This window comes from Streptococcus marmotae (assembly GCF_001623565.1).
Taxonomy (GTDB): domain Bacteria; phylum Bacillota; class Bacilli; order Lactobacillales; family Streptococcaceae; genus Streptococcus; species Streptococcus marmotae.
Window position 1 is genome coordinate 748,346 of the sequence record NZ_CP015196.1, and the last position, 57,671, is coordinate 806,016.

Annotated in this window: 47 protein-coding genes, 17 tRNA genes, 3 rRNA genes, 1 pseudogene and 1 other annotated feature; of the genes and pseudogenes, 44 read left to right on the top strand and 24 right to left on the bottom strand. The window is 39.4% G+C overall.

All coding sequences use genetic code 11. The features are described 5' to 3' along the window. Nucleotides 1-93 precede the first annotated feature (93 nt). The 9 genes and pseudogenes from tnpA to mnmA all read right to left on the bottom strand — a co-directional run bounded on the left by tnpA (nucleotide 94) and on the right by mnmA (nucleotide 9,532). Nucleotides 94-567, bottom strand: coding sequence for an IS200/IS605 family transposase (gene tnpA, locus A4H00_RS03735; RefSeq protein WP_067087447.1), 474 nt, complete (start codon nucleotides 565-567; stop codon nucleotides 94-96). A gap of 475 nt (nucleotides 568-1,042) precedes the next feature. Continuing rightward, on the bottom strand, nucleotides 1,043-1,294 hold the full coding sequence (locus A4H00_RS03740) for a Veg family protein (protein WP_067087450.1): 252 nt from the start codon (nucleotides 1,292-1,294) through the stop codon (nucleotides 1,043-1,045). Between the two features lie 2 nt (nucleotides 1,295-1,296). Next, on the bottom strand, nucleotides 1,297-2,652 hold the full coding sequence (dnaB, locus tag A4H00_RS03745; RefSeq protein ID WP_067087452.1) for a replicative DNA helicase: 1,356 nt from the start codon (nucleotides 2,650-2,652) through the stop codon (nucleotides 1,297-1,299). Nucleotides 2,653-2,684: 32 nt separating this feature from the next. Then, nucleotides 2,685-3,137: a 50S ribosomal protein L9 gene (rplI, locus tag A4H00_RS03750; RefSeq protein WP_067087455.1), complete on the bottom strand. Its 453-nt coding sequence runs from the start codon at nucleotides 3,135-3,137 to the stop codon at nucleotides 2,685-2,687. Between the two features lie 11 nt (nucleotides 3,138-3,148). Then, the gene (locus A4H00_RS03755; RefSeq protein WP_067087457.1) at nucleotides 3,149-5,107 is read right to left on the bottom strand and encodes a DHH family phosphoesterase; all 1,959 of its coding nucleotides are present in this window, start codon (nucleotides 5,105-5,107) and stop codon (nucleotides 3,149-3,151) included. Between the two features lie 138 nt (nucleotides 5,108-5,245). Then, the gene (gene mnmG, locus A4H00_RS03760) at nucleotides 5,246-7,156 is read right to left on the bottom strand and encodes a tRNA uridine-5-carboxymethylaminomethyl(34) synthesis enzyme MnmG (RefSeq protein ID WP_067087460.1); all 1,911 of its coding nucleotides are present in this window, start codon (nucleotides 7,154-7,156) and stop codon (nucleotides 5,246-5,248) included. Between the two features lie 3 nt (nucleotides 7,157-7,159). Then, the gene (locus tag A4H00_RS03765) at nucleotides 7,160-7,627 is read right to left on the bottom strand and encodes an NUDIX hydrolase (protein ID WP_067091455.1); all 468 of its coding nucleotides are present in this window, start codon (nucleotides 7,625-7,627) and stop codon (nucleotides 7,160-7,162) included. 129 nt (nucleotides 7,628-7,756) lie between these two features. After that, a pseudogene (locus A4H00_RS03770) lies at nucleotides 7,757-8,375 on the bottom strand (RpiB/LacA/LacB family sugar-phosphate isomerase). Between the two features lie 35 nt (nucleotides 8,376-8,410). Beyond that, nucleotides 8,411-9,532, bottom strand: coding sequence for a tRNA 2-thiouridine(34) synthase MnmA (mnmA, locus tag A4H00_RS03775; protein ID WP_067087463.1), 1,122 nt, complete (start codon nucleotides 9,530-9,532; stop codon nucleotides 8,411-8,413). A 208-nt stretch (nucleotides 9,533-9,740) separates the two neighbouring features. Here mnmA and sdaAB point away from each other — a divergent pair, with 208 nt between their 5' ends. Further along, nucleotides 9,741-10,412, top strand: a complete 672-nt coding sequence (gene sdaAB / locus A4H00_RS03780) for an L-serine ammonia-lyase, iron-sulfur-dependent subunit beta (protein ID WP_067087466.1) — start codon at nucleotides 9,741-9,743, stop codon at nucleotides 10,410-10,412. 11 nt (nucleotides 10,413-10,423) lie between these two features. Next, nucleotides 10,424-11,299, top strand: coding sequence for an L-serine ammonia-lyase, iron-sulfur-dependent, subunit alpha (gene sdaAA / locus A4H00_RS03785; RefSeq protein ID WP_067087469.1), 876 nt, complete (start codon nucleotides 10,424-10,426; stop codon nucleotides 11,297-11,299). Between the two features lie 67 nt (nucleotides 11,300-11,366). Here sdaAA and apf read toward each other — a convergent pair whose 3' ends face one another. From apf to yfmF, 8 genes are all read right to left on the bottom strand, one after another. Further along, nucleotides 11,367-11,984 carry an aggregation-promoting factor gene (gene apf, locus A4H00_RS03790; RefSeq protein ID WP_067087472.1) on the bottom strand — a complete coding sequence of 206 codons (618 nt, stop codon included), beginning with the start codon at nucleotides 11,982-11,984 and terminating at the stop codon, nucleotides 11,367-11,369. Nucleotides 11,985-12,129: 145 nt separating this feature from the next. Then, on the bottom strand, nucleotides 12,130-12,924 hold the full coding sequence (locus A4H00_RS03795) for an energy-coupling factor transporter transmembrane component T family protein (protein ID WP_067087475.1): 795 nt from the start codon (nucleotides 12,922-12,924) through the stop codon (nucleotides 12,130-12,132). Beyond that, complete coding sequence (locus A4H00_RS03800; protein WP_067087478.1) at nucleotides 12,917-13,759, bottom strand: energy-coupling factor transporter ATPase; 843 nt, start codon at nucleotides 13,757-13,759, stop codon at nucleotides 12,917-12,919. The genes A4H00_RS03795 and A4H00_RS03800 overlap by 8 nt, the downstream gene beginning before the upstream one ends. Continuing rightward, nucleotides 13,735-14,571 carry an energy-coupling factor ABC transporter ATP-binding protein gene (locus A4H00_RS03805; RefSeq protein WP_067087480.1) on the bottom strand — a complete coding sequence of 279 codons (837 nt, stop codon included), beginning with the start codon at nucleotides 14,569-14,571 and terminating at the stop codon, nucleotides 13,735-13,737. Before A4H00_RS03805 ends, A4H00_RS03800 begins: the two co-directional genes overlap by 25 nt. Continuing rightward, nucleotides 14,571-15,110 carry a CDP-diacylglycerol--glycerol-3-phosphate 3-phosphatidyltransferase gene (gene pgsA / locus A4H00_RS03810; protein WP_067087483.1) on the bottom strand — a complete coding sequence of 180 codons (540 nt, stop codon included), beginning with the start codon at nucleotides 15,108-15,110 and terminating at the stop codon, nucleotides 14,571-14,573. The genes A4H00_RS03805 and pgsA overlap by 1 nt, the downstream gene beginning before the upstream one ends. A gap of 8 nt (nucleotides 15,111-15,118) precedes the next feature. Next, the gene (gene rodZ, locus A4H00_RS03815; protein WP_067087486.1) at nucleotides 15,119-15,973 is read right to left on the bottom strand and encodes a cytoskeleton protein RodZ; all 855 of its coding nucleotides are present in this window, start codon (nucleotides 15,971-15,973) and stop codon (nucleotides 15,119-15,121) included. A gap of 78 nt (nucleotides 15,974-16,051) precedes the next feature. Beyond that, a complete protein-coding gene (yfmH, locus tag A4H00_RS03820; protein WP_067087489.1) occupies nucleotides 16,052-17,335 on the bottom strand; it encodes an EF-P 5-aminopentanol modification-associated protein YfmH in 1,284 nt (427 codons plus the stop codon). Beyond that, nucleotides 17,332-18,591 (bottom strand): EF-P 5-aminopentanol modification-associated protein YfmF, encoded by a 1,260-nt coding sequence (gene yfmF / locus A4H00_RS03825; protein ID WP_067087492.1) that lies wholly within the window; start codon nucleotides 18,589-18,591, stop codon nucleotides 17,332-17,334. The genes yfmH and yfmF overlap by 4 nt, the downstream gene beginning before the upstream one ends. A 73-nt stretch (nucleotides 18,592-18,664) precedes the next feature. Between yfmF and A4H00_RS03830 the strand changes: the two genes are divergently transcribed. Together A4H00_RS03830 and recF are read left to right on the top strand one after the other, a co-directional pair. Next, the gene (locus tag A4H00_RS03830; RefSeq protein ID WP_067087495.1) at nucleotides 18,665-19,051 is read left to right on the top strand and encodes an RNA-binding S4 domain-containing protein; all 387 of its coding nucleotides are present in this window, start codon (nucleotides 18,665-18,667) and stop codon (nucleotides 19,049-19,051) included. 2 nt (nucleotides 19,052-19,053) lie between these two features. Further along, the gene (gene recF / locus A4H00_RS03835; protein WP_067087497.1) at nucleotides 19,054-20,145 is read left to right on the top strand and encodes a DNA replication/repair protein RecF; all 1,092 of its coding nucleotides are present in this window, start codon (nucleotides 19,054-19,056) and stop codon (nucleotides 20,143-20,145) included. A 48-nt stretch (nucleotides 20,146-20,193) separates the two neighbouring features. On the opposite strand, the gene A4H00_RS03840 is transcribed toward recF, so the two are convergent. The 3 genes from A4H00_RS03840 to trpS form a co-directional block, all read right to left on the bottom strand. Next, entirely contained in the window at nucleotides 20,194-21,060 is an 867-nt protein-coding gene (locus A4H00_RS03840; protein ID WP_067087500.1) for a GRP family sugar transporter, read from the bottom strand. Nucleotides 21,061-21,234: 174 nt separating this feature from the next. Then, nucleotides 21,235-22,716, bottom strand: a complete 1,482-nt coding sequence (guaB, locus tag A4H00_RS03845) for an IMP dehydrogenase (protein ID WP_067087502.1) — start codon at nucleotides 22,714-22,716, stop codon at nucleotides 21,235-21,237. A 237-nt stretch (nucleotides 22,717-22,953) separates the two neighbouring features. Then, on the bottom strand, nucleotides 22,954-23,979 hold the full coding sequence (gene trpS, locus A4H00_RS03850; protein ID WP_067087504.1) for a tryptophan--tRNA ligase: 1,026 nt from the start codon (nucleotides 23,977-23,979) through the stop codon (nucleotides 22,954-22,956). Between the two features lie 49 nt (nucleotides 23,980-24,028). Next, nucleotides 24,029-24,231, bottom strand: a binding site (T-box leader). Nucleotides 24,232-24,329: 98 nt separating this feature from the next. Between trpS and A4H00_RS03855 the strand changes: the two genes are divergently transcribed. From A4H00_RS03855 to A4H00_RS03870, 4 genes are all read left to right on the top strand, one after another. Beyond that, nucleotides 24,330-25,202, top strand: coding sequence for a YitT family protein (locus tag A4H00_RS03855; RefSeq protein WP_067087506.1), 873 nt, complete (start codon nucleotides 24,330-24,332; stop codon nucleotides 25,200-25,202). A 65-nt stretch (nucleotides 25,203-25,267) separates the two neighbouring features. Next, entirely contained in the window at nucleotides 25,268-26,890 is a 1,623-nt protein-coding gene (locus A4H00_RS03860) for an ATP-binding cassette domain-containing protein (RefSeq protein ID WP_067087508.1), read from the top strand. Between the two features lie 48 nt (nucleotides 26,891-26,938). Further along, on the top strand, nucleotides 26,939-29,509 hold the full coding sequence (locus A4H00_RS03865) for a YfhO family protein (protein ID WP_418080452.1): 2,571 nt from the start codon (nucleotides 26,939-26,941) through the stop codon (nucleotides 29,507-29,509). Nucleotides 29,510-29,727: 218 nt separating this feature from the next. Further along, the gene (locus tag A4H00_RS03870) at nucleotides 29,728-30,714 is read left to right on the top strand and encodes an IS30 family transposase (RefSeq protein WP_067087512.1); all 987 of its coding nucleotides are present in this window, start codon (nucleotides 29,728-29,730) and stop codon (nucleotides 30,712-30,714) included. A gap of 67 nt (nucleotides 30,715-30,781) precedes the next feature. Here the strand turns inward: A4H00_RS03870 and A4H00_RS03875 are convergent. Together A4H00_RS03875 and A4H00_RS03880 are read right to left on the bottom strand one after the other, a co-directional pair. After that, nucleotides 30,782-30,855, bottom strand: a tRNA-Asn gene (locus tag A4H00_RS03875). Between the two features lie 5 nt (nucleotides 30,856-30,860). Beyond that, nucleotides 30,861-30,932 (bottom strand) — tRNA-Glu (locus A4H00_RS03880). Nucleotides 30,933-31,045: 113 nt separating this feature from the next. On the opposite strand from A4H00_RS03880, the gene A4H00_RS03885 reads away from it, so the two are divergent. Beyond that, nucleotides 31,046-31,119 (top strand) — tRNA-Arg (locus A4H00_RS03885). A gap of 156 nt (nucleotides 31,120-31,275) precedes the next feature. Here A4H00_RS03885 and A4H00_RS03890 read toward each other — a convergent pair. Next, nucleotides 31,276-31,809, bottom strand: coding sequence for a YoaK family protein (locus A4H00_RS03890; RefSeq protein ID WP_237334214.1), 534 nt, complete (start codon nucleotides 31,807-31,809; stop codon nucleotides 31,276-31,278). A 25-nt stretch (nucleotides 31,810-31,834) separates the two neighbouring features. Then, entirely contained in the window at nucleotides 31,835-32,314 is a 480-nt protein-coding gene (gene rlmH / locus A4H00_RS03895) for a 23S rRNA (pseudouridine(1915)-N(3))-methyltransferase RlmH (protein WP_067087514.1), read from the bottom strand. 338 nt (nucleotides 32,315-32,652) lie between these two features. Between rlmH and A4H00_RS03900 the strand changes: the two genes are divergently transcribed. The 35 genes from A4H00_RS03900 to A4H00_RS04065 all read left to right on the top strand — a co-directional run bounded on the left by A4H00_RS03900 (nucleotide 32,653) and on the right by A4H00_RS04065 (nucleotide 57,656). Continuing rightward, complete coding sequence (locus A4H00_RS03900) at nucleotides 32,653-33,846, top strand: S1C family serine protease (protein WP_067087516.1); 1,194 nt, start codon at nucleotides 32,653-32,655, stop codon at nucleotides 33,844-33,846. 56 nt (nucleotides 33,847-33,902) lie between these two features. Next, a complete protein-coding gene (locus tag A4H00_RS03905; protein WP_067087518.1) occupies nucleotides 33,903-34,664 on the top strand; it encodes a ParB/RepB/Spo0J family partition protein in 762 nt (253 codons plus the stop codon). Between the two features lie 200 nt (nucleotides 34,665-34,864). Beyond that, nucleotides 34,865-36,220, top strand: coding sequence for a chromosomal replication initiator protein DnaA (gene dnaA, locus A4H00_RS03910; RefSeq protein WP_067087520.1), 1,356 nt, complete (start codon nucleotides 34,865-34,867; stop codon nucleotides 36,218-36,220). Between the two features lie 148 nt (nucleotides 36,221-36,368). Continuing rightward, the gene (gene dnaN / locus A4H00_RS03915) at nucleotides 36,369-37,505 is read left to right on the top strand and encodes a DNA polymerase III subunit beta (protein WP_067087522.1); all 1,137 of its coding nucleotides are present in this window, start codon (nucleotides 36,369-36,371) and stop codon (nucleotides 37,503-37,505) included. A 333-nt stretch (nucleotides 37,506-37,838) separates the two neighbouring features. Beyond that, complete coding sequence (locus tag A4H00_RS03920) at nucleotides 37,839-38,747, top strand: diacylglycerol/lipid kinase family protein (RefSeq protein ID WP_067087524.1); 909 nt, start codon at nucleotides 37,839-37,841, stop codon at nucleotides 38,745-38,747. Between the two features lie 2 nt (nucleotides 38,748-38,749). Further along, the gene (locus A4H00_RS03925; RefSeq protein WP_067087526.1) at nucleotides 38,750-38,947 is read left to right on the top strand and encodes a DUF951 domain-containing protein; all 198 of its coding nucleotides are present in this window, start codon (nucleotides 38,750-38,752) and stop codon (nucleotides 38,945-38,947) included. Between the two features lie 186 nt (nucleotides 38,948-39,133). Beyond that, nucleotides 39,134-39,322, top strand: coding sequence for a hypothetical protein (locus tag A4H00_RS03930; protein WP_067087528.1), 189 nt, complete (start codon nucleotides 39,134-39,136; stop codon nucleotides 39,320-39,322). A gap of 162 nt (nucleotides 39,323-39,484) precedes the next feature. Beyond that, a complete protein-coding gene (gene ychF / locus A4H00_RS03935) occupies nucleotides 39,485-40,600 on the top strand; it encodes a redox-regulated ATPase YchF (protein ID WP_067087530.1) in 1,116 nt (371 codons plus the stop codon). Between the two features lie 86 nt (nucleotides 40,601-40,686). After that, nucleotides 40,687-41,256: an aminoacyl-tRNA hydrolase gene (pth, locus tag A4H00_RS03940; RefSeq protein WP_067087532.1), complete on the top strand. Its 570-nt coding sequence runs from the start codon at nucleotides 40,687-40,689 to the stop codon at nucleotides 41,254-41,256. A gap of 1 nt (nucleotide 41,257) precedes the next feature. Further along, nucleotides 41,258-44,752 (top strand): transcription-repair coupling factor, encoded by a 3,495-nt coding sequence (gene mfd, locus A4H00_RS03945; protein ID WP_067087534.1) that lies wholly within the window; start codon nucleotides 41,258-41,260, stop codon nucleotides 44,750-44,752. A 50-nt stretch (nucleotides 44,753-44,802) separates the two neighbouring features. Then, the gene (locus A4H00_RS03950; protein WP_067087536.1) at nucleotides 44,803-45,090 is read left to right on the top strand and encodes an RNA-binding S4 domain-containing protein; all 288 of its coding nucleotides are present in this window, start codon (nucleotides 44,803-44,805) and stop codon (nucleotides 45,088-45,090) included. Then, nucleotides 45,062-45,433, top strand: coding sequence for an FtsB family cell division protein (locus tag A4H00_RS03955; protein WP_067087538.1), 372 nt, complete (start codon nucleotides 45,062-45,064; stop codon nucleotides 45,431-45,433). Before A4H00_RS03950 ends, A4H00_RS03955 begins: the two co-directional genes overlap by 29 nt. Next, a complete protein-coding gene (locus A4H00_RS12275; protein WP_099092155.1) occupies nucleotides 45,430-45,549 on the top strand; it encodes an SP_0009 family protein in 120 nt (39 codons plus the stop codon). Before A4H00_RS03955 ends, A4H00_RS12275 begins: the two co-directional genes overlap by 4 nt. Before the next feature lie 13 nt (nucleotides 45,550-45,562). Then, the gene (locus A4H00_RS03960) at nucleotides 45,563-46,843 is read left to right on the top strand and encodes a serine hydrolase (protein ID WP_067087540.1); all 1,281 of its coding nucleotides are present in this window, start codon (nucleotides 45,563-45,565) and stop codon (nucleotides 46,841-46,843) included. Beyond that, the gene (gene tilS, locus A4H00_RS03965) at nucleotides 46,843-48,111 is read left to right on the top strand and encodes a tRNA lysidine(34) synthetase TilS (RefSeq protein ID WP_067087542.1); all 1,269 of its coding nucleotides are present in this window, start codon (nucleotides 46,843-46,845) and stop codon (nucleotides 48,109-48,111) included. Before A4H00_RS03960 ends, tilS begins: the two co-directional genes overlap by 1 nt. 7 nt (nucleotides 48,112-48,118) lie before the next feature. Then, complete coding sequence (gene hpt, locus A4H00_RS03970; protein ID WP_067087544.1) at nucleotides 48,119-48,661, top strand: hypoxanthine phosphoribosyltransferase; 543 nt, start codon at nucleotides 48,119-48,121, stop codon at nucleotides 48,659-48,661. A 21-nt stretch (nucleotides 48,662-48,682) separates the two neighbouring features. Further along, the gene (gene ftsH, locus A4H00_RS03975) at nucleotides 48,683-50,659 is read left to right on the top strand and encodes an ATP-dependent zinc metalloprotease FtsH (protein ID WP_067087546.1); all 1,977 of its coding nucleotides are present in this window, start codon (nucleotides 48,683-48,685) and stop codon (nucleotides 50,657-50,659) included. A 124-nt stretch (nucleotides 50,660-50,783) separates the two neighbouring features. Further along, nucleotides 50,784-51,248 carry a transcriptional regulator gene (locus tag A4H00_RS03980; RefSeq protein WP_067086464.1) on the top strand — a complete coding sequence of 155 codons (465 nt, stop codon included), beginning with the start codon at nucleotides 50,784-50,786 and terminating at the stop codon, nucleotides 51,246-51,248. Nucleotides 51,249-51,562: 314 nt separating this feature from the next. Further along, nucleotides 51,563-53,108, top strand: a 16S ribosomal RNA gene (locus A4H00_RS03985). Nucleotides 53,109-53,160: 52 nt separating this feature from the next. Continuing rightward, nucleotides 53,161-53,233 (top strand) — tRNA-Ala (locus tag A4H00_RS03990). A gap of 132 nt (nucleotides 53,234-53,365) precedes the next feature. Next, nucleotides 53,366-56,261: ribosomal RNA gene (locus A4H00_RS03995) — 23S ribosomal RNA — on the top strand. 94 nt (nucleotides 56,262-56,355) lie between these two features. Next, nucleotides 56,356-56,470: ribosomal RNA gene (rrf, locus tag A4H00_RS04000) — 5S ribosomal RNA — on the top strand. Together the 16S, 23S and 5S rRNA genes with 14 tRNA genes alongside form the textbook arrangement of a ribosomal RNA operon. Nucleotides 56,471-56,476: 6 nt before the next feature. Further along, nucleotides 56,477-56,549: transfer RNA gene (locus A4H00_RS04005), tRNA-Val, on the top strand. Nucleotides 56,550-56,567: 18 nt separating this feature from the next. Beyond that, nucleotides 56,568-56,640 (top strand) — tRNA-Asp (locus A4H00_RS04010). Nucleotides 56,641-56,642: 2 nt separating this feature from the next. After that, nucleotides 56,643-56,715: transfer RNA gene (locus A4H00_RS04015), tRNA-Lys, on the top strand. 2 nt (nucleotides 56,716-56,717) lie between these two features. Beyond that, nucleotides 56,718-56,799, top strand: a tRNA-Leu gene (locus tag A4H00_RS04020). A 14-nt stretch (nucleotides 56,800-56,813) separates the two neighbouring features. Next, nucleotides 56,814-56,886: transfer RNA gene (locus A4H00_RS04025), tRNA-Thr, on the top strand. Nucleotides 56,887-56,899: 13 nt separating this feature from the next. Then, nucleotides 56,900-56,971, top strand: a tRNA-Gly gene (locus A4H00_RS04030). Nucleotides 56,972-56,978: 7 nt separating this feature from the next. Continuing rightward, a tRNA-Leu gene (locus tag A4H00_RS04035) sits at nucleotides 56,979-57,063 on the top strand. A 10-nt stretch (nucleotides 57,064-57,073) separates the two neighbouring features. Then, a tRNA-Arg gene (locus A4H00_RS04040) sits at nucleotides 57,074-57,147 on the top strand. A gap of 54 nt (nucleotides 57,148-57,201) precedes the next feature. Next, nucleotides 57,202-57,275 (top strand) — tRNA-Pro (locus A4H00_RS04045). 11 nt (nucleotides 57,276-57,286) lie between these two features. Then, nucleotides 57,287-57,360 (top strand) — tRNA-Met (locus A4H00_RS04050). Between the two features lie 11 nt (nucleotides 57,361-57,371). Beyond that, nucleotides 57,372-57,445 (top strand) — tRNA-Ile (locus A4H00_RS04055). Between the two features lie 32 nt (nucleotides 57,446-57,477). Then, nucleotides 57,478-57,567: transfer RNA gene (locus tag A4H00_RS04060), tRNA-Ser, on the top strand. A 15-nt stretch (nucleotides 57,568-57,582) separates the two neighbouring features. Further along, a tRNA-Met gene (locus A4H00_RS04065) sits at nucleotides 57,583-57,656 on the top strand. Nucleotides 57,657-57,671 lie beyond the last annotated feature (15 nt).

The following is a 57,671-nucleotide window of genomic DNA, read 5'->3' on the forward strand; positions in this document are numbered from 1 at the left end:
AGCCGTTTCCCTCCAGCGGGCGTCTAAAGACGCTCGCTGAACTTCGTTCAGGTTAGCTTCTATTACTTGACTAATGCCCGTAACAACGGGCTTTTATCTTGTTCTAAAACCTCCATCTGAAAATGGATCTTCATACTCTTTAACACTCAACTTATCAAGAGCGATGTCAGTCTTTTCCTGCTCACGGATATACTTCGCAACAGTTTTCTCGTTTAATCCTACCGTACTGACGTAATAGCCTCTTGCCCAAAACTTGCGATTTCCATACTTATATTTTAAATTCGCATGTTTATCAAATATCATTAAGGCACTTTTACTTTTCAGATAGCCCATAAAATCAGAAATCGCAAGTTTTGGAGGAATGAGAACTAACATGTGAACATGATCTGACATCATGTGACCTTCAATAATTTCAACTCCTTTATATTGGCATAGATGACGGAAAATATCGATTAAATCCTGCCTAATTTTGTAGTATATGGCTTTTCTTCGGTACTTCGGTGTGAAGACAATATGATATTTGCACATCCATTTGGTGTGTGATAAACTATAACTGCTTTTAGTCATTTATTTTTCCTCCTTTGTCTAACTTGAACAATTAGATTATAGTAGGAAAAATAAATGAAAGCTAGAAGCCTTGTTAGCCACCAGCTTAGCTGGTGGTTTTCTTGTTCTGCTCTGCGAGAAGAACTGGCTTGAAGCCATAACAGGATGAGCGTAAAGCGCTCACCCACGAAAGAATATAATCTGGAAGATTTCGTATAAAAAATCGGTATTTCGCAGAAATCGATTATCCTCACTCCTTTATTTTTAGGTTCGGGCTAAACGAATCTACTGGATTCGTTTACTCTCACCCACGCAAGGTTGATGCAGTCTGTAGAATGTTGATTTATCAACGTTTTACAAACCCGACAAGCCTCGCTTTCGAGTCTCTAGGATTGGGTATTAATAGTCACTTTTCTGACGATTGATATGCGTCAAACTGTTAAATCTATAAAGGAATTGAGGCTGGACACTTTTGTCTCAGCCTCATTTTATTCTACTAATCCAAATAATGAATCAAAATCTTTTCTGTTAACACATCAGAATAGGTATAGGATTCTACATAGGTATTATTCGGGTCTTCATATTCTACGATAAAGAGGGATTGATACACCTCTGTAATTCGACCTTGCTTATTTTTCTCCCGTTTTCGGCCATTTTCAAGGGTTAATTCAACAACTTGCCCTTCATGGTTTTTAATATCTTCTTTGATTTGCTTCATCTTAGCAACATCTGTAAATGCATCACTCATTCTTATCCATCCTCTCTCTTGGAAATACTTGAAAATTTATTGTATTCTTTTTTAAACATCAGTTCAACCGTTCCACGTGCTCCTGAACGGTTTTTTTCAATGATGACTTCAACAGTATCATTTGGAATTCCACCCTCTTCTTGGCCTCCCCGTTCATAATAATCATCACGATAAAGGAAGGCTACAATATCTGCATCCTGCTCAATCGAACCAGACTCCCGAATATCAGACAAGACTGGACGCTTATCTTGGCGCTGTTCCACACCACGAGATAGCTGACTAAGCGCAATAACAGGCACTTTCAGCTCTTTGGCCAAAATCTTCAATTGGCGAGAAATTTCAGAAACTTCCTGTTGACGATTTTCCCGACCGGTGCCTGTAATCAACTGCAAATAGTCAATCAAAATCAAGCCGAGATTGCCTGTTTCTTGCGCTAATTTCCGAGAGCGAGAACGAATTTCAGTAATCTTAATCCCTGGCGTATCATCAATATAGATACTCGCATTGGCCAAATTTGCCTGTGCCATGGTCAATTTTTGCCATTCTTCATCAGTCAAATGACCTGTACGAATCGAACGGGAGTTAATCATGCCTTCTGCAGCTAACATCCGGTCAACGAGACTTTCAGCCCCCATTTCTAGGGAAAAGATAGCAACTGTCAATCCTAGTTTGGTACCAATATTTTGTGCAATATTTAAGGCAAAGGCCGTCTTTCCGACCGCTGGACGCGCCGCCAAAATAATCAACTCTTCTTCATGCAAACCTGTTGTCATCGCATCCAAGGCTGGATAACCCGTCGCAATTCCTGTAATATCAGATGTTTGTTGCGAGCGTCTTTCCAAATTTTCAAAGTTGATATGTAAAATATCCTCAATCTGCTTAAACCCGCTACGGCTTGCACCTTCACTGACATCAATTAAGGCCTTTTCAGCACGCGCAATAATCTCATCTGACTCATCTGCCCCATCATAGGCTTGATTAATCGAATCCGTCAGACTCGAAATCAGCTTTCGTAAATTTGATTTTTCGGCAACAATCTTGGCATAATATTCCGCATTCGCAGAAGTTGGTACCGAATTAATCACTTCTGCCAGATAGCTGAGACCGCCAATATTTTCCAAGTCCCCATGATTAGCTAGATAATTCCGCATGGTGGTCGCATCAATCGCTTCATGACGATCCGACAAGGCAATCATTGCTTTAAAAATCAGCTGGTGGGCGTATTTGAAGAAATCGTCTGCTTCAATATATTCGCGAACGAAAACTAATTTTCCCTCATCGATAAAAATTGCACCAAGAACAGACTGTTCTGCTAAAATATCTTGAGGTTGTACACGCAGTTCATCCAATTCTGCCAAGATTCTCACCTCCCATCTCTACTACAATTTACTTAGGCTTCCTTAATGCTTAAGTTAATAACACCTGTCACATCTTGATAAATTTTCACAGGAACATCGATTAAGCCAACCGCACGAATTGGATGATCCAACTGGATATTCCGCTTGTCTATCTTAATACCGAATTGTTTTTCCAACTCCTCAGCAATTTTCTTGCTTGTAATGGAGCCAAACGTACGACCATCTGGACCAACTTTTTCAACAAAGGAAACAAGCGTCTTATCTTCAGCTAATCTCGCCTTAATTGCTTCTGCTTCTGCTAACATCTCAGCATGGGCTTTTTCTTGCGATTTTTGTTTACCACGTAATTCACTAATGGCTTGATTAGTCGCCTCCTTGGCAAGATTTTTCTTAATCAAGAAATTTTGGGCGTATCCTGTTGGAACTTCCTTGATTTCCCCTTTTTTACCTTTCCCTTTGACATCTGCTAAAAAAATAACTTTCATGTAAATTCCTCCTATATTTCTTTTAATTCCTCTTCAATCACTTGCTGTAATTTCATTTGAACTTGGTCAAGTGATTCATAATGCACTTGGGCTGCTGCAAGATTAAAATGACCACCTCCACCCATCTCTTCCATGATTCGCTGTACGTTTACCTTACTGCGGCTACGAGCTGAAATAGCGATATAATCATTGACATTTTTTGTGACAACAAAGACTGCTTCAATCCCTGCCATCCCTAAAATCGTATCCGCTGCCTTACTTGGGACAATCGTATCATAGGCAATTTGTTCATCGCCACAAACCAAAACAATATGGTCTGAAATCTTTTGTCCTCTTAAAATCAATTCGTTGATTTGGCGGTATTCGTTGAAATCCGTTGCCGCAATCTGCTGAATTTCTGAACTATCACTACCACGATTTCTGAGGTAACTTGCCACATCAAATGTTCGGCTAGTCACGCGCGAGGTGAAATTCTTGGTATCAAGCATAATCCCTGCCATGAGAAGACTAGACTGAAGTCGATTGAGCTTATGGTGCTTATCATTTTGAAATTGAATCAATTCCGTTACCAGTTCACTTGCTGAACTTGCACCACTCTCAATATAAGTCAAGACTGCATTTTCTGGGAAATCTGCATCACGACGATGATGATCAACCACTACAACTTGACTAAACAATTCATAAAATTCTTTTGACAAGGTCAAACCAATCTTAGAATGATCGACCATAATGAGAAGCGATTGAGAAGTCACCTGCTTCTTGGCTTCCTCTACCGTCAATAAATTCGAGCAATTTTCATGAGCCAATCGCTGGATTGCTCGCTCAATATCAGCTGACATTTCCTGTGAATTGTAGACAGTGTAGGCATTATTCATGATATTTTGTGCAAAATACTGCATTCCAACAGCAGAACCCAAGGCATCCATATCCAAGTTGCGATGTCCCACCACAAAGACCTTATCCACCATTTTCAATTTGTCCGAAACAGCCGTCATCATCGCACGTGTACGCGTTCGTGTCCGTTTAACAGCAGAAGCAGAGCCACCGCCGAAAAAGAGTGGCTGTTTGCTCTCATCATTTTCTTTAACAACAACTTGGTCCCCGCCCCGAACTTCAGCCATATTGAGATTTTGTAAAGCAACCTGACCGATTTGCTGATGATTACTAGCTCCATAAGCAATTCCTATACTTAGGGTCAAGGCCAACTCCATCTGTTTTGCTTCTTCACGAAACCGGTTGATAACCGAAAATTTATCTTCAATTAATCCTTCCAAAACCGCATAATCTGTAAAGAAGTAGAAACGATCCATGGTTCCACGACGGTAGTAAATCCCATTCTCGTTTGCGAAATCAGATACAAATTGTGCTAAAAAGCTATTGATTTGGCTAATCTGAGAATCGGAATAAATATCTTCTAACTCATCATAATTATCGACAGAAATAATCCCAATAGCAGGCCGACTACCAATCAAATTTGAGGTAGCATAATATTCTGTTGACGCATCAAAAAAGTAGAAGATTCCTTGTTCAAAATCTACGTAGACTGCATAACGTTTGTCAGCAATTGTTACATAAGTCCTATCCTCATCCAGACCAACGTCAATCATTTCCCGCAGTTTTCGTTGATCAAACTCACCATCTTCCTTGACAAATAGAAGCTCTGCATAAGGGTTAAACCACTCTACTTGATTGTCTTCTGAGATTTTAATCACACCAACTGGCATATGGGCCAATAAGCGCATCAGACCAGAATCAGCCTGAGCATTTAGATACTCAATCTGTTCCACTTCACTCACTTCATAGGAATGTTGTTGGAAAATAAATAATAGAACAAGTAAGAATAAGGCGATAAAAATGGATAAATAGGTAATTGTAGATGTCGGGTATAAACTTTGTATTAAAGCTACTAATCCAAAGAGAATGATCCCAATCATCACAAAATGAATCGTTGCAAATCGAAATTTTTTCATCACTAACCTCTGCTTGCCATTCTACCATAAAATCGCTGAAAATGCTAGTTTCTATTTCCAATCAAAGCGAACCAGAAAAGATCCTGCTCCTATTCAGTTAGGTAAAAAAGACCGAACAAACTGTCCAGTCCTTAATCATTATTTTTTAGCCTGATTCTTTGAAATAGAACGACTCCGTCCTTCTAGATAAACCATGAGGATTGAAATATCTGCTGGATTGACCCCTGAAATACGGCTAGCTTGTCCAATCGTTTCTGGGGAAATCAACTTGAATTTCTGACGTGCTTCGGTCGCAATGGAATCAATATCATCCCAATCAATATCTGCTGGAATCCGTTTTTCTTCCATCCGTTTCATTTTTTCAACCTGGTCCAAGGCTTTAGTAATATAACCCTCATATTTCACCTCGGTTTCAATCAATTCAATGGTCTTATCAGACAGTTCCTCAGCAGCTAGACCAACAAATTGAATAACATCCGCATAGGTGATTTCAGGTCTTCTCATAAACTCTTTTGCAGTCAGCGCATCTGTCAGCGGTTTAAAGCCCATCGCGACAACCTTCTCATTGGTTTCCTTGACAGGTTTTAACTTGATTGACTCCAACCGAGCCATTTCATTTTCGAACTGATTCTTGTGAATCTGAAAGACCTGATAACGCTCATCATCGACCAAACCAACCTGACGCCCAATTTCTGTCAAACGCATATCTGCATTGTCATGCCGCAAAATCAATCGATATTCTGCCCGACTCGTCAAGAGGCGATAAGGTTCAACTGTTCCTTTAGTCACCAAGTCATCAATCATCACGCCAATATAGCCATCACTACGTTTCAAAATCAATTCTGGTTTGCCTTGTACTTTAAGAGCAGCATTGATTCCTGCTACAATTCCCTGACCCGCGGCTTCTTCATATCCTGAAGTCCCATTAGTTTGTCCAGCAGTAAACAGACCTGAGATTTTTTTGGTTTCAAGAGTCGCCCGCAATTGATGAGGCATGACCATATCGTACTCAATTGCATAGCCTGTCCGCATCATTTCTGCATTTTCAAGTCCCTTAATAGAGTGAACCAAGTCCTTTTGCACATCTTCTGGAAGGCTGGTTGAAAGCCCCTGAATATAAATCTCATCGGTATCACGCCCCTCTGGTTCTAAGAACAACTGATGACGCTCTTTATCCGCAAAGCGCACAATTTTATCTTCAATAGATGGACAATAGCGTGGACCTACTCCTTTTACCACACCTGAAAACATAGGCGCTCTGTGAAGATTACTATTGATAATTTCATGGCTACACGCATTCGTATAAGTCAACCAGCATGGAATCTGGTCTTGCAAGTAATCTTCATCTTTAGATAAAAAAGAAAAATGGTTCGGCTTTTCATCTCCAGGTTGAACTTCTGTTGCAGTATAATCAACTGTTCTTGCATTGACCCGAGGAGGCGTTCCTGTCTTAAACCGCCCAATTTCAAGGCCTAATTCTTTCAAGTTATCCGCCAAAGTGACAGAAGCTAAGCTGTTGTTTGGACCTGAGGAATATTTTAAATCGCCAATGATAATCTCTCCACGCAAAGCTGTACCTGTCGTTACAACGACTGCCTTTGCCGCAAGATATTGATTGGTTGCTGTCCGAACACCAATGACTCGATTGTCTTCAACCAAAATCTCATCAATCATGGTCTGACGAAGAGTTAGATTCTCCTGTTGTTCCACCGTACGCTTCATCTCTAGCGAGTATTTGGCCTTATCAGCCTGGGCACGAAGAGCACGTACAGCAGGACCTTTTCCTGTATTCAGCATTTTCATCTGAATGTAGGTCTTGTCAATATTGCGCCCCATTTCGCCACCAAGAGCATCAATCTCACGGACTACAATCCCCTTAGCCGATCCACCAATAGACGGATTACAAGGCATAAAAGCCACCATATCCAAGTTAATCGTTGCAAGAAGGGTCTTACACCCCATCCGACTGGTGGCAAGACCCGCTTCTACACCCGCATGGCCCGCGCCAATTACAATCACGTCATACTCTTCTGTAAACGAATATGTCATCTCCTAGTCTCCTTTAATTCTGATATGGTCAATCGCCCCTGACCAGCTAGGTAAGGCCGTTTTCAAAAAAGCGGGAACTACATCAATATTGACAAGATTGTTAACATCTATCCAATAACACGGACTTCCCCACTCTTCCTCAATCATCTGAGAAGGCAGATTTCCCAATGGTTCAACGATATAGTGAAACTCAATATTGTGAAAATTGACTGGCTCTTTCTTGTCAACTACTGTAAACTCATTTTCAACAATAAAAGCTAGTTGCTTGACTGCTACATCAATCCCTAGTTCTTCTTTTACCTCTCTGACCACTGCAGCTTCTGTTGACTCGCCAACCTGAATAGCTCCGCCAATCGTATAGTATTTCTGAGTATCCTCACGATAGGAAAGAAAGAGCTTTTGATTTTTCAGAATTAGTGCTGCCGCTCGAATCCCGAAAGTTTTCCCGTTGCTTCTCGTTCTAAAATCCACTTTTTTCGGCCTTTCTAGACAAAAAGAGCCAAAACCCTCAGAAACTGCACGCAAAAAACGTCCAATTCCTATGAGCTTTGACCATCATAGCATTGTTATACTTCTATTTTATCAGATTGGCACAGAATGTCAACCAAGGAATCGCTGCAATTTATCCACCAATGCACGATTCTTCGCATTTTCGTTAATATACTGATAGAGAGTCTTTCGATTGGCTATTTTCCGGAGCAAACCTTCGTCCATTTCATCTATGATTTCTAGCAATGTTTTCTTAGTGAGTTGATTGAAGCTTATTAATAACGCTGTTTCTTGCCGTTTCCTAGCAGCATCTTCCTTCGGATAACCAATCCCAAATTCACCATCGAATAATTTTTCAAGCGTATATTCCAAGTTTAATTCCCCACACCATCCCATATTCAATCCGAGCGGTAAGGAAACAACATTGCCATTATTGATTCTACCAAACAAGAAAGCATCCTGTGGTGTCTGAATGAATCCACATCGGAGACCAGGCAAGCATCATCCCTTGACCAGATGAACATCCCGTCACAACAAATTCCAAGGCCTGAGTCTCAATCAATAAACTAATCATAACTGCAATTTCTACATAGGAATAGCTCACTGTCTCACTTGCAAATACGCCTAAGTTGACAACTTCGTGCTGACTTGCGACTGATTTTTGAACAGCCTGGACTAATGTATCGTTCATATCCGTTCTAGTGCTAGCCTGTATGACTCCGATTTTCATAGCTTACTCCATATAACATTTACAAAGTTGTCAACTTAAATATATTGACACACTTTTCCATCTTTAAAGGCAAGGTCAATCATGCCCCCACCTAGGCATTCATCGCCATTATAGAAAACAACGGCTTGACCAGGAGTAATGGCCCGTTGTGGTTCAGCAAAGACAACTTCTGCTTTGTCATCTTTAACATGGACTGTCACTTTTGAATCTGGTTGGCGGTAACGGAATTTTGCCGTACATTCCAGCGTAAAGTTTTCAGGCATCTCCTGTGTAAAGTGAACTTGACTAGCTGTCAAGCTAGTTGACATCAACGATTCATGATAGAATCCTTGTCCCACATATAAAATATTTTGTGACAAATCTTTTCCAACAACAAACCATGGAGCATTATCCCCACCAATTTGTCCACCGATACCAAGTCCCCCACGTTGGCCAATGGTGTAATACATGAGACCTGCATGTTCCCCCATATCTCGACCATCAACTGTCATCATGCGTCCTTTTTGAGCAGGCAGATACTGGCTGAGAAATTCTTTAAAGTTCTTTTCACCGATAAAACAAATCCCAGTCGAATCTTTTTTCTTAGCTGTGGCAAGACCAGCACGTTCAGCAATTTCACGTACTTCTGATTTCTGCAAATGCCCTAAAGGAAACATCGTTTTCTGCAATTGTTCTTGCGATAATTGACTGAGAAAATAGGTCTGATCCTTGCCATTATCAGCCCCACGCAGCATGTGAACAAGGCCATTCTCATCTCGCTTCACTTGTGCATAATGACCTGTCGCTACATAATCAGCCCCCAAGTTCATCGCATAGTCTAAAAAGGCTTTGAATTTAATCTCCTTATTACACATCACATCAGGATTCGGTGTTCGTCCTGCCCGGTATTCGGCAAGAAAATATTCAAATACTCGGTCCCAATACTCTTTTTCAAAGTTGACAGAGTAGTACGGTATCCCAATTTGATCCGCAACAGCTGCTACATCTTTGTAATCTTCTGTCGCAGTACAAAAGCCATTTTCGTCTGTGTCGTCCCAGTTTTTCATGAAGATGCCAATCACATCATAGCCTTGCTCCTTGAGCAAAAGGGCCGTGACAGAGGAATCAACACCCCCACTCATCCCAACGACAACACGTATCTTTGAGTTATCACTCATTGTCTATTCTCCCATCAATTTAATCTAGTGTAAACTTCCTTTACACCATCTATTTTCAAAAAACGATTGAAGGTCGATTTTGAAGTGCAGATAGCACAGACAGTATTATACCACATCCCTGTCTATTTTCTAGCAAATAAAATTAAGAAGCAGATTTTCCGAACGTTATTTGATATAATACAAGTAAGAGAAAAATTGAGGAAAAGATATGGCAAATTTAAAATTTCAATCGGTATTTGATATTATCGGACCTGTCATGATTGGTCCGTCATCTAGCCACACTGCAGGCGCTGTCCGCATCGGTAAAATTGTCTCATCAATCTTTGGCGAAATACCAACCGAGGTCGAATTTCAGCTCTATAATTCATTTGCTAAGACCTATCGAGGACATGGTACCGATGTGGCTCTTGTAGCGGGTATCCTAGGAATGGATACGGATGACCCCCGTATTCCAGATTCGCTTGATATTGCTCGAGAAAAAGGCATTAAGGTTTACTGGAAAATCAATAAAGATAGCAATACACCTCATCCGAATACAACCCGTATTATCATTAAAAATAATCACAAATCGATTTCTGCAACTGGGATTTCCATCGGTGGAGGAAATATTCAAGTAACGGAGCTAAACGGCTTTGCAGTCAATCTTAATATGAATACACCCACTATTATTATTGTTCACCAAGATGTGCCTGGAATGATTGCAAAAGTGACGGATATTCTCTCTAAATATGACATCAATATCGCTCAAATGAATGTAACCCGTGAGAGCGCTGGTGAAAAAGCCATTATGATTATCGAAGTAGACTCAAGACAATGTGGCCATTCCATCGCTGAAATTGAACAAATTCCACATTTACACAATGTCAACTTTTTTAACTAGAAAGAGAAATCATGTTTTATACGATTGAAGAACTGGTAAAACAAGCCACTGAGACCTTTTCAGGCAGTGTTTCTGACCTAATGATTCATACCGAAATCGAGCTCACAGGACGGTCACGAGAGGAAATCTTGACACTAATGTCAAGAAACTTGACAGTTATGAAAGCTTCTATTATTGATGGGTTGACAGAAAGTAAGTCTGTTTCTGGGCTAACTGGAGGCGATGCAGCTAAACTGGAACGCTATATCCAGTCTGGAAAAACCTTATCAGACAAAACAATTCTCTCTGCCGCCCGCAATGCCATCGCTGTAAACGAATTAAATGCCAAAATGGGTTTGGTTTGTGCAACACCTACTGCTGGATCTGCTGGTTGCCTACCAGCGGTCCTCGGAGTTGCTATTGATAAGCTGAAACTAACTGAAAAAGAACAACTTGACTTTCTCTTTACAGCAGGTGCTTTCGGACTTGTGATTGCAAATAATGCTTCTATTTCAGGAGCAGAAGGTGGGTGTCAGGCAGAGGTTGGTTCTGCTGCCGCCATGTCTGCTGCCGCACTTACGATAGCCGCAGGTGGATCTGCCTTTCAAGCCAGTCAAGCCATCTGTTTTGTAATCAAAAACATGCTTGGATTAATTTGCGATCCTGTTGCTGGCCTTGTAGAGGTCCCTTGTGTCAAACGAAATGCTATGGGAGCAAGCTATGCACTTGTTGCAGCTGATATGGCACTTGCAGGTATTGAGTCAAAAATCCCAGTAGATGAGGTTATTCTCGCTATGTACCAAGTGGGTTCCAGCTTGCCAACTGCCTTTCGTGAAACAGCAGAAGGTGGGCTTGCTATTACACCAACTGGCAAACGTCTCGCTCAGCACATCTTTGGAAATAACTAAAAACTGGGGAAACCCAGCTTTTTTCATCGTTCAAAAAAGACCGAAGCAACTTCGATCTTCTACAGACTTAATACCAGCCATTGGCTAACCAAAATTCTTGAGCAGCTGACCATGAACCGTAACGGTTTGTCACATAAGCATCTGCCACGCGTTCTTGATTTTCAGCGGAATAGTCCCCATTTAAATAACTATCTGTCAACTGGTAACGACCATAGTAAATTCCGTTTTGGGCAGTATAGCTACCCCCTGATTCTTTTTGCGCAATCCACTCCTTAGCTGCTGCTTCATCTCCTGCAACAGTTGAAGTATAACTTACAGGTGCTTCAACAACTACTGGTACTTCTTCAGCAGATACTTCCTGAATAACTGGAGCTGGAGTCGGAGCTGGGCTTGCAGGTACAGCGCGAACTGCTGGTGGAAGTTTTACAGTTGTAGTCGTTTGACCGTTTGCTTTACCATTTCCTAATTCTAGTTCTTGATCTACGTAAATTAAATTTGGATTGGTAATCTTGTTTAATGTGACAAGTGATTCGACTGTTGTTCTATGGGTTACAGCAATCTCAGATAGCGTATCACCAGCCTTCACCTTATAGGTATCCGCATTAACTGCATTTGTAATCAACAGTAAGCCCATTGCAATAACCCCTGCAATCATGAGCTGGAATTGTTTCGTTGTAAGTGTCATTTTATTTATATAATCCTTTCTTTCAACTGACATCTATCATACAACTAGAATATTACTCTGACTTTGTGAAAAGATTACAAATGTTACAAATACGTTTAAATTAGACAATAAAAGCACCAAAATGGCGCTTTTTCTTATATTTTCACTAACTTTTCAAGTAATAAAGAAGAATTCCTAAACCAAGAATAACCAACAGAGCAAGACTATCTGCTAATTTCCATTTTAACACACGATACTTTGTTCGACCTTCTCCACCTTGGTAGCCACGCGCTTCCATAGCCGTTGCTAAGGCATCTGCCCTTTTAAAACTAGAGGCAAATAATGGAATCAGAATCGGAATAACAGATTTTACCTTCTGAACAAGACTTCCCTCTCCAAAATCAACTCCCCGCGCCCGCTGCGCATTCATAATCCTTGTTGTATCATCCATAAGAGTTGGAACAAACCGTAAACTCATAGACAACATCAAACCGATTTCATGCACTGGGACCTTCACATAAGTCAACGGAGCCAAACCTGCTTCAATACCATCTGCCAAACTAAGGGGCATCGTGGTTAAGGTGAGTAAAGTAGAAAGAAAAATAATCAAGACAAAGCGGACAAAAATAATTCCTGCTTGCTGGATTCCTTCCTCCGTCACTTTCAAAATCCAGAACTGCCACAAGACGTTATGACCACCTGTAAAAAAGACTTGAAACAGAGTTGTAAAGAGAATAATGCCAATCATGGGCTTTACACCATTAAGGAAAAAGCTCAATTTTATCTTAGATAAAAAGATGACCAGTAATACAAATGCAACCAATAAGAGGTTCGTCACCAGATTATTTGCCCAGAAAATAATCAATAAAAAACTCATCATAACGAGCAATTTACTTCGCGGATCCAAGCGATGTATCATCGAATCTCCTGGAATATAGCGACCTAAAATTAACTTATCCATGGGCTACCACCTCAATCAATTCCTCCATTGTAATCGGCAGATGCTCAAAGACAAATCCTCTGCGCTCCAAATTCGCTGCAAATTTCGTAATTTTAGGAACACCCAACTGAATACTCTCCATAAAATCAACATCTTGAAAAATCACAACCGGTTTTCCTGATTTTACCAATTTTCCATTGGCCATAATAAACACATAATCCGCAAAATTTGCTACATCATCCATCAAATGCGTTACAAGAACAATGGTCATCCCTGTTTGATGAAGCTGTTTAAAAATAGTCATCAATTCCTTTCGGCCTGCTGGATCAAGTCCGGCTGTTGGCTCATCGAGTACTAGAACCTTTGGCTCCATAGCCAAAATCCCAGCAATTGCAACCCGTCGCATTTGTCCACCAGATAATTCAAAGGGACTACGATCAAATAACTCTTCCGATATTCCTACTAGAGCTAGCTTTTCACGCGCAATCTCCTCAGCCTCTTCCCTTGAAATACCAAAATTCTGTGGCCCAAATGCAACATCTTTTAGAACCGTTTCTTCAAAAACCTGACTTTCTGGAAATTGGAAAACAAGTCCCACTTTTTTACGTACTTGTTTAATATCCTTGTTGATAGAGGTTGGTGTAATACAAAAATCATCAATGAAGACTGTTCCAGATGTAGGAATATTAAGACCATTTAATAACTGTAAAATGGTTGATTTTCCGGATCCTGTATGACCGATAATAGCAGTGTAAGAGCCATCTACAATCTCCAAATCGACACCAAAAAGTGCACGTCCTTCAAAAGGCGTGTTCGCTTGATATGTATAATCTACTTGTTGGAGAGTAATGCCCATAATGCTTCTTCTAATTCCTCTTCTGTAAAATAGCGCAATGGAATGGCTAAACCTTTATCACTTAATTCCTGGACGAGTTTTGCTGTAAATGGCTGATCAAGCCCTAAATCTTGTAAATCATCACGCATAAATAATTCTGCAGGACTGCTAATTGACTCTATCTTGCCCTGTTTCATCACCATCACCCGATCACTCAAGGCTACCTCGTCTAAATCATGGGTAATGGAAAGAACAGTAATCTGATATTTTTCCTTAATTTCTTTAACAATCCGAATTAACTCTAATCGTCCTTCAGGATCTAACATACTAGTTGCTTCATCAAGAATAATAATGCTCGGACGCAAGGCAACGACCCCAGCAATCGCAACACGTTGTTTCTGACCACCAGAAAGCCTTGCAGGTTCCCGTTTTTTAAAATCGGACATCCCAACAAGTTCCAAAGCCTCATGAACCCGCTGTGTCATTTCTTCTAGTGGAATTCCTTGATTTTCGAGACCGAAGGCAACGTCATCTTCAACAGTTGCCCCAACAAACTGATTATCTGGATTTTGAAAAACCATGCCAATCTGACGACGTTTCTCCCAAACATTTAGAGGTGTCAAACTATCTCCAGAAATGATAATTTCTCCTGATTCAGCCTCCAAAAGACCATCTATCAAGCGTACTGTAGTTGACTTACCAGATCCATTGTGACCAATGATTGATAACCATTCCCCCTGTTTCACGTGAAACGTTACATCATCTAAAGTATAGTGGTGATCTTCTACATCGTATTTATAGCTTACATGTTTTACTTCAATTATATTTGTCATTACTGAAAAGTATCCTTAAATAAATAGGAGGCTCCCTTAAAATAATCATAACCTGAATACAGAGTGAAAAATAAGGCGATGTAAAGGGTGATTGTTCCTAACAACTGCCAGTGGAGCAATAAAAAGATAATCGCAAACATTTGAGAAAATGTCTTAATTTTACCAGGCATAGCTGCAGCAAGTACCGTTCCGCCATTTTCAACCAAGAGCAAACGCAAGCCAGTAACAGCTAATTCACGACAAATAATAATCGCCACAATCCATGCTGGAGCAAATCCCAGCTCAACTAGCATGATAAACGCTGTCATTACTAGAATCTTATCTGCCATTGGATCCGCAAATTTACCAAAATTCGTGACTACCTGCCATTTACGTGCTAAATAACCATCAAGATAGTCTGTCAAACTAGCAAGTGCAAACAAGATTGCTGCTACAATATGACCAGCAAAACTGTTCCAAACACTTAAAACTAGAATAAATATCGGAATTACCAAGATACGACCAAGCGTTAAAGCATTGGGGATATGTTCTTTTTTCATTTTCTTCCTCATTGTTCAATCGTCAGAAGCACATTTCCTGACTGATTTGTTAAAGCAGATGTATCTAACTTTTGGCCCGCAATCGTAATATCAACTCCACGGACAACACCTAGCACCAGAGTCGCTGTCGAGGTCCCTGCTGGAAGAGTTGCTGATACCGTTGGATTCGCTGTTGATAAAGTAAATCCACCTGCAATCTCGCTATCCGTTAAACTGACCCAACTTGTTACACTAGAAACCGCAAGGGTAACAGTAACTGGTTCTTTCGACCCTTTGACTGTCACAGCCAAGTCACTTCCACCACCAGAAGTTACCAAACTAACACCTGATACTTGACTACTAGAAGAAGGAGCTGTAGACGAAGAAGTACTTACAGAAGTTTCCATTTCCTCCGTAGCAGTACTCGAAGACTGTGATACCACGCTGTAAGAAGTGCTTGTCCCAGTAATTCGTGCCTGATTTTGCACACGAGAATAGACAATATAGGTCACAAAGAAAAGGATAAAAATCGATGCTAACAATAAGTAAATCAATGGTAGATACGATGTTTTCTTTTTTTTCACTTTATAGCTTCTTCTCAATTCAGACTGTAGTTCTTCCTCTTCTCCTGCTTCATAATACATCACTAAACTATTTTTATCATAGGCATCAATCAACACCGCTGCATCTAGCTCCAACACCTCAGCATAACGCTGCAAAAACGAGCGGATGTAGGCTGGATCTGGGATAAATTCAAAATCATTGTACTCTAAAGCCTGCAAATACTTTGCATGGATTTTTGTCATTCGCTGCAAATCAGCAAAATTCCAACCACGACTTTCCCTAGCTGCACGCAGTACCTCTCCTATACTTTTTTGTCTCATCAGTTCCTCTCTCTATCAATTAGTTTTCAATACCATATTGTACCAAAAAATTAGGGAAATTTCGATGTTAATTTACTTTTATTTTGGAAAAATCATAAAATCTGTCATCTCACAGCTAGAAATAAATTGTCGTCCAACGTCGATCACTTCCTCTAGTGTCAGACGGTTCAACAGCCCCGGAATATCAAAAATTGTTTCTGTTTCTGAGACATGCTCCACGAAATAACCAACTGTAAATTCGGACGAATTGAGACCGCGAATAAACTCCCCATACATCTCATTTTTTAGAATGGTAAAATGTTGCTCCGTCACATCAGTATCACGTTCAAAGTTTAACAAGGCTTTTTTTAACTGACTTGAAACAGTAATAGGTTCAGCCGTATCAGCTGTCACAACTGCAAAGTGATAACCTCCATGTACCTCGACATGAAATGAAAGAGAATGGTCAATCTTATTTTCACTGTATAAAGTTTGATATCTCTTAGAGGTACGACCAAGCAACATGGATAGTAAAAAACTGAGACAAATTCGATAATGCTGCTCTTCCTCCTGCCCAATCGAATCATTCCCTCGTAAACCAATCGCCATCTTAGGTAGAGCCACTTCAAGGTATTCCTTGCGGTTCTGCAACAGCGGATTTTTTGGAAGTAGGGGCAAGTTAGCTTTCTTTTCAGCAGTCACAGGATTCTCCGATTGATCCTGCACAATCCATTGAAAGACCTCATCGGCATCTATGTCCCCCATGACAACCAGTGTCATCTTCTGTGGCTGATAAAACTGTCTAAAATTCTCTTGCAAAATCCTAGCAGAAATCCGCTCAATTGACTCTCTCGAACCGGCAATATCCTCAGCCAAGGCTGTATCAGGGTACAAACTATTTAAAATGCCCAAGTACAAACGATGATCTGGATCATCCGCATACATATCAATTTCCTGACCAATAATCTCCTTTTCTCGTTCAACACTTCCTTCTGTAAAATGCGTTTCTCTCACCATTTTCTGCAGCAAGGAAAGAGGTTGACGAAGTTCTTCTGTCGTTGAAAAAAGGTAACTTGTCTGGTTAAAACTGGTATAGGCATTTGCATTTGCACCATATCGAGCAAATTCTTGCAGTAGATCACCACCATTTTCCATTTCAAACAGTTTATGTTCTAAAAAATGTGCAATCCCTGCTGGATAACTCTTTTTGACACTGTCAACATCTGTAAATTCATTGTCAACCGAACCAAACTGAACCTTTAGTATAGCATAGGTCTCTTGAAAATCTTTTTTTGGAATTAACACAACTGTCAAGCCATTTACCAACTTTCCATAATAAACAGGATGTGTCAAGTAAGAGTAGTGTTTTTCTGTCAACTTCATCTTTCCAGTTCAACTCCTTCCATAAAATAAACAGCCTGTAATCGAACCAATCTTGAAGCACGAATTACATCTTCTTTTGAAACTCGTTTGACAGCCTCCATCCATTCGTCTAGCTCTAACTGCTGTTCTCCAAAAATGACCTTATTATAAGCTTGTTCAATCAGCTGCCCCTGCTTATCCTGAGAAAGAGTAGCCGAATGAAGTAACATCTTTTTTGTCAACTCCAATTCTTCATCGGTGAAATGACCTCTTTTGATGTCTAGCAACTGTTTACTGATTTGCCTCATGGTCTTTTTGCGATTTTCCCTATCAATTCCAGCATACACTTTTAAAAGACCTGAAAAAATATTCAACTGACTGCCGATTGTGTAAGCAAGACCTTCCTGTTCACGGACATTTACAAATAATTTTGAATGGGCAAAACTTCCAAATAAACCATTGAGAACAACCAGAGGAATATAATTGACATCTCTGTAAACAGATTGTAAATGATAAGCTAATTCTAAAATAGATTGACCTGTTTCTTTTCGCTCCATTTTTTCTCTAACAACATTTGAAAAATCCTGCTTATAGGTCCATTCTAATTTTGGATTACGATAAGAAAAACGAAAGGCTTTCAATCGATTGATAACTTCTTCCTGGTCAAATTCCCCAGAAAAGAAAAAATCAATCCGGTCTAGATGAATCATGTCCTGTAAAGCCTTGTAAACTGTTTCTGCTGTCTCTTTTTCTACTAAATACCGTTTTCCAATACGCGGAATTTTCAACGATTCATCTTCAAAAAACAAGCTCGAGAGTTCCACATCTGCATGATAAAAATGATCTTCCACCTCTGTATCAAGATAGTTTACTAAATTTGTCTTTTCAATAGTAAAGAACTCTTTCTCAAAAGCCTCCTTTTTAACCAATGGCTTAAACAGACAGGCATATAGAAAATCCAATAATGGTATCGTCAAATCTGATTTTTCTGGTAGGTAGCTTGATTTTATGTAGCTTATTTTTATATCAATCGAATGTACTCGACCCTTTTTTGACACACTAGTGGAGAAGTGCGCGCCATATAACTCTGCTAAACGCTGATGAAATTGATGAGAATTGGGATACTCTTGATTAGCCATATCTAGCATGTTAGAAAGTAAAACTCGGCCAGCCACTGTTTTTTGATTCATTGGAGCTGCAAAACGAACCAAAATCTGATTCGTTGTAAACTTCTCTCCCTCCAAAAAATGTAGATGAACACCCTCTTGCAATTTCATACCTAACTCCTCTAAAACATTCTAAATTCAATTATACCATTTTATGGTATAATAAACTGAAACGAGGTAACTTATGGACTACAAACTATATGATGAATACATTCTCTTACAAGCCTTATTAAAGGAAGTTGGAATCATCCAAAGTGGAGGAGCTATCAAGGGATTTCTACAGGAATTTCCCGTCTTTTTTAATGGTGAAAAAGAAGAACGCAGACGCAAAAAAATCCGTATTGGAGATGTTATCAGTATTCCAAGCCAAAATGCTACGATTACTATTGTTGCACCAACTGAGGATGAGCAAAAACAATACGAGGAAGACAAAGCAGAAAAAGAGCGTGTCGCTAAGCTCGTAAAACAGCTAAATGCGCAAAATAAACAAGGAAAAACAAAAGCAATTCCTTCTGCTAAGACTCCTAAAAACAAAAAGAAAAAAGCTCCTGTCCGCTTCCCAGGTACTTAAGCATGTGGCTAGAATCTTTACGTTTACAACATTTCCGTAATTACCAAGAATTAGACATTCGTTTCCATAACGGATTAAATGTATTTCTTGGGCAAAATGCACAAGGAAAGACGAATATCTTAGAGAGCATTTATTTCTTAGCTCTTACTCGCAGCCATCGAACCCGTACAGACAAGGATTTAGTTCAATTTCAACAAACGCAGCTGACTCTAAACGGATTACTTCACCGGCAAACAGGTAAACTACCACTTGACATTGAGTTGACAGAAAAAGGGCGTATCACTAAGATCAATCATCTAAAACAATCTAAATTATCCGATTATATCGGTCATATGAATGTTGTTCTTTTTGCTCCAGAAGATTTACAACTGATTAAAGGAGCACCAGCTCTTAGACGAAAATTTATAGATGTCGAGCTAGGACAAATCAAGCCAATCTATCTGTCTGACTTATCTCAGTACAATCACATCCTCAAACAACGAAATACCTATCTAAAATCTGCCAATTCGATTGATGAGACCTTTCTTTCTGTCCTAGATCAACAATTAGCTGAATATGGTAGCAAAGTAATCCTACAACGAATGGAATTTCTCAAAAAATTGGAATTTTTTGGTAACAAAAAAGTGATTGACATTTCTAATAAAGGTGAAGAATTAACCATCCACTATCAGTCTTCCATAAAGTTTACAGAATCAGACAATATATTTGACAGTTTTTTGACAGAATTAGCACATTGTCGTAAACGAGATTTGTTCAAAAAAAATACAGGTGTTGGACCCCATCGCGATGATATTAGCTTCTTCCTAAATGGTGTTAATGCCCACTATGGAAGTCAAGGACAACATCGTAGTTTAGTTCTTTCGCTGAAATTGGCCGAAATTGAACTCATGAAAGAAATGACTAGAGAATATCCCATCTTACTACTTGACGATGTCATGAGTGAACTTGACAACAATCGTCAAGTAAAATTACTGGAAACTATCTCTCAAAATATCCAGACATTTATCACCACAACTAGTCTGGATCACCTATCAAAACTACCTGATAAGGTAAAAATCTTTACCGTCCATCAAGGAATAATTGAAGAACAATAAAAGCTGGCATTGCCAGCTTTTATTGTTCTCTTTACAACCTTGTCAAGTTTAGAATGATTTAACAACACCAAGTAAGATGGCACCTGCTACAAAACAAATAATCCCAATGCTCAACCAACCTATTTCTTTTTTTGTCTTTGTTTCACCTAAAAAGAGAATACCACCAATAATGGAGATAATCACACCTAATTGAGAAAAACTAAAGGCAATAGCTAAACCAGCTTTGGCAGCTGCAAGTAGCATAAAGATGTTTCCGATTCCCCACATGATTCCAACTAACGCATTTTTAATGACAACTGCTTCAAGTTGAATCTGGAATTTCATAAATAGTAGCGCTCCTAAGACCATTCCGATAGCCATTGGTAAAATAACCGCTAGAGCATCAAAATGCATGATATTATTAAACAAAATAGCATAGGATAAATAACCGATTGTGGAGGAAGTTAGAGCACGAAATCCTTTTCCAAAATCAGAACCTTTCTCTACAACCACTTTATGTGAATCCTGTTTACTTGTAAAATAAAAACCAATGACCAATAGCAATAAGGCAATGATTCCCAAAACAAATTGAATCGATTTCATCCATTCTCCAAATACAATCGCTCCAATTAAACTACCAAAAACAAGCTGTGCTCCGCTAGACAAAGGATTTGCAACAGATACTCCCATGTACTGCATCGCTTGAAATTGTCCATATTGCCCCATGGACCAGAGCATGCCACCAATAATACCAACTCCCCACAAAGTAGGAGTCATTTCTGGCCTTACTAAAATCCAAACTACCAAAGCAAACAAGAGAGCACCTAGAGTCATTCCAAACGTTTGCTGATTGGGTCTACCGCCAATCTTATTACTTACAAAACCAATACTGCCCCAAGCAATCATGGGAACTAGCGCAAATAAAATACCTTGCATTCTTTCTCCTTTACAATTATATTTACAACTTTGTAAACTATATTTACAGCAATGTAAATATAGTTTACTCTTTTAAATTTTAAAAATACAATTCCATATTCTAACACAATGCCTTTCTTTTGTAAAGAAAAGACAGAACCTCTGAGCAAATCAGAGGTTCTGTTTGGATAGGTGTTATTGTACAGAGTAGTTTGGTGCTTCGTTGGTGATTTGGACGTCATGCGGATGACTTTCTTTTAGACCAGCACCGCTCATTTCGATGAACTGGGCATTGTCATGCAATTCTTGGATATTAGCTGCACCCACATAGCCCATACCAGAACGGATACCACCAAGCATTTGGAAAACAATATCAGCTGCAGCACCTTTGTAGGCTACACGGCCTTCAATTCCTTCTGGAACCAATTTATTCGCTTCGTTGACAGAACCTTGGAAGTAACGGTCACTTGAACCTTTTTTCATCGCTGCAATGGAACCCATTCCACGATAAGTTTTAAATTTACGTCCTTGGAAGATTTCTGTTTCTCCAGGTGCTTCATCTGTCCCTGCAAACATAGAACCAAGCATGACTGCATGCCCACCTGCTGCAAGAGCCTTGACAATATCTCCAGAATACTTGATTCCGCCGTCAGCGATGATTGTTTTTCCATATTCACGTGCTACTTGAGCTGCATCATAAATAGCTGTCACTTGTGGCACCCCAACACCTGCAATCACACGAGTTGTACAAATTGAACCTGGTCCAATACCAACTTTCACCACATCAACACCTGCATCGTAAAGAGCACGAGCTCCCTCTGCTGTTGCAATATTTCCAGCAATTAAAGTACGATTTGGGAAATGGGCACGAATTTCAGCAATTTTACGAAGCACACCGGCAGAATGTCCGTGAGCAGTATCGATCACAATAGCGTCTGCACCTGCTTCAAAAAGAGCTTCTGCACGTTCAAAGGTATCTGAAGTTACGCCAACGGCACCTGCAACAAGTAGGCGGCCAAATTCATCTTTCGCAGCATTTGGAAACTCAATGACTTTTTCAATGTCTTTAATCGTAATAAGGCCAGATAAACGCCCATTTTCATCTACAAGAGGCAGTTTTTCGATGCGATGTTCTTGAAGAATACTTTCAGCTGTCTCTAAATCCGTCCCAACTGGTGCTGTCACTAGATTTTCGCTGGTCATATTGGTTGAAATTGGCTGGTCATAATCCGAGATAAAACGCATGTCACGGTTGGTGATAATCCCGACCAATTTCCGATTTTCCATGGTCTCAACAATTGGTACACCGCTGATGCGGTAGCGACCCATAAGCTCATCTGCCTCTTTAATCGTATGGTTGGGGGTGAGAAAGAATGGATCGATGATAACGCCATTTTCAGAGCGTTTTACCTTGCGAACTTCATCGGCTTGTTGTTCAATCGACATGTTTTTGTGAATCACCCCAAGACCACCGGCACGCGCAATGGCAATCGCCATTTTACTCTCTGTTACAGTATCCATGGCCGCCGTAATGATTGGGATATTGAGGGTTAAATTCTTAGCCAGTTTTGTTTGAAGATTGGCATCATTTGGCAAAACATGACTTTCCGCTGGAATAAGCAATACATCATCAAAGGTAAAACCTTTTTTCAAAAATTTTGTGTCCCAATTAGACATCCACAGATTCCTCTTTTCTTTTTGTTTTTTCAAGCTACCACTAGCTGATTTGTATTTTAAATATCATACCATTTTGAAATCATTTGTCAAATATTATTCGCTTTAAATTCTAAAAAATATTCTATATAAGACATTAAAGGAAAAATATACTATATAATACGAACTTTTTCCAAAAAATAACGTAACTTGTTCATAAAAAGAGCAGAAATTTCATTCCTACTCTTTCGAATATCTGGATTAGTTGAAATAATGTAACCCCATTGCTGCTTTCACTTCCGATAAGGTTTGGGCAGCTGTTTGACGTGCCTTTTCACTTCCTTTTTGAAGCATATTATAGACTTCACCCATGTCCTTCGCAAATTCTAAGCGACGTTCACGAATAGGACCTAATTCTCGTTCTAAGATTTCTAATAGATAACGTTTGGTCTTTACATCTCCTAAACCACCCCGTTGATAGTGATCCTTCATAGCTTCTATTTCCGCTTTATCTTCCTCACGGCCAAAGACATCTAAATAATGGAAAACCATATTGCCTTCAATCTTTCCTGGATCTTCAACCTTAATATGATCAGGATCTGTATACATACTCATCACTTTTTTCTTGAGAGTATCCATATCATCAGCTAGATAAATCCCATTATTGAGCGACTTAGACATCTTAGCATTGCCATCCAATCCTGGTAATCGGCCAGCACCTTCATGGCTAGGATAAATGCCCTCTGGCTCAACTAGTACATCTGTCTGGTAGGTATGATTAAAGCTACGGACAATTTCACGTGTCTGCTCAATCATCGGTTTTTGATCGACACCAACTGGTACGTAGTTTGCTTTAAAAGCTGTAATATCAGCCGCCTGAGCAATCGGATAGACTAAAAATCCAGTTGGAATACTTTCTCCAAATCCTTTTTGAGCAATCTCAGTCTTAACCGTCGGATTCCGCTCTAAACGCCCTAATGAAACCAAGTTCATATAATACATCGATAACTCAGCCAATTCTGGAATTTGACTTTGAATGAAGATGGTAGATTTTTCAGGATCTAATCCTGCTGCTAGATAATCTAGGGCGACCTGCCCAACCGACTCAACAATCTTTTGTGGCTCCTTAGCATGATCCGTCAAAGCCTGCTGATCTGCTAAAAAGACAAACATGTCATACTGTTCTTCATTTTGTAGACGAACACGATTTTGTAAGCTACCGACATAGTGGCCAATATGCAATTTGCCCGTCGGGCGGTCTCCTGTTAAAATAATTGGTTTTGTCATACTATTCTCCCTTGTTTATACAAATAAAGCCCACGCATAGCAAAAGCCATGCGAGGGCGTCAAAGACACGGTGCCACCTCACTTATGAGTTAACTCATCTCATTTGTATATAAGGCCTGCAAGCCAAATCTTTATTGTTTTCCGATTTACAGTCTATATCAGCCCATTCATCAATCGTTATTATTTGTTTTCACCTGCCACAAACTCTCTTAAAATAACCGATTCATTACTTTTCTGATTCTTTTCAATTATATACCCTAAAAAATAGAAAGTCAAGCTATTCAATAACTTGACGGCAAGGGGAGAATCAGGGATAATAGAAGCTGGAAATTTACAGATAGGATACTGATATGAAACAAAAATTAACAGACTTTGCCCTAGTCACTATTGGATCATTCATTTCTGCTATCGCCTTTAATAGCATGTTTGTTGAAAACCATATTGCTTCTGGGGGTGTTGGAGGTCTCGCCATTAGTATGAATGCCTTATTTGGTTGGAATACTGCGAATTTTGTACTCTACGCGAATATTCCCCTTCTTCTCCTATGTTTTTTCTTTTTAGGAAAAGAAGTTTTTATCAAAACAGTTTATGGCGCGTGGATTTATCCGATTTTTATCAAGTTGACAGCAGGTTTACCAACCTTGACACACAATGTATTGCTCGCAGCCATCTTTGGAGGAGTTGTCCTTGGATTTGGTCTTGGGCTTGTCTTTATTGGTCATTCCTCAACTGGTGGGACAGGTATCATCATTCAGCTGTTTGAAAAATATACTCCTATTCCCTTAGGAACAAGTATGGCCTTGGTTGATGGACTTGTCGTTGGATTAGGATTTGTTGCTTTTGATGCAGATACTGTCATGTACTCCATCATTGCTTTATTCTCTATTACCTATGCTGTCAACCTTGTCATGGCAGGAGCTGATTCTTCACGGAATGTGATGATTATCTCAAAACACCATAGACAAATAGAAGAGTACATTACTAAGGTGGCAGATCGTGGCGTGACTGAACTTCCAATTATCGGTGGATTTACAGGTCAAGAAAACCGCATGTTGATGACAACTATTTCACGGCTTGAATACCAAAAATTAGAGATGAATATTCTTGCTATTGATGAAACGGCCTTCATTGTTGTCATGCCTGCGACACAAGTAAAAGGTAGAGGGTTCAGTTTACAAAAGACGCATCAAAATTTAGAAAAAGATATTTTGATTCCCATGTAATTTCAATTGAAAAATCATCTTTTTTAGAGTAGAATAGGACTAATCACAAAAATAGGAGAATTGTATTGCTTACAGTATCAGATGTATCGCTTCGTTTTAGCGATCGAAAATTATTTGACGATGTCAACATTAAATTTACAGCAGGAAACACATATGGATTGATTGGCGCGAATGGTGCCGGAAAATCCACTTTCCTTAAAATTTTAGCTGGGGATATTGAACCAACAACTGGTCATATTTCCCTCGGACCAGACGAACGCCTTTCGGTGCTTCGCCAAAATCATTTTGACTATGAAAACGAACGGGTCATTGATGTCGTTATCATGGGAAATGAACAGCTTTACAGCATCATGAAAGAAAAAGATGCTATTTACATGAAAGAAGACTTTTCAGATGAAGATGGTGTCCGTGCAGCTGAATTAGAAGGTGAATTTGCCGAACTTGGTGGCTGGGAAGCTGAAAGTGAGGCCTCACAACTTCTTCAAAATCTAAATATTGCTGAAGATCTTCACTACCAAAATATGAGTGAATTAACCAATGGAGAAAAAGTGAAGGTTCTCTTGGCCAAAGCGCTCTTTGGTAAACCAGATGTCCTATTACTAGATGAGCCGACAAATGGTCTTGACATTCAATCGATTAACTGGCTAGAAGAATTTTTAATTGACTTTGAAAATACCGTTATTGTCGTATCTCACGACCGTCATTTCCTAAATAAAGTATGTACTCATATGGCTGACTTAGACTTTGGTAAAATCAAAATCTTTGTTGGAAACTATGATTTTTGGAAACAATCTAGCGAATTAGCTGCGAAATTACAAGCTGATCGTAATGCAAAAGCAGAGGAAAAAATCAAAGAATTACAAGAATTCGTTGCACGCTTTTCTGCCAATGCTTCAAAATCAAAACAAGCAACTTCTCGCAAAAAAATGCTCGATAAGATTGAATTAGAAGAAATTATTCCTTCTAGTCGTAAATATCCATTTATCAACTTTAAAGCTGAGCGAGAAATTGGAAATGATTTAGTAACGGTTGAAAACTTGAAAGTCACTATTGATGGCGAAGTCATTTTAGACAATATTAGCTTTATTCTTCGTCCAGGGGATAAGACAGCTCTTATTGGACAAAATGATATCCAAACAACTGCTCTTATCCGTGCATTGATGGGAGACATTGAGTACGAAGGAACTATTAAATGGGGAGTGACAACCAGTCAATCTTACCTACCAAAAGACAATAGTCGCGATTTCGCAACTGATGAGTCTATTCTTGACTGGCTTCGTCAATTTGCAAGCAAGGAAGAAGATGATAATACCTTCTTACGCGGATTTTTGGGTCGTATGCTCTTTTCTGGTGACGAAGTCAACAAATCTGTCAATGTCCTCTCAGGGGGAGAAAAAGTGCGCGTGATGCTCTCAAAGCTTATGCTCCTCAAATCAAATGTCCTTGTCCTTGATGACCCAACAAATCACTTGGACTTAGAATCTATTTCTAGCTTGAATGACGGATTAAAAGCCTTTAAAGAATCAATTATCTTTGCCAGTCACGATCATGAATTCATTCAAACCCTAGCAAACCATATTATTGTTATTTCAAAAAATGGTGTCATTGACCGCATTGATGAAACCTATGATGAATTCTTGGAAAATCAAGAAGTACAAACAAAAGTAAAGGAACTCTGGAAAGACTAAGAGAAAAGGCGATAGATTCGCCTTTTCTTAAAATATAGAAACAATATGATGATTTTAAAAAAATATTCAAAAATTCTACTGTATCTTCTCTCATTCTTCCTGCCTATTTTTATTATAGGTATTATTCTAGCACTAAAGGGCATTTGGTGGGAAAGTGAGACAACTATTTTAGCAAGCGATGCTTTCCACCAATATGTTATCTTTAATCAAGTATTACGAAATGCATTACATGGTAATGGTTCATTATTTTATACCTTCACCAGTGGTTTAGGATTAAATTTTTATGCCCTCACATCCTATTATCTTGGATCATTCCTATCACCACTAACTTACTTTTTTGATATAAAGAGTATGCCTGATGCTCTCTATCTCTTTACATTGCTAAAATTTGGATTGACAGGTCTGTCAACTTACTTCAGTCTATCTCATATTTATAAAAAACTAGCTCCATTTCTAGCTATTTCCCTCTCTACAAGTTTTGCTCTTATGAGTTTTTCAACTAGTCAATTAGAAATTAATAGCTGGCTAGATGTGTTTATATTAGTCCCACTTGTTTTACTTGGTTTACTCAATTTACTAAATGGTAAAGGTCGAATTCTCTATTTTTCTAGCCTCCTCTGCCTATTTATTCAAAATTATTACTTCGGATACATGATGGCACTATTTTTAGTGATTTGGGTTCTTTTACAAATTTCTTGGAACATCAAAAAACACATTCGATACTTTTTAGATTTTGTTGTTGTTTCACTTCTCTCAGGAATTTCTAGCATGGTAATGCTCCTGCCAACCTACCTTGATTTAAAAACACATGGTGAAACATTTACAGAAATTCTCAATTGGAAAACGGAAAACTCTTGGTATTTGGATTTGTTTGCTAAAAACTTAGTAGGTAGCTATGATACAACAAAGTTCGGTGCAATTCCTATGATTTACGCAGGAATTTTTCCTTTGCTATTTGCTCTGCTATTCTTTACAATCAAATCAATCAGTTGGCAGGTAAAGGCCTGTTATGGTATTGCAATCACTTTTATTGTTACTAGTTTTTATTTCCAACCCTTAGATTTATTCTGGCAAGGGATGCATGCGCCAAATATGTTTTTACATCGGTATGCTTGGATTTTTTCCGTGATCATTATTTATATGGCTGCTGAAACCCTAAGCAGGTTAGAAGAAATTCGCTTTTATCAATGTATCAGAGTATTTTTATTTCTCGTTTTTGGTTTCCTGTTGACATTCTTCTATATCAACCACTATCCATTTTTAGAGCCTATTCATTTCCTACTCTCACTTGAATTTTTGCTTGCCTATGGTGTAACCTTCTACGCCATCAGTAACAAGCGCATCACTCCAACCGTATTTTCACTGCTAAGCCTATTTTTTGTCGTCTTCGAATTAGGACTAAACACTCACTATCAAGTAAATGGTCTAGCTGATGACTGGCATTTCCCAAGTCGTTCTAATTATGAACAACACTTGACACAAATTGACAACCTTGTCAAATACAGTCAATCTACTACTGATCAATTTTATCGAACTGAAAGACTATTTCCTCAAACCGGAAATGACAGTATGAAATATAATTATAATGGAATTTCCCAATTTTCTTCTATTCGTAATCGCGCTTCTAGCTCAACTTTGGATAAATTAGGATTCCGTTCGGATGGTACAAATCTTAATTTGCGCTATCAAAATAATACCCTCCTGGCTGATAGTCTCTTTGCTATCAAATACAACCTAGCAGAAGGCGAGATTTCTAAATTTGGTTTTAATAATAGCCAATCAGACGGTCTCTTTAACCTCTATGAAAATACCTACTCTCTTCCCCTAGCTCTATTGACAGATACTGTTTATAAAGATGTCAAGTTTACAAGCTTAACATTGGATAATCAGACAAATTTTATCAACCAATTAACTGGACTAGATTTAAAATATTACTATTCAGTTGAATCCCTCAATGCACAAAATGCTGTTGAATTAAATAATCGTGTAACTGTTAATGCTAATGATAATGACAGTGTTCCTACCGTTCACTATCTATTGCGAATTCCTGCACAAACACAATTATACGTAAGTTTACCCAATATTAGCTTTACAGATGAGAATAGTAAAAATGTTCAATTCACTATCAATAATGTAACAAGAAACTTTACACTAGATAACACATTTTCCTTTTTTGATGGCGGATATTTTGAAGAGGAACAAATCATAACTCTTACAATGACCTTCCCGAACAATAAGCAAGTATCTTTTGATCCACCCCAATTCTACAGATTGGATACCAAAGCCTACCAAACTGCTATGGAAAAACTAAAAGAAAAAGACGTATCTGCTCAAGTAAAAGGGAATAAAGTAACCGTTGACTACACTGCTGAATCAGATGGATCGTTACTCCTTACCTTACCTTATGATAAGGGATGGTCTGCTAAGCAAGATGGTAAAAAGATACCCATTAGTAAAGCCCAGGATGGTTTTATGAAAGTAGAAGCTAAAAAAGGAAAAGGGAATATCATATTTACTTTTATTCCTCAAGGTTTTATAATCGGTAGCTTCTGCTTCTTTGGTGGGATAATAACGTTTATCACTTATAACCTTCTTAGGAATAAAAAAGTAGCAATATAATAAACAGCGAATAATAACTTTTCCAAAGACTATTGAAACTTTAGAACGTTCAATGGACACGGAAATACAGCTATTCGTATTCTAAAAAAGTGGAGTAGAAGTCCTGATTTCTGCTCCACTTTTTAGTCTTGAATTTACAATATAAGTGCACAATAAAAAAACTCATAAGATTTTCTAGTAAAATAGAGTTAAACGAACATCTTACAGAAGAAAATCTTATGAGCTACCATCATTTTACCATAGAAGAGCGAGAAAGTATCCTAATTTATCGTACACAGGGATTAAATTTGTCTGAAATAGGAACTTTACTGAATCGCCAACCATCTAGTATCAGCCGAGAATTGCGTCGTCATTCCAAAAATGAAAGTTATTCCCCTAGTGCGGCACAAGCATCTTACCACATCTCCAAATCACACTGTGAACGAAAAAGAAAACTGGAAACAGACTTAGAATTGAGCCACAAGATTAAACATCTCTTTCTTGATCATCAATGGTCACCTGAAGAAATAGCAGGACGTTTACGGTTAGAATGTGGAAAATCAGTCATTAGTTATCAAACCATCTATAGAGCCATTTATCGAGGGCATTTTGATGATATCGCTCTGTCCCATGGCGCTCGCGGTGCTATTCGGAAACTTCGTCATCGAGGTAAAAGTCGTCACACCAAAGACTATGTTGAAAAACGCGGAAAGATTGCTATCTCACATACAATCCATGAAAGACCACAAGAAGCACAGATACGCTCTAGGGTAGGAGATTGGGAGGCAGATACAGTTGCTGGACAAACAGGAAAAGCCTGCTTAGTGACCCTAACGGATCGCTATTCTCGTTTTCTTAAAATCAAGAAGGTTGCAGTGAAGAAGAGTAAGCTAGTCATAGAAGCCATGGTAAAGATACTGGAACCCTTACCAAAAGAGACGGTGACTCCCGATCGAGGAAAGGAATTCTCAAAACATCAAGAACTGACAGATAAACTACAAGTAGAAGTCTATTTCCCTGACCCTCATGCGCCATGGCAACGTGGAACAAATGAGAATACGAACGGCTTATTACGGGAGTACTTCCCAAAAGGGAGTGACCTGACAGGTGTGGATGAGGCTGTGATTCAAGAGTGGGAAGACAAGCTAAACAATAGACCGAGAAAATGTCTTAACTGGAGAACACCTTATGAGGTATTTTATGAAGAAGAAATGCACTTAATTTGACAATTCAAGGTATAAAAATAAATTAAAAAAAGACACTAAAAATCAGCGTCTTTACTAATCTTTACAACTCCGCCAGTAGGACTCGAACCTACGACATCATGATTAACAGTCATGCGCTACTACCAACTGAGCTATGGCGGATGATATAGTCCGTACGGGATTCGAACCCGTGTTACCGCCGTGAAAAGGCGGTGTCTTAACCCCTTGACCAACGGACCATCTTAAGCACTATCTAGTATAATATACACTACCTTCTTTGTCAAGATTTTTTTGAAATTTTCTATATCTTGACAATTTGCATACTTTAGGTTACAATGAAAGGGTTGAAGTTGGTTCCATAGCTCAGCTGGATAGAGCATTCGCCTTCTAAGCGAACGGTCGCAGGTTCGAATCCTGCTGGAATCATGTTAAGCCTAGCTTGTTTCTAAGCTAGGCTTTTTTCTTTCCACAATTCATAATTCACATAAAAAGTTGGGAATAGGACACAAGCAAGAGAATACTCAGAGAATTTTAAAGAGAGAATCGTTGAAATACTGACTCCTAAGCTAAAACTGGCCAAAATCAAAATAGTTTCACGTCCTCTTTTTCGAAGAATTTTATCATTTTCCATCCAACCTTTAAACCACAAATAGCCGCATTCTTTAAATTTCCTGTCATCATAACATTGGCGTAAGGAGCTCCTCGCAACTTTTGAAAGGTTCCGATTTGAATGGAGGCAACAAATGCCAAAATGGCCATCGTCAGAACTGGTCCGACAAATGGTGTAATCATGACTGCGATAAAAATGAAGAGAGTCATGATTACACTGCTGATAAAATGGCGCAACCACTCATCTTTTCTAAAGTAGCTTTTGATAATATAGACGACAAATTGTCCAAAAATAAAGAAAATAATTGGATTTATAAAACTAACGGCTTGGAAGAATTCTCCTCTTGCCAAATAGTACGAAAGCATAATCACATTCCCTGATTGCACACCAGCAAAGCGTCCACCTTGTGTCACATAGGTAAAAGCATTTAAATAGCCACTGATAAAGGTTAAACTAATTGCTATTCTTAGACCTTCAAATATCTGATACTCTTTTTTCTTTGACATAGAACTCCTATTGTTTCACGTGAAACTACTTATGGTAAGGACTACCTTGTTGGATCATAAATGCACGATAAATTTGCTCTACTAAAACTAAACGCATCAGCTGATGAGGTAAGGTAAATAAACCAAAACTAACTAAAATGTTCGCCCGTTTTTTTATCCTTTCATGCAAACCAAGGCTCCCTCCGATAATAAATGTCATATCAGAATACCCTTTGACTGTGATATCTGCTAATAGCTGACTAAAATCCTCAGAGGCAAATTGCGTTCCTTCAATAGCTAGAGCAATGACGTACTCTCGGTCATTTATCTTAGCTAAAATTCGCTCTGATTCCTTTTTCAAAATACCATCATTTTCAGCTTGACTTGCTTTATCTGGTGTTTTCTCATCCAGCAATTCAATTAGTTCTATCTTTGTAAAACGTCCTAATCGTTTCACATACTCAGCAATCCCAGCTTTTAAATAGTTTTCTTTCAGTTTACCAACTGTGATTAATTTTATTTTCATAGTGCTATTGTACCATATCCATTGTAAACTCGGTAGCAAAATTTCCTTAGTTTAAAAGAGAGCATTTAGAACCTATATGCACAAGTGAAGTACTTTTACATAAGAGAAAGTTTTTCGCTAATCAAGGTAGTTTTTTAGGAAATACTGACTATATTTTGAAAAAAACGAACGATGAGTAGCTTAAAAACTAGCCGGAGGTAGAGATTCTGGACTGTGGATATAAGTTCTTACAATTATTACAGACTTATCCACAACCTGTGGATTGATTTTTTTTTGTTTTAAGCTATAATTAAGACAACAAGTCTATGATAAACTAAAAAGCTGGAGGTAAAAGCTATATGAAAAAATCACTAAAATTTATCCTTTTATTCTTAATTGGTTTTGCAGGAGGTCTAGCAGGAAACTTAGTTGCCCCTCTCATTCATCCTAACAAACCTGCCCAACCGGCTGTGCAAACAAAGAAAGAAAATGAACAAACAACTGTCAGTAATGTTCAATATAATAATGAAAATTCGACAACCTCAGCTGTAGAAAAAGTACAAAATGCCGTTGTATCCGTTATTAACTACCAAGCAACACGAGAAAATGCGTTTAGTTCGATTTTAGGAGATGCTGCACGTTCTGGAGAATTAACTGTTGCTGGTGAGGGATCTGGGGTTATCTACAAAAAAACAGATCAATTTGCTTATCTTGTCACGAATACACACGTCATTGCGGGTGCAGAAAAAATTGATATTCAGCTAGCTTCTGGAGAAAAAGTGGAAGGAGAATTAGTTGGATCTGATACCTATGCAGATATTGCAGTCATAAAAATTGCTGCTGATAAAGTAACAGCTGTAGCTGATTTTGCTAATTCTGATAAGATTAAGGTTGGTGAAACAGCAATTGCAATTGGTAGCCCACTTGGAAGTATTTATGCTAATACCGTAACGCAAGGAATTGTTTCCAGTCTCAGCCGAACAGTCACTTCAAAAGCAGAAGATGGTCAGACAATTTCAACCAACGCTATCCAAACTGATACTGCCATTAACCCTGGTAATTCTGGCGGACCGCTCATTAATATTCAAGGACAAGTAATTGGAATTACATCCAGCAAAATTACATCAAGTGCCAATACAGGTGTTTCAGTAGAAGGGATGGGATTTGCCATTCCAGCAAATGATGCAGTTAATATCATTAATCAGTTAGAAGAAAATGGAAAAGTTATTCGTCCAGCCCTTGGTATTCAAATGGTAAACTTGAATAACTTATCTAGTGAACAACGGAAAAAAGCTGGGCTTGATAATGAAAAAGTAAGAGCAGGGATTGTTGTTGTATCCACTCAAAAAGGGTTACCAGCAGATGGACAACTTGAACAATATGACGTGATTACAAAAATTGACGGAGATACTGTTGAAACAATCAGTGATTTGCAAAGTGCTCTTTACAAACATACAGTTGGAGATAACATCTCTGTTACCTATTACCGTGCAGGAAAAGAAAAAACGATTGACATCAAATTGACACATTCAACAGAAGATTTATCAAACTAGTTGCTAACTCACTTTACATCATTGTAAAGTGAGCTTTTTTTTGTTAAGATGGACATATGGAAGAACTACGCTACATTGCAATTAATGACATTACACCAAATCCTTATCAACCCAGAGTCCATTTTGACCAAGAAAAACTAGAAGAGCTGGCGCAATCAATTAAAGAAAACGGTCTAATTCAACCTTTAATTGTCAGAAAATCGGCGATTATTGGCTATGAATTACTAGCAGGAGAACGCAGGTTGCGAGCCAGTCAACTAGCAGGTTTGACAAGTGTTCCTGTAGTGATTAAAAATTTATCCGATGATGAGCTACTTTATCAAGCGATTATTGAAAATTTGCAACGCTCTGATCTGAATCCAATTGAAGAAGCAAAATCCTATCAACGCTTGATTGAAAAAAATTTAACTCATGACGAAATCGCTCAGATTATGGGAAAATCACGGCCATACATCACAAATATCCTTCGTTTACTACAACTATCAGATCCACTTATCTCAGCAGTTGAAGAAGGGATTTTGTCACAAGGACATGCCCGATTGTTAATTCCTTATTCAAGAAAAGAGCAAGAAAAGTGGCTTACCACCATTCTTCAAAAGGAGATGAGCGTTCGCTCTTTAGAACATGCTCTTTCTAAGAAAAAGACAACTGCTAAGAAAAAAGAAAATATCTTCGTAAAAGACATCGAGTCAACTCTTAGCAAAGTATTAGGTTCAGGAATTTCTATTGAGCAGAAAAAAAATGGGAGTGGTACCCTTACTATCTCTTTTAAAAATACAGAAGAATTGGAACGAATTATCCACACAATAACAAACTAGTGTGGATAGAATATTTTTATAAACAGCATTATTCACAACTTAAATATAGAAAATAAATTGAAAAATCAGCTTTCATATACTTTATACACATCTTGTGGAAAAGTAATGTGAAGATGTGGAAAATTTTGTTCAGTTGTGGAAAACTTTCCCGTTTTATGATACACTATTAGGACAGATTAATAGAAAGAGGGGAGGAACCTGTGGATAAACAGCAATTATTTTGGAGCCGGGTGCTACAGCTAGCTAAGAGTAAGCTCAATCAAGGAGCATATGACTTTTATGTAGAAAATGCACAATTACTCGGCATCTCCTCAAATCAAGTACAAATCTTCCTAGATAGTCCCTATAAGCAACTCTTTTGGGATCAAAATTTAAAAGATATTCTTATCACTGCAGGATTTGAAATTTTTGATAGCCAACTTTCCATTGATTATCAATTTACCCTTGATACTCCTGAAAGAGGAACTGTTCGTGAGCCGATAGAGCAGTTACAGCCCGTAACACAACAAAAGATACAACAACCACTTCATCCAGATATCAAACCGCAATATACCTTTGAAAATTTTGTCCAAGGGGACAATAATCAAATGGCTAAGGCAGGAGCCTTGGCAGTTGCTGATAATCCTGGAAGTTTATATAACCCTTTGTTTATTTATGGTGGTCCGGGTTTAGGTAAGACACACCTCTTAAATGCGATTGGGAACTGGATATTAAGAAATAATCCTCACGCGCGTATTAAATATGTCTCGACTGAGACCTTTATCAATGATTTTTTAGAACATCTGCGTTTAAACGACATGGAGAATTTTAAAAAAATTTATCGCAATTTGGATGTCCTACTAATTGATGATGTTCAATTTTTACGAAATAAGGCATCGACTCAGGAAGAATTCTTTCATACTTTTGAAGCGCTCTATGGAAAGAATAAACAGATTGTCTTAACAAGTGACCGCAACCCCGACTATTTGGATAATCTAGAAGAACGGCTTGTGACACGCTTTAAATGGGGAACAACTTCTGATATTACACCGCCTGATTTGGAAACGCGTATTGCTATTTTACGCAATAAATGTGAAGATTATCCCTATGACTTTACTGACGATACTCTTTCTTATATAGCTGGACAATTTGATTCTAATATTCGTGATCTTGAGGGGGCTTTGAAGGATATTCATCTTTTGGCTAGTGTCAAAAATTTGACTGTAATCACTGTTGATGTAGCTGCTGAAGCTATTCGTGCACGCAAACAGACAAATCCTGTCAATACAATCATTACAATCGAAACGATTCAAAATGAAGTGGGACAATTCTATGGAGTTAGTCTCAAGGAAATCAAGGGGGCAAAACGAGTGCAAAATATCGTCCATGCTAGGCAAGTAGCCATGTACCTCGCACGAGAAATGACGGATAACTCTTTACCTAAAATTGGAAAAGAATTTGGCAATCGTGATCATACAACGGTGATGCACGCGCATAATAAGATAAAAACAATGGTATTAGAAGACGAAAATTTAGAAATTGAACTGACTACTATCAAAAATAAAATTCGTCACTGAGGATAACTCACAAATATAATTCACAGTTTTCCACAGTCTATACACATGAGTTAATCTCACTAAATACACGCTATTTACTTCTTTTCCACAGAATACACAGAAACTACTATTACTACTAACTTTATAATCTATAAATAAAGGAGAATCCATGATTCAATTTTCTATCAATAAAACAGTATTTTTACAAGCCTTAACGATTACTAAGAGAGCAATCAACAGTAAAAATGCCATTCCTATTTTATCGACTGTAAAAATCGAAGTATCAGCAGAAGGAATTACCTTAACTGGGTCAAATGGACAAATTTCCATTGAGAATTTTATCTCTATTCAAGATGAAAATGCTGGTTTATTGATTTCTTCTCCAGGATCCATCTTGCTAGAAGCATCTTTCTTCATTAACGTGGTATCTAGCTTACCAGACATTGTCTTAGAAGTACGTGAAATCGAGCAGCAACAAGTCGTCTTAACAAGTGGGAAGTCAGAAATTACTCTAAAAGGAAAAGAAGCAGAACACTATCCTCGTTTGCAGGAAGTATCAATTGCTAAACCACTTACTTTAAAAACGAGTGTCTTGAAAGAGACAATCAATGAAACAGCTTTTGCAGCTTCAACACAAGAGAGTCGCCCTATTTTAACAGGTGTTCACTTTGTTTTAACAGAAAATCATTCTCTTAAAACAGTAGCAACAGATTCTCATCGGATGAGTCAACGAAAATTGATTTTGGACAAAGCTGGGGATAACTTTAACGTTGTCATTCCAAGCCGTTCCTTACGTGAGTTTGTGACTGTTTTTACGGATGATATTGAAACTGTAGAAGTATTCTTCTCAAATAATCAGATGCTCTTTAGAAGTGAGCATATCAGCTTCTATACTCGTTTACTTGAAGGAACTTACCCAGATACTGATCGCTTAATTCCGACAGAATTCACTACAACAGCGATTTTTGATACAGCTAAATTGCGTCAAGCAATGGAGCGGGCTCGTTTGCTGTCAAATGCTACTCAAAACGGTACTGTAAAGTTAGAAATTATAGAAGGGCAAGTGTCAGCTCACGTGTATTCACCAGAAGTTGGTCGAGTCAATGAAGAATTAGATACACTTGAAGTGACAGGAGAAGATTTGGTGATTAGCTTTAATCCAACTTATCTCATTGATGCTCTAAAAGCGGTTAATAGCGAGCAAATTAAGATTAGCTTTATTTCTCCAGTTCGTCCATTTACCCTAGTACCAAACTCAGATGAGCTTGATTTTATCCAACTGATTACACCAGTACGGACAAATTAATGAAAAAGGGAGTGGGACAAGATATACCCTCATCCATAGAACAACGAAAAAACTTATAAATCTCTTACTAAGATACTATTCTTAGTAAGAGATTTTTTGTATAAAAAGTACAGCTTTTCTCAAATTTCGTAAAAAGCAGAATGACATAGTATGTGATTGACAGGATAATCTAATCGATAGTTAGGAGAGTGACTAGTAATATCTAATATTACAAAAACAAGATAGTTACTAGTTTCCTTTACATCCTCATATCTTGTAACAAAATGAAGAAAGTTGATATTGCTGGAATTATGACTTTTTTCCCAGTGCCTTTTATGTTATACTAGGGTAAAAATGAAAACGATTAGAGAAATGATTGTATATATTTTAGCAAATCCTCATGCCGGAAATGGTCAGGCTTTTACAATCGTGAAAGACATTCAAAGAACTTATCCACAAGTGCGGATAGAAAGTTATGTTACAGCGAGTAAAAATGATGAATATGCACAAGTAGAAGCGATTTTATCCGTTTTTCGGAAAGAACAGGACCGTTTCTTGATTTTAGGTGGAGATGGAACGTTATCGAAAGTGTTGTCTGTTTGGCCACAAGAGCTTCCTTTTGCCTACTTTCCCACTGGATCAGGAAATGATTTTGCGCGTGCTGTTGGCATTCGGTCGTGGCAGCAAGTGATGGAAACGATATTGACAATTCCACCTGTACCAATTTGTGTGTTAAGTATGCCAGAAGGAGTGGTCATCAATAGTTTAGACATTGGCTATCCTGCCCGTGTTATTGCACATTCTGAAAAAACAGCCTTAAAAAAATGGTTTAATCGACTAAAAATCGGAAAGTTGACCTATATTTTCTTTGGAGTTCTTGGTTTGTTTAATTCTTCCCAATTATCAGCTTGTATTGAAATCAATCATCAGAAGATGGAATTGGAGCATCTCTTTTTTCTCTCTATTGCAAACAACACTTACTTTGGTGGTGGGATCATGATTTGGCCAGAGGCTCATATTACAAAGCCACAAATGGACCTTGTCTATGTTTCAGCACCTTCGATTTTCCAGCGTATCAAGGCCTTGTTAGAATTGATTTTAAAACGTCACAAGACCTCTTCTGTGTTGCATCATGTCACAGCAGAAACTGTTAAATTGACATTGCCTCATGAAATAGTTGCTCAAGTAGACGGAGAATTACAGACGCTTCAACAGCTGACCATTAGCTGCCAAACACGCTATTATTATCTTGGAAAGGAATAAAGATGTACAAATTAGAAAGTATCGTTGAAATGAAAAAGCCACATGCTTGTGTCATCAAATCAACAGGTAAAAAGGCAAATGCTTGGGAAGTCATGCGCTTAGGAGCAGATATTAAAATTCGTTGCACCAACTGCGATCATCTTGTCATGATGAGCCGTCATGATTTTGAGCGGAAGATGAAGAAAGTCTTGCAACCGTAGAAAGTCTATTTAAAGCGATTTTTGCAACATTTTTCAAGCTCTAGTTGACAAAAAAATGTCAAAAAATAAGTCTTGATTTGCTAGCTAAGAAGGCAAATTTTTATTATGATAGAGATGTAAGCTGAAAAACACTTTGTCTCTCGGCGAGCAATCTCTAAGTAGGATAAAGGTGAGGCAAATCCTGGTTTGGATAATGTTGTTACATTAGCAAGAATCTTTGAAGTAAGTCTGGATGAGTTGGTACTTGGTAAAACAGAAGAAGTTCGCATCGAGCGGGTGGTTGAGAAGTCGGAGCGTCCTATGAATGTCTGGGAGTTTTTGGATAAACATTCAGAAAGTAGCAAAAGCGAAACTTTGATGCTCATTGCATTCTAGTCGTATTTTTTCGTAGTAGCATTGGTTCGCTATGTTTCAAACTAGTTTAAAAGTGTTTGTGTTGGGTGAATTTCTCTTCATTTAGCTTGCTATTTAGCAAGCTTTTTTAAATTTTTTCTGCTATAATAATCTTGATTGAAATTTTTGAATGGAGAATAAGAAATGGCTTTAACAGCAGGTATCGTTGGCTTACCAAATGTTGGAAAATCAACCCTATTTAATGCGATTACAAAGGCAGGAGCAGAAGCAGCAAACTATCCCTTTGCGACCATTGATCCCAATGTCGGAATGGTAGAAGTACCAGATGAGCGCTTGCAGAAATTAACAGAACTGATTACTCCTAAAAAGACAGTCCCAACAACTTTTGAATTTACAGATATTGCAGGAATTGTCAAAGGGGCTTCTAAGGGGGAAGGTCTTGGAAATAAATTCTTGGCCAATATCCGTGAGGTAGATGCGATTGTCCATGTTGTTCGTGCATTTGATGATGAAAATGTCATGCGGGAACAAGGGCGTGAGTCTGCTTTTGTGGATCCAATGGCTGATATTGAAACAATTAATTTAGAATTGATCTTGGCAGATTTAGAGAGTGTCAACAAACGCTATGCGCGTGTGGAAAAAATGGCTCGTACACAAAAGGATAAGGATTCAGTAGCAGAATTTACTGTTTTACAAAAAATCAAACCAGTTTTAGAAGACGGTAAATCTGCTCGAACCATTGATTTCACAGAAGAAGAGCAAAAGGTTGTGAAAGGCTTATTCCTTTTAACGACAAAACCAGTTCTTTATGTGGCAAATGTTAGCGAAGAGGATGTAGCAGATCCAGATAATATTGACTACGTGAAGCAAATTCGTGAGTTTGCAGCGACAGAAAATGCAGAGGTTGTCGTTATTTCGGCGCGTGCAGAAGAAGAAATTTCTGAACTTGATGAAGCAGATAAGGCTGAATTTTTAGAAGCAATGGGCTTAACGGAATCAGGTGTTGATAAATTAACACGAACTGCTTATCATTTGCTGGGTCTAGGAACCTACTTTACAGCAGGCGAAAAGGAAGTGCGTGCATGGACCTTTAAACGTGGTATCAAAGCCCCACAAGCTGCTGGTATCATCCATTCAGACTTTGAAAAAGGCTTTATCCGTGCTGTGACCATGTCCTATGATGACCTCATGTCCTATGGTAGTGAAAAAGCTGTTAAAGAAGCAGGACGTCTTCGTGAGGAAGGAAAAGAATACATTGTCCAAGATGGTGACATTATGGAATTCCGCTTTAATGTGTAACGAATACAGAATAGTGAAGAGGCTGGGATAATCTATTCCCTCCTTCTTCTTTTTTCGCTTAAAGTAGTATGTGAAGAGGATAAATCATGACAAAATTAATTGTAGGCTTAGGCAATCCAGGAGATCGCTATGAGAATACTAAGCATAATGTTGGTTTTATGTTTATTGACCGGATTGCAGAGAAAGAAAATGTGACCTTTAGCCATGACAAGATTTTTCAGGCAGAGATTGCTTCAACCTTTATAAATGGTGAAAAAATCTATCTCGTTAAGCCGACGACCTTTATGAATGAATCTGGTAAGGCCGTCCATGCCCTCTTAGCCTATTATGGGTTAGAAATAGAGGATTTATTAGTCGTTTATGATGATTTAGATATGGTGGTCGGAAAAGTACGTTTTCGTCAGAAAGGGTCGGCAGGTGGTCACAATGGCATCAAGAGTATCATTAAACATCTGGACAGTCAGGAATTTGATCGCATTAAGATTGGAATTGGCAGGCCAAAGAATGGTATGACCGTTGTTCAGCATGTCCTGTCTCAATTTGATACCAATGATCGTATTGCAGTTGAGTTAACCTTGGAAAAACTTGACGACTTTGTAAACTTTTATTTACAAGAAAACGATGCAGAAAAGATAATGAGAAAGTATAATAATTAAGATGAATATCATTGAATTAGTCAATCGTAATAGGCAAATTGACAAGTGGCAAGCAGGTTTATATCAATCAAAGCGTCAGCTCATCATGGGACTTTCAGGAACAATGAAGGCCCTCGTCATGGCATCAGTATTTGATGTAATGGATGAAAAATGTTTGATTGTAACACCAACTCAGAATGAAGCTGAGAAGTTAACCCAAGAATTGATGAATATCCTGGGAAGTGATGTTGTTTACAACTTCTTTACAGATGACAACCCTGTAGCTGAATTTGTTTTTGCTTCTAATGATCGCACAAAGGCTCGATTAGACAGTCTGAACTTTCTTCTAGATAGAAAGAAATCAGGGATTATTGTAGCTAGTATGGCTGCTTGCCGTATTCTATTGCCTAATCCTTTGTCTTATCAACAAGCTAGTATTCAATTAGCAATAGGAGAAGAATGTGAAGTTGACAAACTTGTAAAGAAATTACAAGAAATCGGCTATAAAAAAGTTTCTCGTGTCTTATCCCAAGGTGAATTTAGTCAACGTGGAGACATTCTTGATATTTTTGAAATGAGTCAAGAACATCCCTATCGTTTGGAATTTTTTGGCGATGAGATTGATGGGATACGTCAGTTTGATAGTGAGAGTCAATTGTCGATTGAAACAATTGAAGAGTTGTTTATCACACCAGCTTCTGATATGATTTTTTCTTCAGAAGATTTTTTGCGTGCTGAAAAAAAGTTGACAGATAATTTACAAACATTACAGCAGCAAGAACAGATTTCATATATAGAGGAGGTCTTAGCAGATGTCAAACAGACCTACCGTCACCCAGATAGTCGGAAATTTCTATCTTATTTCTATGAAAAAGAATGGACTTTACTCGATTATCTTCCTAGGCACACACCAGTATTTTTTGATGATTTTCATAAAATAGCTGATCGACATGCTCAATTTGATGTAGAAGTTGCAGAACTGTTGACACAAGATTTACAAAATAACAAGTCTCTGTCAACGTTACATTATTTTGCATCTACCTACTCATCTTTTAGAAAATACAAACCTGCAACCTACTTTTCTGTCTTTCAAAAAGGATTAGGTAATCTCACATTTGATGCAATTTACCAATTTAATCAACATTCCATGCAGGAGTTCTTCAATCAAATTCCGTTATTGCAAGACGAATTGAGACACTATGCTAAGTCTTCACATACGGTTATTCTTCAAGCAGAGTCACATTCTTCTTTACAACGTTTACAAAAAACATTACAGGAATATGAGATTGAACTGCCTTTTGTTGAGCCTAATGATATAGAAATAGGTCAGCAACAAATTACCATTGGTCAGTTATCAACGGGATTTCATTTCTTAGATGAGAAGATTGCCTTGATTACTGAGCATGAGATTTTTCATAAAAAGATCAAGCGCAAAGTCCGTCGGAATACGATTTCAAATGCTGAACGATTAAAGGATTATAGTGAATTGTCTGTTGGCGATTATGTAGTCCACTCTGTTCACGGTGTTGGGCAATACCTTGGAATTGAAACAATTGAAATATCGGGAATTCATCGCGATTATTTGAGTATTCAATACCAGAACAATGATCGTATTTCCCTACCAGTTGAGCAAATTGATGTATTGTCCAAGTATCTTGCTTCAGATGGTAAAACACCCAAACTCAATAAATTAAATGATGGTCGTTTCCAACGAACCAAGCAGAAGGTAGTAAAACAAGTTGAAGATATTGCCGATGATTTGATTCGTCTTTATGCAGAGCGTAGTCAATTAAAAGGCTTTGCTTTCTCACCTGATGATGAAAATCAAGTCGAGTTTGACCAGCATTTCACTTATGTTGAAACAGAAGACCAACTTCGTTCCATACAAGAAATTAAAAAAGATATGGAAAAATCATCTCCAATGGATCGTCTATTGGTAGGAGATGTTGGTTTTGGTAAAACAGAAGTTGCCATGCGTGCTGCCTTTAAAGCAGTTAATGATGGGAAACAAGTTGCTATTTTAGTTCCGACAACAGTTTTAGCTCAGCAACATTTTGCGAATTTCCAAAGTCGTTTTGCAGAGTTTCCCGTTAATATTGATGTGATGAGCCGTTTTAAGACCAAGGCTGAGCAAGAAGCGACACTTGAAAAACTCAAAAAAGGCCAAGTAGATATTTTGATTGGAACCCACCGCTTATTGTCAAAAGATGTTGAATTTGCTGATTTGGGGCTTTTAGTCATTGATGAAGAGCAGCGTTTTGGAGTAAAGCATAAAGAGCGCTTGAAAGAATTGAAAAGTAAAATAGATGTTCTGACATTAACAGCAACGCCTATTCCAAGAACATTGCAGATGTCTATGTTGGGAATTCGCGATTTATCTGTTATTGAAACACCACCGACAAATCGCTACCCTGTTCAAACTTATGTTTTAGAAACAAATCCAACGATTATTCGCGATGCTATTTTACGAGAGATGGATAGAGGTGGACAAGTTTACTATCTTTACAATAAAGTTGACACTATTGAACAAAAAGTGTCTGAATTGAGAGAGTTGGTACCAGAAGCAACAATTGGTTTTGTTCATGGGCAAATGTCAGAGATTCAACTGGAAAATACGCTCCTATCCTTTATTGAAGGGGAATATGATGTATTAGTGACAACCACTATTATTGAAACAGGGGTGGATATTCCAAATGCCAATACCCTATTTATTGAAAATGCAGATCATATGGGATTGTCAACCTTGTATCAATTGAGAGGTCGTGTTGGTCGTTCAAACCGCATTGCGTATGCCTATTTAATGTATCGTCCAGATAAGAATTTGACAGAAGTTGCAGAAAAGAGATTGGAAGCCATAAAAGGGTTTACAGATTTGGGGTCTGGTTTTAAAATTGCCATGCAAGATTTATCTATTCGAGGTGCTGGCAATATCTTAGGAGCTGCGCAAAGTGGATTTATTGATTCAGTTGGATATGAACTGTATTCTCAATTATTAGAAAATGCTATTTTGGAGAAGCAAGGAAAACAAGCTAGACGGGAAAAAAGCAATACAGAACTCAATCTATCGATTGATGCTTATTTGCCAAGTGACTATATTACAGACCAGCGTCAAAAAATTGAAATTTATAAGCGCATTAAGCAACTTGAAAATCGTGTGGATTATGAAGAATTACAGGATGAATTGATTGATCGATTTGGAGAATATCCAGATGTAGTTGCCTATCTTCTGGAAATTGGCTTATTAAAATCTTATTTCGATCAACTATTTGCTCAAAAAGTGGAAAGAAAACAAGAGCAAATTATCGTCACCTTTGAGGAAATGTCGGGTCAAATTTTCCTAATGCAAGATTATTTTGAGGCACTTTCTGCAACCAAGTTAAAAGCTCGTATTTCTGAAAATAAGGGCCGTGTAGAATTAGTCTTTTTATCAGATAAGAAGAAAGATTATCAAATTATCGAGGAACTCATGCATTTTGCTGAAAAAATGCTAGAAATTAAGGCTCGAAAAAACTCCTAAAGTGTTAAAAGTAATTAAAAAGTGATACAATAAAGAAATGAGGTGAAAAAATGAGATTAGATAAGTATTTAAAAGTTTCTCGTATTATCAAACGCCGTACAGTGGCAAAAGAAGTAGCGGATAAGGGAAGAATAAAAGTCAATGGTATTTTGGCGAAATCATCGACTGACTTAAAAGAAAATGACCAGATTGAAATCCGTTTTGGTAATAAATTGCTAGTGGTCAAGGTGCTTGAAATGAAAGATAGCACCAAGAAAGAAGATGCGCTGAAGATGTATGAAATCATCAGCGAAGCAAGGATTGAGGCAGATGAAAAAATCGAATATTCTCCAAATTAATAATCACTATATTCAGGAAGAATTACAAAAAAGTCAGCGTTATCGGCAAGAAAAAAAGCAAAAGAATCGATTTATGGGGTCTATTCTGATTTTGGTTGTTTTTCTCTTTGTTTTACCAACCTATAATCTGGTTACGAGTTATCAGACACTGCAAAAACGAGAGGAGCAGTTATCTGAGTTAGAAAATCGTTATGAAGAATTAGAAGCGCAACAAAAAATGGAATCTTCATTGGTAAAAAAATTAGAAGATGAGGAGTATGTTGCAAAATATATTCGAGCAAAAATTCAATATTCAAAGGATGGGGAATTTATCTATAATATTCCAGGGTTATTACCACGATGACAGAAACGATTGTAGACATTGTTGAAAAATTTTTGGCCTACTCTGATGAAAAATTAGAAGAATTAGCTGAGAAAAATCAAACCTTAAAATTAGAAAAGAAAGAAACAAAACAATAGGAAAGGAGGGAACATGAAAAAACAGTTATTATGGCTCATTAGTCCAGTTTTATTTGCAGCTACATCAGTTGGAAGTACCGAAATTCCATTTGAATTATCAAATCAGATGAACTATCAGTTGAATTATAAAGAGTATAGTACCGATTTTCAAACTGTTCCAACCAATCCAAATGTATACGAAGAAGTTGACAGTTACCTTGACAAAGAGTTGACAATTCCTTTCAAAAAAATTAAGCCAAACCAATCTTTTTCAATTATAGATGTTGTCGTCAATGATCAAAATCAATTGGTCTTTCAATTGAAAGATAAGAGTTATGTAGTTGCTGATCAGACAAGTATCTATGATGATATTGTCTTACATCGTACGGTTCTTTCAGAAAAAGTCTGGCTCAAGAAAAATTTTACTGTTTATTCCAGTCCTATTGCTAACCAAGCTAAAAAACTAACTCTTTATTTAAAACCTTATCAAGAAGTAACTGTGTCAGAAATTGCTGAAACTCATTTGGGGTTCTTTGCCAAGATTCATTCTAAAGGCTGGGTTAACATCAATGATGTATCTGAAACAGACAATCGTATAGAGGCTGTTCAAGATTTGTTGACAAGTAAATATTCTTCTAAAAATATAGCTGTCTATGTCAAAAAGTTGTCAACAGGAGAGACAGCAGGTGTCAATCAGGATACAATGATGTATGCTGCGAGTGTGACGAAACTTCCTACTCTTTACTATGCTCAAGTAAAACTAGATGAAGGAAAAATAAACTTGACAGATACTGTAAAGTATGTAAAAGAAACAGAAGATTTTAACGGTGCCTATGACCCAGAAGGAAGCGGGTCAATTGTTAAAACACCAGATAATCAGCAGTATCGGATGGATGATTTGCTTAATCGAACTGCAAAAGAATCAGATAATGTAGCGAGTAACTTACTTGGTTATTATGCAGCAGATAAATTTGACAAACGCTTTTATCGTGAAACAACTAGAATTGTTGGGCAAAAATGGGATATGGTGTCACGAATGGCTACAGCTGAAATGGCAGGACTAATGATGGAGGCCATTTACCGTCAGAATGGCTATGTACTTGAAAGCTTGTCTGCTACTAATTTTGATGACCAACGGATTGCACGTGATATAAATGTTAAGGTCGCTCATAAAATTGGGGATGCCTATGATTTTAAGCATGATGTAGCTGTTGTCTATGCAGGAGAGCCCTTTATTCTGTCTATTTTTACGGATCAATTAAGTTATGATGTTATTTCACAGATTGCAAATGATGTATATGGAATTTTAAAATAATGGAAGAAAAATTTTTAAAAGTGACGCAAAAAGGTCACTTTTTTGATAAACATGAGTCTGTTCTCATTGCTGTTTCAGGCGGAAAAGATTCGATGAATCTCGCACATCTTCTTTACAAATACCAAGCAGTTCTCGGCATACGAATTGGAATTGCCCATGTCAATCATCAACAACGACCCGAATCCATTGCAGAAGAAGTTTTTGTGAAAAATTGGGCAGAGAAGAGAGGACTTCCCTTTTATATTTCTTATTTTGAAGGAAAATTTTCTGAAGAAGTAGCTCGTAAAATGCGATATGATTTTTTTGCCACTATCATGAGAGATTATCAGTATACAGCTTTGGTAACAGCTCATCATGCTGGTGACCAAGCAGAAACGATTTTTATGCGCTTGATTCGGGGTAGTCGTTTGATGCATATGTCTGGGATAAAATCGGTTCAACCATTTGCGACAGGAGAATTGATTCGTCCCTTGCTATCTTTCAAGAAAGAAGAATTGTTGGAAGTGGAACATATGGAAGATAGGAGTAACAGTTCTCCTATTTATCTGCGAAACCGTGTTCGTAATGATTATCTTCCGATGTTGGAAAAAGAAAACCCCCAGCTTTCCCATGCCTTACTAAATCTGGGAAGAGAATCGGAAATACTATATCGAGCTATCACAGAATTAACCTGGTCTACTGATATCACTGATATGGCAGTATTTCAATCACAATCGCAAGCTGTACGTTATATCTTACTACAGCAATATGTGGAACAATTTCCAGACCTCCAATTGACACGAGAACAATTTGAACAACTACTGACAATTCTTGAAACAAAGTCCAACTATCATCATCATTTAAAAGGCGATTATTACCTGATAAAAGATTATCAACATTTTGCTATTACAAAAATACAACCTGAGACGGATAGGCAACCAGAACAATACATGATAGAATCAGAAGGTATTTTTCAATATGGATCGTTCATTTTTTCATTAAATGTGCCACTAGAGCAAGCAACACAGATTCTGTATCTTCAAGCGGATAAGCCTATTATTTTACGAAGAAGAAGAGCAGGAGATAAAATGTTACTTAACTCCTTTCATAAAAAGATTCGTCGTTATTTTATTGATGAAAAAGTACCAAAAAAAGTACGAGATGAAGCTGTTTTGGTTGAACAAGATGGAAAAATCTATGGAATTGCCAATATGGCTATCAGTGATTTGAGTAAATCATTAAAAAATGATATAATCAAAGCTACATTATATATAAAAATGAAAGAGTGAACGGAATATGTTGGAAAAAGATATCAAAAAGATCCTTATTTCAGAAGAAGAAATTGTTGCTAAAAGCAAGGAATTAGGAAAGATTTTAACAGAAGAATATGCTGGAAAAAATCCTTTATTGGTTGGTATTTTGAAAGGTTCTATTCCTTTTATGGCAGAACTTGTGAAACATATTGACACTCATATTGAAATGGACTTCATGGTTGTATCTAGTTACCATGGAGGTACTGAGAGCAGTGGTACTGTCAAAATCATTAAGGATTTAGATACAAATGTTGCAGGTCGTGATGTTTTGTTCATTGAAGATATTATTGATACAGGACGCACACTGAAGGAATTGAAGGAATTGTTTGCTTTGCGCCAAGCAGCTTCTATTAAAATTGTGACATTACTTGATAAACCAGAAGGTCGCGTAGTTGAAATTGAACCAGACTATACTTGCTTTACAATTCCAAATGAATTTGTTGTAGGATTTGGTCTAGATTATAATGAAAACTACCGCAATATTCCTTATGTAGGAGTCTTAAAAGAGGAAGTTTACTCAAAATAGAAAAAGGTTACTATAGTATTTATGAAAAATAAACACACTAAAGGATTAATCCGAAATCCTTTTCTCATTATATTATTAATTGCTACCATTCTGACAGGTTACCAGTTTTTAAAAGCTGGCAACCAAATTTCGTCCCATGAAATCAGCTATTCACAAGTTGTAAAAGAGTTAGAAGATGGAAATGTTACGGACATTACTTATCAACCAAATGGTAGTATCATAGAGGTATCTGGAACCTATAAGAATGCAAGAGTTAGCGAAAGTAAAGCTGCAGAGTCGATTAAATTATTCCAGATTTCTGATAAGGTAAGTTATAGTAAGTTTACTTCTACTATATTGGCAGCTGATTCTACATTAGCTGATTTACAATCTCTGGCTAGTGAGCATGATGTGAAAGTGACTGTTAAGCCAGAAAGTTCCAATAGTCTTTGGTTAAATATTTTAATCAATATTTTCCCGCTTATTATTTTCGGTGTCTTCTTTGTGATGATGATGAATCAAGGTGGCGGTGGCGCTCGTGGCGCCATGAACTTTGGTCGGAATAAAGCGAAGGCATTGGAAAAAAGTAATGTTAAAGTGCGTTTTTCAGATGTGGCTGGAGCAGAGGAAGAAAAACAAGAATTAGTAGAAGTTGTTGAGTTTTTAAAAGATCCAAAACGCTTTACAAAATTAGGTGCACGGATTCCTGCAGGTGTCCTACTTGAGGGACCTCCAGGAACTGGTAAAACACTACTTGCAAAAGCTGTTGCTGGAGAAGCCGGTGTCCCGTTCTTTAGTATTTCTGGCTCTGACTTTGTAGAAATGTTTGTCGGAGTAGGTGCTAGCCGTGTTCGTTCTCTCTTTGAAGATGCTAAAAAAGCAGCACCAGCTATTATTTTTATTGATGAAATTGATGCTGTTGGTCGTCAACGTGGAGTTGGTATGGGTGGTGGAAACGATGAACGTGAACAGACTCTTAACCAATTGTTGATTGAAATGGATGGATTTGCTGGTAACGAAGGTATCATTGTTATTGCAGCAACCAACCGCAGTGATGTATTAGATCCAGCCCTTCTTCGTCCTGGACGTTTTGACCGCAAAGTATTGGTTGGAAGACCAGATGTTAAAGGTCGTGAAGCTATTTTGAAAGTCCATGCCAAAAATAAACCACTGGCAGACGATGTTGACTTGAAATTAGTAGCACAACAAACACCAGGTTTTGTCGGAGCTGATTTAGAAAATGTATTAAATGAGGCAGCTCTTGTTGCAGCACGTCAAAACAAATCCGTTATTGATGCGTCTGATATTGATGAAGCAGAGGATCGTGTTATTGCAGGACCTTCTAAGAAAGATCGTCAGATTTCAAAACGTGAGCGTGAGATGGTGGCATATCATGAAGCTGGACATACTATTGTTGGACTTGTTCTTTCAAATGCGCGTGAGGTACATAAGGTAACTATTGTTCCTCGTGGACGTGCTGGTGGTTATATGATAGCCTTGCCAAAAGAGGACCAAATGCTTCTATCTAAGGAAGATATGAAAGAGCAGTTGGCAGGTCTTATGGGTGGTCGTGTAGCAGAAGAAATTATATTTAATGCTCAGACAACAGGGGCTTCAAATGATTTTGAGCAAGCAACTCAAATGGCTCGTGCCATGGTAGCAGAATATGGAATGAGTGACAAGATGGGACCAATGCAGTATGAAGGAAATCATGCTATGTTTGGTGGCTATACTACACCGAAACATATCTCTGAGCAAACAGCTTATGAATTAGATAATGAAGTTCGTAAATTATTGAATGAAGCGCGTGATAAAGCAGCTGAAATTATTCAGGCAAATAGAGAAACTCATAAATTGATTGCGGAAGCCTTGTTGAAATATGAAACGTTGGATAGCATCCAAATCAAATCGCTTTATGAAACTGGCCAAATGCCAACAGATTTGAGTCATCCTGATAATGATGATGTGCACCCCCTTTCATATGATGAAATCAAAGAAAAAATGCAAGAAGAGAAATAATAAGCAAATAGGTAGTTGAGATGGGTACTCAGCTACCTATTTTCGATTTATAGGACAAAAAAGTCCTTTTCTATCTTGTATCGATTTGGTAAATTAGAGATAGAAGAATGAAAGGAGAAGCAGGATGGACTTTAAGAGACTCTATTTACAAGTACGCCCGATAGTAGTGAAAGCCCGGAAGGAATACTATATTAAGAGCTGGGAGGTCAGCGACTGGGATCAAGAAGGGATGTATATATTGTATTGCTTACTAGAGCGCGAGGCAGGGATAGAAGAGGACCCTAGTCGCTTATATCGGTATTATAAAGTAAAATTCCGCAATTACATCAAAGACATCATTCGGAAACAAGAAAGCCAGAAACGGAAGTTTGACCGGATGAGCTATGAGGAAATAGGAGAAGTATCGCATAAGCTAGGGAGCGGCGGCTTAGTTACAGATGAGTTAATCTGTCTCCGCGACAGACTAAGTAGCTATCGTTCCCAACTAAGTGAAGAAGAAGTTGGCCAATATGAACTCCTCATAAGCGGGAGGAACTTCAAAGGGCGTCGGAAGATGTTACGCGAGTTACGGGTCTATTTAGAAGATTAGAAAAAAAAAGAAAAAAGTTCTTGACAATCGAAGGTCAAATGTAGTATATTAGGATAGCTGACGCAGAACAGCCACGGAAAATTCCCGGAGAGACAAAAAAGATGAAAAAAATTAAAAAAAGTTTCAAAAAAGTGTTGACAAGGAATTGAAGAAGTGATATACTGATATAGTTGTCGCTTGAGAGAGCGACAGACAAGACCTTTGAAAATTAAAGAAGACGAACCAAACGTGCAGGGTGGTTTATGGAAACATAAACCGTCAATGAACAAAAGAAATAAATCTGTCGGTGAACAGAATGAGTGAAGACTCAAACTATTAATGAGAGTTTGATCCTGGCTCAGGACGAACGCTGGCGGCGTGCCTAATACATGCAAGTAGAACGCTGAAGCTTGGTGCTTGCACCGAGCGGAGGAGTTGCGAACGGGTGAGTAACGCGTAGGTAACCTGCCTGGTAGCGGGGGATAACTATTGGAAACGATAGCTAATACCGCATAAGAGTGCTAACTGCATGGTAAGCATTTAAAAGATGCAATTGCATCACTACCAGATGGACCTGCGTTGTATTAGCTAGTTGGTGGGGTAACGGCTCACCAAGGCGACGATACATAGCCGACCTGAGAGGGTGATCGGCCACACTGGGACTGAGACACGGCCCAGACTCCTACGGGAGGCAGCAGTAGGGAATCTTCGGCAATGGGGGCAACCCTGACCGAGCAACGCCGCGTGAGTGAAGAAGGTTTTCGGATCGTAAAGCTCTGTTGTAAGAGAAGAACAGCGATGGGAGTGGAAAGTCCATTGTATGACGGTATCTTACCAGAAAGGGACGGCTAACTACGTGCCAGCAGCCGCGGTAATACGTAGGTCCCGAGCGTTGTCCGGATTTATTGGGCGTAAAGCGAGAGCAGGCGGTTTGATAAGTCAGAAGTAAAAGGCTGTGGCTCAACCATAGTATGCTTTTGAAACTGTCGAACTTGAGTGCAGAAGGGGGGAGTGGAATTCCATGTGTAGCGGTGAAATGCGTAGATATATGGAGGAACACCGGTGGCGAAAGCGGCTCTCTCTGTAACTGACGCTGAGTCTCGAAAGCGTGGGGAGCGAACAGGATTAGATACCCTGGTAGTCCACGCCGTAAACGATGAGTGCTAGGTGTTGGGTCCTTTCCGGGATTCAGTGCCGTAGCTAACGCATTAAGCACTCCGCCTGGGGAGTACGACCGCAAGGTTGAAACTCAAAGGAATTGACGGGGGCCCGCACAAGCGGTGGAGCATGTGGTTTAATTCGAAGCAACGCGAAGAACCTTACCAGGTCTTGACATCCCTCTGATCGCTCTAGAGATAGAGTTTTCCTTCGGGACAGAGGTGACAGGTGGTGCATGGTTGTCGTCAGCTCGTGTCGTGAGATGTTGGGTTAAGTCCCGCAACGAGCGCAACCCTTATTGTTAGTTGCCATCATTGAGTTGGGCACTCTAGCGAGACTGCCGGTAATAAACCGGAGGAAGGTGGGGATGACGTCAAATCATCATGCCCCTTATGACCTGGGCTACACACGTGCTACAATGGCTGGTACAACGAGTCGCAAGTCGGTGACGGCAAGCTAATCTCTTAAAGCCAGTCTCAGTTCGGATTGTAGGCTGCAACTCGCCTACATGAAGTCGGAATCGCTAGTAATCGCGGATCAGCACGCCGCGGTGAATACGTTCCCGGGCCTTGTACACACCGCCCGTCACACCACGAGAGTTTGTAACACCCGAAGTCGGTGAGGTAACCTTTTAGGAGCCAGCCGCCTAAGGTGGGATAGATGATTGGGGTGAAGTCGTAACAAGGTAGCCGTATCGGAAGGTGCGGCTGGATCACCTCCTTTCTAAGGAAACGGAACTCTGTACGTAGTCTTCTTTAATTTTGAGAGGTCTTGTGGGGCCTTAGCTCAGCTGGGAGAGCGCCTGCTTTGCACGCAGGAGGTCAGCGGTTCGATCCCGCTAGGCTCCATACAACTGGAAATAGTTGTAGAGATTTGCACATTGAAAATTGAATATCTATATCAAATAGTAACAAGAAAATAAACCGAAAACGCTGTGAATTAATGAGTTTTCTAATTTGAAAGAATTAGGTTAAAAATAAGGTTAAGTTAATAAGGGCGCACGGTGGATGCCTTGGCACTAGGAGCCGAAGAAGGACGTGACTAACGACGAAATGCCTTGGGGAGCTGTAAGTAAGCGATGATCCAGGGATGTCCGAATGGGGGAACCCAACATGTAATGCATGTTATCCATGACTGTTAAGGTCATGCGAAGGAAGACGCAGTGAACTGAAACATCTAAGTAGCTGCAGGAAGAGAAAGCAAAAGCGATTGCCTGAGTAGCGGCGAGCGAAACGGCAGGAGGGCAAACCGAAGAGTTTACTCTTCGGGGTTGTAGGACTGCAATGTGGACTCAGATTTTGTAGAAGAATCTACTGGGAAGTAGAGCCAAAGAGAGTAAAAGCCTCGTATTCGAAACAGAGTCTGTACCTAGCAGAATCCTGAGTACGGCGGGACACGCGAAATCCCGTCGGAATCTGGGAGGACCATCTCCCAACCCTAAATACTCCCTAGTGACCGATAGTGAACCAGTACCGTGAGGGAAAGGTGAAAAGGAGGGGAGTGAAATAGAACCTGAAACCGTGTGCCTACAACAAGTTCGAGCCCGTTAATGGGTGAGAGCGTGCCTTTTGTAGAATGAACCGGCGAGTTATGATATGATGCGAGGTTAAGTTGAAGAGACGGAGCCGTAGGGAAACCGAGTCTGAATAGGGCGAATTAGTATCATGTTATAGACCCGAAACCATGTGACCTACCCATGAGCAGGTTGAAGGTGCGGTAAAACGCACTGGAGGACCGAACCAGGGCACGTTGAAAAGTGCTTGGATGACTTGTGGGTAGCGGAGAAATTCCAAACGAACTTGGAGATAGCTGGTTCTCTCCGAAATAGCTTTAGGGCTAGCGTCGATGTTAAGTCTCTTGGAGGTAGAGCACTGTTTGGGTGAGGGGTCCATCTCGGATTACCAATCTCAGATAAACTCCGAATGCCAACGAGATATAATCGGCAGTCAGACTGCGAGTGCTAAGATCCGTAGTCGAAAGGGAAACAGCCCAGACCACCAGCTAAGGTCCCAAAATAATTGTTAAGTGGAAAAGGATGTGGGGTTGCACAGACAACTAGGATGTTAGCTTAGAAGCAGCTATTCATTCAAAGAGTGCGTAATAGCTCACTAGTCGAGTGACCCTGCGCCGAAAATGTACCGGGGCTAAAACAATTTACCGAAGCTGTGGATACCTAAATATAGGTATGGTAGGAGAGCGTTCTATGTGTGGCGAAGGTGTACCGTGAGGAGCGCTGGAACGCATAGAAGTGAGAATGCCGGTATGAGTAGCGAAAGATGGGTGAGAATCCCATCCACCGTAAGACTAAGGTTTCCAGGGGAAGGCTCGTCCGCCCTGGGTTAGTCGGGACCTAAGGAGAGACCGAAAGGTGTATCCGATGGCCAACAGGTTGATATTCCTGTACTAGAGTATGAAGTGATGGAGGGACGCAGTAGGCTAACTCAACCGGACGACTGGAAGAGTCCGGCCAAGCAGTAAGGCGTGGTATGAGTCAAATGCTTATACCTATAACGTTGAGCTGTGATGGGGAGCGAAGTATAGTAGCGAAGTGAGTGATGTCACACTGCCAAGAAAAGCTTCTAGCGATGTATCATACTCTACCCGTACCGCAAACCGACACAGGTAGTCGAGGCGAGTAGCCTCAGGTGAGCGAGAGAACTCTCGTTAAGGAACTCGGCAAAATGACCCCGTAACTTCGGGAGAAGGGGTGCTCAGTTAGACTGAGCCGCAGTGAATAGGCCCAAGCAACTGTTTATCAAAAACACAGCTCTCTGCTAAATCGTAAGATGATGTATAGGGGTGACGCCTGCCCGGTGCTGGAAGGTTAAGAGGAGGGTTTAGCGGTAACGCGAAGATCTGAATTGAAGCCCCAGTAAACGGCGGCCGTAACTATAACGGTCCTAAGGTAGCGAAATTCCTTGTCGGGTAAGTTCCGACCCGCACGAAAGGCGTAATGATTTGGGCACTGTCTCAACGAGAGACTCGGTGAAATTTTAGTACCTGTGAAGATGCAGGTTACCCGCGACAGGACGGAAAGACCCCATGGAGCTTTACTGCAGTTTGATATTGAGTGTCTGTACCACATGTACAGGATAGGTAGGAGCCTAAGAGATCGGGACGCCAGTTTCGATGGAGGCGTTGTTGGGATACTACCCTTGTGTTATGGCCACTCTAACCCGGATAGGTGATCCCTATCGGAGACAGTGTCTGACGGGCAGTTTGACTGGGGCGGTCGCCTCCTAAAAGGTAACGGAGGCGCCCAAAGGTTCCCTCAGATTGGTTGGAAATCAATCGTAGAGTGTAAAGGTATAAGGGAGCTTGACTGCGAGAGCAACAACTCGAGCAGGGACGAAAGTCGGGCTTAGTGATCCGGTGGTTCCGCATGGAAGGGCCATCGCTCAACGGATAAAAGCTACCCTGGGGATAACAGGCTTATCTCCCCCAAGAGTTCACATCGACGGGGAGGTTTGGCACCTCGATGTCGGCTCGTCGCATCCTGGGGCTGTAGTCGGTCCCAAGGGTTGGGCTGTTCGCCCATTAAAGCGGCACGCGAGCTGGGTTCAGAACGTCGTGAGACAGTTCGGTCCCTATCCGTCGCGGGCGTAGGAAATTTGAGAGGATCTGCTCCTAGTACGAGAGGACCAGAGTGGACTTACCGCTGGTGTACCAGTTGTCTCGCCAGAGGCATCGCTGGGTAGCTATGTAGGGAAGGGATAAACGCTGAAAGCATCTAAGTGTGAAACCCACCTCAAGATGAGATTTCCCATAACGTTCAGTTAGTAAGAGCCCTGAGAGAAGATCAGGTAGATAGGTTGGGAGTGGAAGTTGTGTGAGCAATGGAGCGGACCAATACTAATCGCTCGAGGACTTATCCAAAGAAAAAAAGATTCAACGAGCTTACAGCGTAAGGAAGACTTGTGACGAATTGATATGATATTCAATTTTGAGTGTGTAAATACTCAGAAGATAGTTAAGTGACGATAGCCTAGGAGATACACCTGTACCCATGCCGAACACAGTAGTTAAGCCCTAGAACGCCGGAAGTAGTTGGGGGTTGCCCCTGTGAGATATGGTAGTCGCTTAGCTAGAGAGGGAGTTTAGCTCAGCTGGGAGAGCATCTGCCTTACAAGCAGAGGGTCAGCGGTTCGATCCCGTTAACTCCCATACGTTTAGAACGTAGAAGGTCCCGTAGTGTAGCGGTTATCACGTCGCCCTGTCACGGCGAAGATCGCGGGTTCGATTCCCGTCGGGACCGTAGACTCGTTAGCTCAGTTGGTAGAGCATTTGACTTTTAATCAAAGGGTCGCTGGTTCGAGCCCAGCACGGGTCATTGCGGGTTTGGCGGAATTGGCAGACGCACCAGATTTAGGATCTGGCGCTTTCGGGCGTGGGGGTTCAAGTCCCTTAACCCGCATAAATAAGAAATAAGCCGGCTTAGCTCAGTTGGTAGAGCATCTGATTTGTAATCAGAGGGTCGCGTGTTCAAGTCATGTAGCCGGCATAGAGGGATAAATGCGAACGTAGTTCAGTGGTAGAACACCACCTTGCCAAGGTGGGGGTCGCGGGTTCGAATCCCGTCGTTCGCTTGAAGAGGCCGGGGTGGCGGAACTGGCAGACGCACAGGACTTAAAATCCTGCGGTGGTTAACACCGTACCGGTTCGATTCCGGTCCTCGGCATTCAAGATAGGCACCCTTAGCTCAACTGGATAGAGTACCTGACTACGAATCAGGCGGTTAGAGGTTCGACTCCTCTAGGGTGCATGGGCTCGCTTAATGGGTTTCATTAGGGGAGATTTATTTTTACAGTAGGTAATACGGGAAGTAGCTCAGCTTGGTAGAGTACTTGGTTTGGGACCAAGGGGTCGCAGGTTCGAATCCTGTCTTCCCGATTTATTTTTTTGGCGGTGTAGCTCAGCTGGCTAGAGCGTCCGGTTCATACCCGGGAGGTCGGGGGTTCGATCCCCTTCGCCGCTATTGTTTGTGCTGGACCTTTAGCTCAGCTGGTTAGAGCTCTCGGCTCATAACCGAGCGGTCGTAGGTTCAAGTCCTACAAGGTCCATTTTATAGTTTAAGGTAGAACTATGGTATATTGGAGGATTACCCAAGTCCGGCTGAAGGGAACGGTCTTGAAAACCGTCAGGCGTGTAAAAGCGTGCGTGGGTTCGAATCCCACATCCTCCTTTTAAATAATAGTATCGCGGGATGGAGCAGCTAGGTAGCTCGTCGGGCTCATAACCCGAAGGTCGTAGGTTCAAATCCTGCTCCCGCAATTTGATTGTGGATTT

What these genes read in the sequence shown, in the direction of transcription:
- tnpA (WP_067087447.1), bottom strand. Translation starts at nt 567, where the DNA reads ATGACTAAAAGCAGTTATAGTTTATCACACACCAAATGGATGTGCAAA.
- A4H00_RS03740 (WP_067087450.1), bottom strand. Translation starts at nt 1,294, where the DNA reads ATGAGTGATGCATTTACAGATGTTGCTAAGATGAAGCAAATCAAAGAA.
- rplI (WP_067087455.1), bottom strand. Translation starts at nt 3,137, where the DNA reads ATGAAAGTTATTTTTTTAGCAGATGTCAAAGGGAAAGGTAAAAAAGGG.
- A4H00_RS03755 (WP_067087457.1), bottom strand. Translation starts at nt 5,107, where the DNA reads ATGAAAAAATTTCGATTTGCAACGATTCATTTTGTGATGATTGGGATC.
- mnmG (WP_067087460.1), bottom strand. Translation starts at nt 7,156, where the DNA reads ATGACATATTCGTTTACAGAAGAGTATGACGTGATTGTAATTGGCGCG.
- mnmA (WP_067087463.1), bottom strand. Translation starts at nt 9,532, where the DNA reads ATGAGTGATAACTCAAAGATACGTGTTGTCGTTGGGATGAGTGGGGGT.
- sdaAB (WP_067087466.1), top strand. Translation starts at nt 9,741, where the DNA reads ATGGCAAATTTAAAATTTCAATCGGTATTTGATATTATCGGACCTGTC.
- sdaAA (WP_067087469.1), top strand. Translation starts at nt 10,424, where the DNA reads ATGTTTTATACGATTGAAGAACTGGTAAAACAAGCCACTGAGACCTTT.
- apf (WP_067087472.1), bottom strand. Translation starts at nt 11,984, where the DNA reads ATGACACTTACAACGAAACAATTCCAGCTCATGATTGCAGGGGTTATT.
- A4H00_RS03795 (WP_067087475.1), bottom strand. Translation starts at nt 12,924, where the DNA reads ATGGATAAGTTAATTTTAGGTCGCTATATTCCAGGAGATTCGATGATA.
- A4H00_RS03800 (WP_067087478.1), bottom strand. Translation starts at nt 13,759, where the DNA reads ATGGGCATTACTCTCCAACAAGTAGATTATACATATCAAGCGAACACG.
- A4H00_RS03805 (WP_067087480.1), bottom strand. Translation starts at nt 14,571, where the DNA reads ATGACAAATATAATTGAAGTAAAACATGTAAGCTATAAATACGATGTA.
- pgsA (WP_067087483.1), bottom strand. Translation starts at nt 15,110, where the DNA reads ATGAAAAAAGAACATATCCCCAATGCTTTAACGCTTGGTCGTATCTTG.
- rodZ (WP_067087486.1), bottom strand. Translation starts at nt 15,973, where the DNA reads ATGAGACAAAAAAGTATAGGAGAGGTACTGCGTGCAGCTAGGGAAAGT.
- yfmH (WP_067087489.1), bottom strand. Translation starts at nt 17,335, where the DNA reads ATGAAGTTGACAGAAAAACACTACTCTTACTTGACACATCCTGTTTAT.
- yfmF (WP_067087492.1), bottom strand. Translation starts at nt 18,591, where the DNA reads ATGAAATTGCAAGAGGGTGTTCATCTACATTTTTTGGAGGGAGAGAAG.
- A4H00_RS03830 (WP_067087495.1), top strand. Translation starts at nt 18,665, where the DNA reads ATGGACTACAAACTATATGATGAATACATTCTCTTACAAGCCTTATTA.
- recF (WP_067087497.1), top strand. Translation starts at nt 19,054, where the DNA reads ATGTGGCTAGAATCTTTACGTTTACAACATTTCCGTAATTACCAAGAA.
- A4H00_RS03840 (WP_067087500.1), bottom strand. Translation starts at nt 21,060, where the DNA reads ATGCAAGGTATTTTATTTGCGCTAGTTCCCATGATTGCTTGGGGCAGT.
- guaB (WP_067087502.1), bottom strand. Translation starts at nt 22,716, where the DNA reads ATGTCTAATTGGGACACAAAATTTTTGAAAAAAGGTTTTACCTTTGAT.
- trpS (WP_067087504.1), bottom strand. Translation starts at nt 23,979, where the DNA reads ATGACAAAACCAATTATTTTAACAGGAGACCGCCCGACGGGCAAATTG.
- A4H00_RS03855 (WP_067087506.1), top strand. Translation starts at nt 24,330, where the DNA reads ATGAAACAAAAATTAACAGACTTTGCCCTAGTCACTATTGGATCATTC.
- A4H00_RS03865 (WP_418080452.1), top strand. Translation starts at nt 26,939, where the DNA reads ATGATTTTAAAAAAATATTCAAAAATTCTACTGTATCTTCTCTCATTC.
- A4H00_RS03870 (WP_067087512.1), top strand. Translation starts at nt 29,728, where the DNA reads ATGAGCTACCATCATTTTACCATAGAAGAGCGAGAAAGTATCCTAATT.
- A4H00_RS03890 (WP_237334214.1), bottom strand. Translation starts at nt 31,809, where the DNA reads ATGTCAAAGAAAAAAGAGTATCAGATATTTGAAGGTCTAAGAATAGCA.
- rlmH (WP_067087514.1), bottom strand. Translation starts at nt 32,314, where the DNA reads ATGAAAATAAAATTAATCACAGTTGGTAAACTGAAAGAAAACTATTTA.
- A4H00_RS03900 (WP_067087516.1), top strand. Translation starts at nt 32,653, where the DNA reads ATGAAAAAATCACTAAAATTTATCCTTTTATTCTTAATTGGTTTTGCA.
- A4H00_RS03905 (WP_067087518.1), top strand. Translation starts at nt 33,903, where the DNA reads ATGGAAGAACTACGCTACATTGCAATTAATGACATTACACCAAATCCT.
- dnaN (WP_067087522.1), top strand. Translation starts at nt 36,369, where the DNA reads ATGATTCAATTTTCTATCAATAAAACAGTATTTTTACAAGCCTTAACG.
- A4H00_RS03920 (WP_067087524.1), top strand. Translation starts at nt 37,839, where the DNA reads ATGAAAACGATTAGAGAAATGATTGTATATATTTTAGCAAATCCTCAT.
- A4H00_RS03925 (WP_067087526.1), top strand. Translation starts at nt 38,750, where the DNA reads ATGTACAAATTAGAAAGTATCGTTGAAATGAAAAAGCCACATGCTTGT.
- ychF (WP_067087530.1), top strand. Translation starts at nt 39,485, where the DNA reads ATGGCTTTAACAGCAGGTATCGTTGGCTTACCAAATGTTGGAAAATCA.
- pth (WP_067087532.1), top strand. Translation starts at nt 40,687, where the DNA reads ATGACAAAATTAATTGTAGGCTTAGGCAATCCAGGAGATCGCTATGAG.
- mfd (WP_067087534.1), top strand. Translation starts at nt 41,258, where the DNA reads ATGAATATCATTGAATTAGTCAATCGTAATAGGCAAATTGACAAGTGG.
- A4H00_RS03950 (WP_067087536.1), top strand. Translation starts at nt 44,803, where the DNA reads ATGAGATTAGATAAGTATTTAAAAGTTTCTCGTATTATCAAACGCCGT.
- A4H00_RS03955 (WP_067087538.1), top strand. Translation starts at nt 45,062, where the DNA reads ATGAAAAAATCGAATATTCTCCAAATTAATAATCACTATATTCAGGAA.
- A4H00_RS12275 (WP_099092155.1), top strand. Translation starts at nt 45,430, where the DNA reads ATGACAGAAACGATTGTAGACATTGTTGAAAAATTTTTGGCCTACTCT.
- A4H00_RS03960 (WP_067087540.1), top strand. Translation starts at nt 45,563, where the DNA reads ATGAAAAAACAGTTATTATGGCTCATTAGTCCAGTTTTATTTGCAGCT.
- tilS (WP_067087542.1), top strand. Translation starts at nt 46,843, where the DNA reads ATGGAAGAAAAATTTTTAAAAGTGACGCAAAAAGGTCACTTTTTTGAT.
- hpt (WP_067087544.1), top strand. Translation starts at nt 48,119, where the DNA reads ATGTTGGAAAAAGATATCAAAAAGATCCTTATTTCAGAAGAAGAAATT.
- ftsH (WP_067087546.1), top strand. Translation starts at nt 48,683, where the DNA reads ATGAAAAATAAACACACTAAAGGATTAATCCGAAATCCTTTTCTCATT.
- A4H00_RS03980 (WP_067086464.1), top strand. Translation starts at nt 50,784, where the DNA reads ATGGACTTTAAGAGACTCTATTTACAAGTACGCCCGATAGTAGTGAAA.